The organism is Isoptericola sp. NPDC057559, from assembly GCF_042801555.1.
GTDB lineage: Bacteria > Actinomycetota > Actinomycetes > Actinomycetales > Cellulomonadaceae > Isoptericola.
This window is the reverse complement of record NZ_JBHVFQ010000018.1, coordinates 1-57,671: the sequence shown is the minus strand read 5'-3', so window position 1 is coordinate 57,671 and position 57,671 is coordinate 1. Positions and strand designations below refer to the sequence as shown.

The following is a 57,671-nucleotide window of genomic DNA, read 5'->3' as shown; positions in this document are numbered from 1 at the left end:
GGCGCCCCTCATGGCGGGCGTGTTCGCCGGCCGCGGGACGGACGCGCTCGTGTTCCGTGGCGACGACGGGCTCGACGAGCTCGCCGCCACCGGGGGAGCGACCGTGTGGGAGGTGCGCGGCGGCACCGTCGTCGAGCACCGCCTCGACGCCGCGGCGGACCTCGGCCTGCAGCGCATCGAGGTCGCCGACCTGCGCGGCGGCGACGCCCCCCACAACGCGGGAGTGGCGCGCCGGGTGCTCGACGGGAGCGACCGCGGACCCGTGCGCGAGACGGTGCTGCTCAACGCCGCCGCGGGCCTCGTGGCCGACGGCAGCCTGCCGGGCACCGGCGAGGGGTCGCTCGTCGAGCGGCTCGCGGCCGGGATGGGCCTGGCGGCCCGGAGCGTCGACGAGGGCGGCGCCGTCCGCGTGCTCGACGGCTGGGTCGCGGCGACGCAGGACTGACGGCCCGGGCTCGGCCGCGCCGGTCGGCCGCGAGGCTCAGTCGTCGAGGCCGAGGGCGAACGCCTGCTCGAGGTCCACGTGGGAATAGGTGCGGAACGCGATGAGGGTCTCGGTCCGCACCACGCCGGGGACCTTGCTGATCCCGTCGGCGATCACGTCGGCCAGCTCCTCGTGCTCGCGCACGCGCACCATGGCGACCAGGTCGGCCTTGCCGGTGACGGAGTAGACCTCGCTGACCCCCTTGAGATCCGTGACCTTGACGGCCACCTCGGGAATCTGGTCGGCCTCGGTGTCGATGAGCACGATGGCGGTCAGCATGCGGTCATCGTAGCCACGCCGGCCGGCTTCGCGACGCTGGCCGACACGGCCCCGAGGTCGACGTGGGCCGCGGCAGACCGGGCCGGGCACGACCACGGCTCGCTCACGTGCACGAGGCGGACCCCCGGCGACTCGAGCCAGGCGAGCACGAGGGCGGCCTCCTCCGGGTGGCACGCGGGCGCGGGCGCCACGGGCGGGGCGACGTCCTCGGCCGTCGCTCGCAGGGCGTCGACCACGGGCAGCGGGTCCTCGTCGGGGCCCGTCACCGCCGTGGCCGCCAGCCGGGCGTGCTTGACCACGACGAGCTCCCAGCCCCCCGCCGCCGTCGGCCTGCCGGCGACGAGCTCGGCGCACCGTGCGACGGGGGTGAGGCGCTGGGCCCGCGCGGCGCCCTGGACGAACGACCGGAGCCGGTGCGTGACCTGCCCGGCCTCCTCGAAGCGTTCCTGGGCGGCGAGGCGTGCCACCCGGGCGGCGAGCGCGTCGACGACGGCGGACGGGTCGCCGGTGAGGGCCGTGCGCGCCGCGTCGACCACGGCGTCGTAGCCGGCGTCGGCGGTGCCGGTGGCCGTGCACGGCGCGGAGCAGCGCCCCATCCCGGCGAGCGCGCACGGGCTGCCCGGCGTCCGCGCGACGCGGGGCAGCCGGGCGGTGCACTGGCGCAGCGGAAGGGCGTCGTGCAGGGCGTCCACGGCCGCCTGGGCCGCCTGCCGGGAGCTGAACGGGCCGATGTGCGGGGCGCCCTCCCGGACGTCGCGCACGACCGACAGGCGTGGGTACGCCTCGTCGGTGAGCCGCACCCACGTCTGGCGCTCGGGGTGCTTGGAGCGGCGGTTGTAGCGGGGGGAGTGCTCGGTGATCAGGCGCAGCTCGCGCACCTGGGCCTCCAGCGGCGTCGCGCACACGACCGGGGTGACCGCGTGCGCGATGCGGACCATCTCCGTGATGCGGCCGCGCTTCTCGGCCGCCGTGAAGTACGACCGCACCCGCTTGCGCAGGTTGGTGGACGTGCCGACGTACAGCACCTCGTCGCCGGGCCCGCGGAACAGGTACACCCCCGGAGCTTCGGGCAGGCCGTCGGCGAGCGTGCGCTTGCGGCGCACGTCGGGCGGCACGGGGTCCGCGGCGGTGGCGAGGTCCTCCAGGTGCGTGATCCCCAGCGGCGCCAGGCGCTCCAGGAGCGCGTGCAGCACGTCGACGGTCGCGCGGGCGTCGGCGAGCGCGCGGTGGTCGGGCGTCACCCGGGCGCGGAACAGCATGGCCAGCGTGGAGAGCTTGTGGTTGGGCGCCTCGTCGCGCGTGACGACCCGCCGCGCGAGCGGCACGGTGTCGACCACGCGGAACCCGGGCCAGTCGTAGCCCAGCCGGTCGCACGCGGCCCGCAGGAACCCGACGTCGAAGGGCGCGTTGTGCGCCACGAGCACGGCGTCGCGGGCGAACTCCAGGAAGCTCGGCAGGACGAGGTCGATCGGGGGAGCGGTGGCGACCATCGAGGTCGTGATCCCCGTGAGCCGGGCGACGAACGCCGGGACCGGGTGGCCCGGGTTGACGAGCGACTGCAGCTCGCCGAGGACCTCGCCCGCCCGCACCTTCACCGCGCCGATCTCGGTGATGCCTCCGTCGGCGGCCCGGCCCCCGGTGGTCTCGAGGTCGACCACGACGAAGGTGACGTCGCTCAGCGGCGTGCCGAGGTCCTCGAAGGACGGCTGCAGCGGGGTCGGGCTCGCCGCGGGCGGGGTGGTGCTCGGCATGTCGGGAACGTAGCGAGACCCACCGACACGCACCGGGCGTGCCCGCCCGGTCCTCAGGGCGCCGCCGTGAGGACCGGGCCGGCACGCCCGGTGCCGAGGTGGGTCCGGGTCAGCTCGCGGACTTCTGGCGGGTGTCGACGTACAGGTTGTCGATCTCCGTGGCGAAGTCCTTGACGAACACGTGCCGGCGCACGCTCTGCTTGGGGGTGAGGTACCCGTTCTCGACCGTGAGGTCGCCCGGCAGCACCGCGAACTTGCGGATGGACTCCGCCTTCGACACGGCCTGGTTGGCGCGGGTCACCGCGGCGTCCAGGGCGGCGAGCACGTCGGGGTCCGTCGAGGCCTGCTCGGGCGTCATCTCCGGCTTGCCGTGCATCTTCAGCCAGCCGGGCAGGCCCTCGGCGTCGAGGGTGACGAGCGCGGCGATGAACGGCCGGTTGTCGCCGACCACGACGCACTGGCTCACCAGGGCGTGGGCGCGGATCCGGTCCTCGAGGAGCGCGGGGGCGACGTTCTTGCCGCCCGCCGTCACGATGATCTCCTTCTTGCGGCCCGTGATGGTGAGGAACCCGTCGTCGTCGAGGACGCCCAGGTCGCCGCTGCGGAACCAGCCGTCGTCGAACGCCTCGGCGGTCGCCTCGGGGTTGTTGTGGTAGCCCCGGAAGACCTGGATGCCGCGCAGCAGCACCTCGCCGTCGGGGGCGATGCGCACGCCGCAGCCGGGCAGCTGGGGCCCGACGGACCCGATCTTGATGGCGTCGGGGCGGTTCACGCTGGTGGGCGCGGTGGTCTCGGTGAGGCCGTAGCCCTCGAGGATGGTGACGCCCAGGCCGCGGAAGAAGTGGCCGAGCCGCTCCCCGAGCGGTCCGCCGCCGGAGACGGCGTACTGGGCCTGCCCGCCGAGCACGGCGCGCAGCTTGGAGAACACCAGGGTGTCGGCGACCTTGTGCTGCAGGCGCAGCCACAGCGACGGGCCGGACGGGGTGTCGAGGGCCCGCGAGTACGCGATGCCGGTGGCGGCCGCCCAGTGGAAGATCTTGAGCTTGCCGCCCGCCGCGGCGCTCTGCTCCGCCGCGTTGTAGACCTTCTCGAAGACGCGCGGCACGGCGAGGATGTAGGTGGGGCGGAACGCGCCCAGCCCGGCGGTGACGGTCTTGAGGTCCGCCCAGTGGCCCAGCACGGTGCCGCTCGCGATCGCGAGGATCTCGATGTAGCGGGCGAAGACGTGCGCGAGGGGCAGGAACAGCAGCGTGCGCCCGCCGTCCTTGAACACCTCGGGGACGGCGGCGACGGCGTTGACGCCGAGCAGCGCGAGGTTGCCGTGGGTGATCTCCGCACCCTTGGGGGTCCCGGTGGTGCCGGAGGTGTAGATGATCGTCGCGACGTCGACGAGGTCCGCGATCGCGCGACGACGGGCGATCTCCTCGTCGGGCACCTCGGCGCCCGCGGCGGTGAGGGCGGCGATCGCGCCGTCCTCGATCTCGAGGACCTCGCGCAGCGCGGGGGCGCGGTCGGAGACCTCGGCGACGGTGGCGGCGAGGCCGGAGTCCTCGACGACGAGCACGGTGATGGCCGAGTCGGTGAGGATCCACTCGACCTGCTCGGCGGACGACGTCTCGTAGATCGGCACGGGCACCGCGCCGGCGGCCCAGGCGGCGAAGTCGAGGAGCGTCCACTCGTAACGGGTGTGCGACATGATCCCGACGGGGTCGCCGGGCTGCACGCCCTTCGCGACGAGCCCCTTGGCGACGGCCACCACCTCGGCGTCGAACTGCGCGGCCGAGACCTGCTCCCAGCCGTCGCCGGACGGGCGTTCGGCGAGCGTGGCGCGCGGGTCGTTCGCCACGCGGGTGGCGAGGAGGTCGTTGAGGTTCGACGTGGCAGGCAGCTCGACCGCCTGCGGAATGGTGATCTCGTCCATGCTGACTCCATCGTCCATGCTGATGCATTGCCAGGGGTTCGTTCCCAGGCGGTCACGATACCGGGTCTCACGAGTGGTCCAGGACACGGTTTGGTGACGGACGGGCGTCGCACCCTCGCGGCGGTGGTGGCTAGTCTGGACCCTGCGCGCACCGCGCGCCCCCGTGCCGCTCGCCGACCGGGTGACACGCCGTGCGGACGCGGCGTCCCGACACATGAACGTGAGGTTCCTGCATGCACGCCATCGGAGTCGACATCGGCGGCACCAAGATTGCCGTGGGTGTGGTGGACGAGGCGGGCACGATCCTCGCGAAGGTGCGGCGCGAGACGGTCGCCGACGACGTCGCGGGCATCGACCGCGCCATCGCCGACGCCTGCGCCGAGCTGGCCAAGGAGCACGAGGTCGGCGCGATCGGCCTCGCGGCGGCCGGCTTCGTCAGCCCGGACCGCCGGTCGGTGCAGTTCGCGCCCAACATCGCGTGGCGCGAGTACCCCCTCGCGGAGCGCATCGAAGGGCTGCTCGACCTGGACGTGCCGGTGGTCGTGGAGAACGACGCGAACGCCGCCGGCTGGGCGGAGTTCCGGTTCGGCGCCGCGCGCGACGCGACCGACATGCTCATGCTCACGGTCGGCACCGGCCTCGGCGGCGCGATCGTCGTGGACCGCGAGCTGGTGCGCGGCAAGTGGGGCGTGGCGGCCGAGGTCGGGCACATGCGCGTCGTCCCCGGCGGCCACTACTGCGGCTGCGGCCACGAAGGCTGCTGGGAGCAGTACGCCTCCGGCTCGGCCCTGGTGCGCGACGCCCGGCAGGCCGCCGTCGCCCAGCCGGCCCGTGCGGCCCGGCTCGTGGAGCTCGCCGGTGGCGACGCCGCCGCGATCGAGGGGCCGCAGGTGACGCAGGCCGCCCAGGAGGGCGACGAGCTCGCGACCGAGCTGCTGGCGACGCTCGGCCGGTGGATCGGCGAGGGGTCGGCGTCCGTGGCCGCCCTGCTGGACCCGGAGCTGATCGTCATCGGCGGCGGCGTCGGCGCGGCCGGCGACCTGCTGCTCCTGCCCGTGCGCAAGGCCTACGAGGCGCAGCTCTCCGCCCTCGGCCACCGTCCGGTGGCGCAGATCGAGCTGGCCGAGCACGGCAACGAGGCGGGCATCATCGGCGCCGCGGACCTGGCTCGCCGCTGACGGACCGGGCCGGCGGCTCCTGCTGCCGGCCCCTCCGTCCTCGCCGCCGAGGTCGTGCACCGCCTCGTGCGGCCGGGCGCCTCAGACGACGGCGCCCGTGTCGTGGTCCTCCGGGTCGCGCCGGTGCGGCATGCGCCAGAGCAGGATCCCCAGGGCGACCAGGAAGAGCACGCCCGCGACGGGTCCCGACCAGGTGGGGATGCGGAGCGTCGGCACGGCGGCGCGCACGACGACCCCCACGACCACCAGCACCGGGACGGCGAGCACGAGGGTCCACGCCAGGGTCAGCAGCGGGTCGCGCGAGAGCACCGGCTCCGGCTCCGGCGGCACAAAATGAGACTCCGTCTCCTCGAGCGCCTCGACCTCCGGCGTGAGGGGCCAGTCGCGCGGGCCGTTCCCGGTGGTGCGGACGGGTCCCTCGTCGGTCTCGGACGGAGACTCGGTGTCGCGTGGCGGGGTCGCCTCGGACGCCGTGGTGCTCGTGCCGTCCGCGGTCCTCGCGTCGGCGTCGTCGCCGAGGTCGCCCAGCTGCGCGACGATGTCGGCCCAGCGGGCCTCGACGGCGTCGTCGGGCAGGTCGTCGTCCGGCAGGTCCGGTTCGGCGTCCGGGTTCGGTGCGGGCATGGGTTCACTCTATTGTCGTGGGCGATGCTTCGTGTCGGTGGCGACGCCCGCCGGCGCCACGGCCCGTCGCAGGCGGTCCGCTGACGGGGCGCTGCCGGCACTGGGCGAGGAGGACAGTTGTTCTACTGGGTGATGAAGAACGTGGTGGTGGGGCCGTGGCTCCGGCTGGCGTTCCGCCCCTGGACGAAGGGCGTCGAGAACATCCCGTCGTCGGGCCCGGCGATCCTGGCGAGCAACCACCTCGCCGTCATCGACTCGTTCGTGCTGCCGCTCGTGCTGGACCGCCAGGTCCAGTTCCTGGGCAAGTCCGACTACTTCACCGGCGGCGGCGTCCGCGGCCGGATGGTGGCGGGGTTCATGCGCGGGGTCGGCACGATCCCCGTGGACCGGTCGGGCGGCAAGGCCAGCGAGGCCGCCCTGCGCACCGGGCTGCGCGTGCTCGACGAGGGCGACCTGTTCGGCATCTACCCCGAGGGCACGCGCAGCCCCGACGGCCGCCTGTACCGCGGCAAGACCGGCGTCGCCCGCCTGGCGCTGGAGTCCGGCGCCCCCGTGATCCCGGTCGCGATGGTCGGGACCGACGTCGCGCAGCCGCTGGGCCGGGCGATCCCGAGGCCGATGTCCATCGGCATCGTCATCGGGGAGCCGCTCGACTTCAGCCGCTACCGCGGGATGGAGAACGACCGGTTCGTGCTGCGGTCGGTGACCGACGAGATCATGTACGCCATCCTGCGGCTGTCGGACCAGGAGTACGTGGACGTCTACGCGGCCACCATGAAGGCCCGGCTCGCGGCGGCGGCCCAGCAGCCGGACCAGGACCCCGCGTCCCCGCAGGACCCTTCCGAGGGGCCGTCCTCCACCTCCTGAGGCCAGCGCGTCCCGCGGGGCCGGCACGACGGGCTCACGACACGGCGAGCCGGACCCACGCGTCGGGCGGCAGGTCCGGCCGGCCCGGTACCGCGCGGTGCTCGAGCACCCAGCGCTCGCCCGCGACCTCGGTCGCGACCCGCGGCCAGAAGGCCGCGGCGGGCGCGTTGGCGTCCTGGTACGCGATCTCCCACGGGCCGGGCACTGCCCGGAGCACCGCGGCGGCGACGTCGCGCCCGACGCCGTGCCGCCGGGCCGCCCGCACCACGAAGAACGCCGACAGCACCCGCACCGGGCCGTCGAGGCCGCGGACCAGGGCGAACGCCACCGGACGGTCGTCGACGGTCGCGAGGTGCGCCGCCCAGCCGGCGCCGTCGTGGCGGTCGAGGCCGTCGAGGGCCGCGCGCAGCCGCTCGTCGCGGAACCGGCCGTCGGGCCCCGGCAGCTCGCCGGTGACCCCCGAGAGGTCGTGACGGAAGAGCGCCCACAGCCGTTCGAGGACGTCGCGGTCGTCGACGGTCGCGGGACGGGTGCGGGGGCGGGGGAGGGGAGCGCGTGAGGTCGTCATACGCAAGAGCCTCCCGGCGCCGGACGGCGGGGGAGGCTCGGCCGACATCATCTCACGCGAGGGGCGCCGGGCGCGCGCCCGGCTCGCCCGGCGGACGGCGGGACCGGGTCCCGGGCGGTGCTCCTAGGATGGGAGTGATCCCGTCCCCCACCGAGAGGTAGCCCCTGTCATGTCGGTTCGTCGCGTGGCTCTCCTGACCGCCGGCGGCTTCGCGCCCTGCCTGTCCTCCGCCGTCGGCGGCCTCATCGAGCGTTACACGGAGCTCGACCCGTCGATCGAGATCATCGCCTACCAGTACGGCTACCACGGCCTCCTCACGGGCACGAAGATCGTGGTCGACGAGGAGGGCCGCAAGCAGGCCGGCATCCTGCACCGCTTCGGCGGCTCGCCCATCGGCAACTCCCGCGTGAAGCTCACCAACGCCGCGGACTGCGTCAAGCGCGGCCTCGTCCAGGAGGGGCAGAACCCGCTGGAGGTCGCGGCCGAGCAGCTCAAGGCCGACGGCGTGGACGTGCTGCACACCATCGGTGGCGACGACACGAACACCACGGCCGCGGACCTCGCCGCGTACCTCCACGACAACGGGTACGAGCTCACCGTCGTGGGCCTGCCCAAGACGATCGACAACGACGTGGTGCCGATCAAGCAGTCGCTCGGCGCCTGGACGGCGGCCGAGGAGGCCGCCGGCTTCGCCGCGAACGTCATCGGCGAGCACCGCTCCGGCCCGCGCATGCTCATCGTGCACGAGGTCATGGGCCGCCACTGCGGCTGGCTCACCGCGGCCGCCGCGCAGGAGTACCGCAAGTGGCTCGACACGCAGGAGTGGGCGCCCGCCCTCGGACTCACGCGTGAGCGCTGGGACGTGCACGCCGTCTTCCTGCCCGAGCTGGAGATCGACATCGACGCCGAGGCCGCCCGCCTGCGCGCCGTCATGGACGAGATCGGCAACGTCAACATCTTCCTGTCCGAGGGCGCGGGGATGAACGAGATCGTCCAGCAGCTCGAGGCCGCCGGCGAGGAGGTGCCGCGCGACCCGTTCGGGCACGTCAAGCTCGACACGATCAACCCGGGCCAGTGGTTCGCCAAGCAGTTCGCGGAGAAGCTGGGCGCCGAGAAGGTCATGGTGCAGAAGTCGGGCTACTACTCGCGCGCCGCGGCCGCGAACGCCGAGGACCTGCGCCTCATCAAGTCCATGACCGACCTGGCCGTCGAGTGCGCGCTGCGCGGCGAGGCCGGCGTCATCGGGCACGACGAGGAGGACGGCGACCGCCTCAAGGCGATCGCGTTCCCCCGCATCGCCGGCGGCAAGGCGTTCGACGTCTCGCAGCCGTGGTTCGGCGAGATCCTCGCGGGCATCGGCCAGCCGCTGGTCCCCGCGAAGCCCGCCGCGCACTGACGTACCCACCCCGCAGCCACCGGCAGGAGCAGCCCGCATGACCACCGCCGTCGACACCGTGGCGCCCGGGAGCGACCCCGAGGGCCTGGACAGGTTCCGGAGCCTCGAGGCGCGCCAGCAGCCCACGTGGCCGGACGCCGACGCGCTCGCGGCGGTGGCGGGCAGGCTCTCGCAGGCGGCACCCCTGGTGGTGCCGGCCGAGGCGAGGCAGCTCACGGAGCGCCTCGCCTCGGCGGGCCGGGGCGAGGCGTTCCTCCTGCAGGGCGGGGACTGCGCCGAGACGTTCGCCGACGCGAACGCGACCCGGATCCGCAACAAGATCCGCACCATCCTGCAGATGGCGGTGGTGCTCACCCACGGCGCGAGCACGCCGGTGGTGAAGATGGGCCGGCTGGCGGGGCAGTACGCCAAGCCGCGGTCGTCGGACCTGGAGACGCGCGACGGCGTCACGCTGCCCGCGTACCGCGGCGACATGGTCAACGGGCACGAGTTCACGCCGGGCTCCCGCACGCCCGACCCGGTGCGCCTCGAGCAGGCCTACCGGATCTCGTCGGCGACGGCGAACGTCGTGCGCGCCTTCACGCAGGGCGGTCACGCCGACCTGCGGCGCGTGCACGAATGGAACCGCGGGTTCATGCGCAACCCCGCGTACTCGCGCTACGAGCGCACGGCCGCCGAGATCGACCGGGCGATCCGCTTCATGGAGGCCTGCGGCGCCGACTTCGACGCCCTGCGCTCGGTGGAGTTCTACCTCAGCCACGAGGCGCTCATCCTCGACTACGAGCGGGCCCTCACCCGCGTCGACTCCCGGACCGGCGAGGCGTACGCGACGTCGGCCCACTTCCTGTGGATCGGCGAGCGGACGCGCCAGCTGGACGGCGCGCACGTCGAGTTCCTGTCGCGGGTCGCCAACCCCATCGGGGTGAAGCTCGGCCCGACGACGTCGGCGGACGATGCGCTCGCCCTGGCGGCGCGGCTCAACCCGCGCAACGCCCCGGGCCGCCTGACGTTCGTCACCCGCATGGGGGCCGGCAAGGTCCGGGACGTGCTCCCCGGGGTGGTCGAGAAGGTCACCGCGGCGGGCGTGGCCGTCACCTGGGTGACCGACCCGATGCACGGCAACACGATCACGTCGGAGAGCGGCTACAAGACGCGTCGGTTCTCCGACGTCCTGGACGAGGTGACCGGCTTCTTCGAGGTGCACCGCGCCCTCGGCACCGTGCCCGGCGGCCTGCACATGGAGCTCACCGGCGACGACGTCACCGAGGTGCTGGGCGGCAGCGAGGAGATCGACGACGCGGGCCTGGCGCTGCGGTACGAGACCCTGGTCGACCCGCGCCTCAACCACCAGCAGTCGCTCGAGATGGCGTTCCGCGTCGCGGAGATGCTCACCAGCTGGTGAGCCCGGTGAGCCGGGCGGCTACCAGACCGTCAGCGTGACCGTGCTGCCCTTCGGGGCCTTGCCGGTGGTGTCCTGGAAGCGGACCGTGTCGAGCAGGCCGCCCAGGTAGGCGTTCTCCTTGACCTTGAGGCCGGCCTTCTCGAGCGCCTCGCGGGCCGGCCCGGTGCGCTTGCCGACGACGTTCGGCACCTCGACCAGCGGCGGGCCCTGGGAGATCGTCAGGGTGACCGTGTCCGTGCGGTGCGCCGCGGCGCCCTGCTCCGGGTCCTGCGCCACGACGTGGCCCTTCGGGACGTCCTCGGAGTACTTCGGGTCGGCCAGCTTCACCACGAGCCCGAGGCCCTCGAGGTCGGCGACGGCGGCGTCCTTCTCCTTGCCCACCTCCTGCGGCACCTGCACCGGCGCGGGGCCGTCGGAGAGGGTGAGCGTCACGGGGGTGTCGTGCCGCTGGCGGGTGCCCTCGCCCGCCGAGACGTCGAGGACGGTGCCGCGGTCGGCCTCGTCGTCGTACGCTCTCGTGGGCGACCCGACGGTGAAGCCCGCGCGCTCCAGCGCGGCGGTCGCGTCCTTGCGGTCCGCGCCCACGAGGTCGTGGGGCACCGTGAGCATCCGGACTCCCCGCGAGAGCACCAGCTCCACCGAGCCGTCGTGGCGGACCCTCTCGCCCGGCGCGGGGACGGTGGTGACGACCGCGCCGACGGGGACCTCGTCGTCGAACGCGCGGCTGGTCGTGGTGTCGAGACCGGCCTGCTCGAGGGCGGCACGCACGTCGTCGGCGGACGCGCCGGCCACGCCGGAGGGCACCGAGGTCCAGGCGCCCGGGCCGTCGGCGAACCACCACCAGGTGCCCAGGCCGCCCCCGCCGAGCAGCAGCACGAGGGCGAGCGACCAGGCGACCGCGCGCCGGCGCCGGGAGGGCCGTCGGTACGCCTCGGTGGGCTGCTCGACGAGCCGGGCGGTGGGCTGGGAGGGTGCGGTCGCGGACACCTCCTGGAAGAACGCCGTGGGGATCTGGTCCACGGCGTCGGTGGCCCCCGCACCCTCGTCGCCCTCGTCGCCGTCGGCGTCGTCCGCGGCGTCGTCGGAGGTGCCCGGGGCGTCCTCGGCGGGTGCCTCCGCGCGGCGGTCGAGCAGCTCGGGGTCGAGCGACGCACGCAGGGCCTCGACCGCCTCGAGGGCGGCGCCCGCGTCGGCGGGCCGGCGCTGCGGGTCGCGGGCCGTGAACGACGCGACGAGCGCGTCGAGCTCCTCGGGGAGCCAGTCGACGCGCTCCGAGGGCGCCGGGTGGTCCTCGTGCACGTGGTGGAAGGCGACCTGGATCGGCGTCTCGCCGGGGTAGGGAAGGGCGCCGGTCGCGAGCTCGTAGGCGAGCACGCCGACGGCGTACACGTCCGTGCGGGCGTCGCAGCGGCCGCTGGTGATGACCTCCGGGGCGAGGTAGGCCACGGTCCCGAGCACGGTGCCCGTCGTGGTGGTCGTGACCTCGGTGACGGCCCGCGCCAGGCCGAAGTCGGCGACCTTCACCCGGCCCTCGCCGGTGGGGCCGTCGCCGTCCCCCACGACGAGCACGTTCTCCGGCTTGACGTCCCGGTGCACCAGGCCCTTGCGGTGGGCCGCGGCCAGCGCCGCGAGCACCTGCGCGACGACGTCGAGGGTGCGGCCGAGGGTGAGCGCGCCGGCGTCGTGCAGCTCGCGCCGCAGGTTGGTGCCGGGCACGTACTCCATCGCCAGGTAGCTGGTGTCCCCGTCGACGCCCTGGTCGTAGACGGCGACGACGCCCGGGTGGGTGAGACGGGCGGCCGCGCGCGCCTCGCGGCGGAACCGGGACACGAACGCGGCGCCGTCCACGCCGTCGGCCAGGTGCGGGTGCATGACCTTGATCGCGACCTCGCGGTCGAGGCGGCGGTCGGTGGCCCGGTAGACCGTGGCCATGCCCCCGCGCGCGACGCGCGCGACGATCTCGTACCGCCCGTCGACCAGGCGGCCGAGCATCGGGTCGGTCGTCGCGATGGCCACGCGACGAGTGTAGGGGCGGCCCGATCGGCGGGCCCGTAGGCTTGCCGGGTGAACGACACCGCATCCCCCGCGCCCGTCCCCGACGGCGCCACCGACGACCGCGCCGCGCTCGAGTCCCTCGTGGACGAGTGGCTGACCCTCCCCGACGTCGCCGAGGTGCTCGGCACCCCGGTGAGCAAGGTGCGGGGGCTGGTCGCCGAGCGGACGCTGGTGGGAGTCAAGCGCGGCGAGCGGAACACCTTCCAGGTGCCCGCCGTCTTCCTCGTCACCGACGGCGACGTGCCGCACGTGCTGCCCACGCTGCGCGGCACGGTCCTCGTGCTCTCGGACGTGGGGCTCGACGACCCGGCCATCCTGCGCTGGCTGTTCGAGACCGAGCCGTCGATCGGGAACGCGCCGATCGCCGAGCTGCGGGCCGGCCGCCGCGCCGAGGTGCGGCGGGTCGCGCAGGCCCTGCTCTGACCGCTCGCTGACGGAGTCCGCGGAGGACCGTGCGCCCGGCTCAGGCCGCGCGGTCCACCGCGGCACGCGCCAGGTCCAGCAGCACCGTGCGCCCCGGCTCCGCGAGGTCCGCCGCGGCGAGGCCGGCGAGGCCGACGTCCGCGAGCGTCCCGATGAGCGTCTCGACCCCGTCGAGCGCGCCGGAGCCCGCGATCACCCCGCGCAGCCGCTCGACCGCCGCGACGTCGAGGTCGGGGTCGCCGAGCCGGGCGACGACGAGGTCGCGGTCGGCGGGGCTCGCGGCGGCCATGGTGCGGGCCACGAGGACGGTGCGCTTGCCCTCGCGCAGGTCGTCGCCGGCGGGCTTGCCCGTGACCGACGGGTCGCCGAAGACGCCGAGCACGTCGTCGCGGAGCTGGAACGCCTCCCCGAGCGGCAGGCCCGCCGCGGAGACCGCGTCGACGCGGGCGGGCGCGGCGCCGGCCAGGACGGCGCCCAGCACGAGCGGGCGCTCCACCGAGTAGCGGGCGGACTTGGCGCGCAGGACCGCCCGCGCGCGCTCCTCGTCCGCCGCCGGGTCGAGCCCCCACGGCTCCGCCTGCACCAGCACGTCGAGGTACTGGCCGACGACCACCTCGGTCTGCATGGCGTCGAACAGGTCCCGGGCGTCGGCGGCGCGGCCGGGGAGGGCGACCGACGCCGCGGCGATCTCGCGCTGGCACGCGACCAGGCACAGGTCGCCCAGCAGGATCGCGGCCGCCGTCCCGAAGCGCTCCGCCGAGCCCGACCAGCCGGACCCGGAGTGCCGGGCCTCGAACGCGCGGTGCGCGGTGGGCTCGCCGCGGCGCGTGTCGGAGGCGTCCATGACGTCGTCGTGCAGCAGCGCCGCGGCCTGGAACAGCTCCAGGGCCGCACCGACGCGGACGACGGCGTCGCGCTCGGGACCGTCGGCGGGGCCGCCGTGGGCCCGGAACGACCAGTAGCAGAACGCCGCGCGCAGCCGCTTGCCCCCGCGGAGCAGGACGGCGGCCTGGTCCGTGAGCGCGGCGGCGGGGGCACCGATCGCGGCCACCTCCTGCGCCAGGTCGGCGAGGTGCCGCTCGACCTGGGCGTCGACGTCGTGGCGGAGGTTCTCGAGGTCGACCAGGGACGGTGCGGTGGGCATGCGGCCAGCCTATGCGTCCGGCCCGGGGCCGGGGCCCGGGTCAGCCGACGAGGACCGAGCCGCTCACCGTCACGAGGCGGCGCTCGCCGTCGTCGAGGACGCCGAGGGTGACCGACTCCACGACCGGGCCGGCGTCCTTGGCGCCCTTCTTCGACTTCGGGGTGGTCTCGCGGCCGAACGTGGTCTGGGCGGTGAGCCCGGTGAGCGTCCCTGTCTCGGACTGGGTGAAGCCGGCCTTGTCGAGCCGCTTCGCGAGCTGGTCGATGACCTCCTGCGTGCTGCGGGTCGAGCTCAGGTTGAGCGTCACGTCGGTGAGCCTGCCCTCGCCGGGCGCGGCCGAGCTGGCGAGGACCGTGGCGTCCTCGGGGGCGCCGAGCAGCTTCTCGGGGAAGCCGGGGGCGTAGCCGCCGACCACGGTGTCCGGGTCGAACGTGGGCAGGGCCCCCGGGGCGTCCGGGTCGGCGCTCGCCGTCGCGTCCGCGTCGCCGCGGAGCCCGACGCCGGAGCCGTCCTCGCCGGTCGCGGAGACCTCGTCGTCGGGGGTGCCGCCGTCGAGCAGGCCGCACCCGGACAGCGCCAGGAGCACGGTGAGCGCCGTGGCGACGCCACCCGCACGGGCACCGCGGACGGTGCGGGCGCGTCGCGTCGGGCGGGGGAGCGTGGGCACGGCGCCCACCGTAGCGGGCCGTGCGGGTGGACCCGGCAACGCCGACCGGCCCGAGGGCGGCGAGGACGCCTCACCGCGCGCCGTGGACTGGAGGCTGCCCCCAAGGGCGGTGCGTCCACAACCGGCCGCGGGTGGCGGTCGGGCCTCCGCCGGACCCGATGGGATCGGGTCATGGAAGCCGTCTATGCCACGCCACACGCCGGGGAGCCGGGCTCCCCGTTCGACCTGCCCGTCGTGCTCCGCTCGTCCCGCGACCTGCTCGCCGCCGTGCCGTACCTGCTCGGGTTCCGGCCCCGCGAGTGCTGCGTGGTCGTCTGCGTGACCACCGAGGGCCGGATCGGGCTCGTCGCCCGGACGTCGCTCACCGACGCGGACGGGGTCGCCCGGCCCGACGGGCCGGGGCCGGACGCCCGCACGGTGGCCCGGGCCGCGGCGCGGGCCGGAGCCGCGTTCGTCCTCGTCGTCCTGTGCACCGCACGGCCCGAGGCCGCCGTGCTGCGGCACGCGGTCGACGTGCTCGCCGCCCTCGACGAGGTGCTGGACGTGGCGGCCGACGTCGAGACCTGGCTGGTGGGTGCCGACGGCTACCGCGGTCTCGGCTGCTCCGACCCGGCGTGCTGCCCGCCCGGCGGCCGCCCGCTGGGCGAGCTCGAGCACGGCGAGGTCGGGGCGGCGTTCGTCGTCGCGGGGCGGGCGGTCGCGGCCTCGGAGCAGGAGGCGCACCGCATCGTTCGGGCGCCGGTCGCCGTGCGCGACCGGGCGGCGAAGGCCGCCGGCCGGGCCGAGCGGGCGCGCCCCACGGCCCTGGACGGCGAGGCCGCGGGCGTCTCGACGGCGCGATGGCGCTCGGAGGCCTACGGCGTGTGGCGCGACCTCGTGCGCCAGGCCGCCGACGAGCGGCGCGCCGCCGTCCCGGGCGGCGAGACGGTCCTGCCGCCCGCGAGGCTCGGACGCCTGGCAGCCGCGCTCGCGGACGTCTCCGTGCGCGACGCGGTGCTCCTGTCGCTCGTGCCCGGTGGCGCCGACGTGGCGGACCTGACCGCGGGAGGCGCCGAGGACGAGGCGGCGGTCGAGGTGGCCACGGCCCGGGCGATCGCGCGCGTGGTGGACCCGCGGGTCGGTGTCCCGCCCGACCCCGCGACCGCCGATGCCGCGCGGCTGGTCCTCGAGCAGGTGGTCGGCGCCGCGCCGCGCCGCTGGCACGCGGCCCCGCTCGCCCTGCTGGGGTTCCTCGCATGGTGGCGGGGCGACGGCTGGCTCGCCTCGCGACGTGTCCGCGAGGCGCTGCGCCAGGACCCGTCGCACCGCCTCGCGGCGCTCCTCGCCGGGGTGCTGCGGGCGGCCGTGCCGCCGGGCTGGGTGGCGTCCTCCGGGGGCCGGGTCCCGTCGGACGCGACCGGCCCCGCGACCGGCCCCGCGACCGGGCTCGTGACCGGGCTCGTGACCGGGCTCGTGACCGGCCCGGCGACCGGGGTCGTGGGCGGTCCGGTGACCGGGCTCGACGTCGGGTAGCGTGCCCCCATGGCGATCGTCGTCGGACTCCTGAGCACGGCCGAGGGACAGGCGGCACTCGCCGCAGCGAAGCGTGAGGCGCGGGAGAGGTCCGTCCCGCTCACGGTCGTCGCGACCAAGGGCGACGGCGACCCCGGGAGGCAGGCGGTCGAGGACGACCTGGCCGCCTCGGGGCTGCCCTACGCGGTGGTCGGCGGCACCGGAGACCTCGCCGAGGACCTCGTGCGCACCGCCCAGGAGGCCGGGGCGGAGCTGATCGTCGTGGGGCTGCGCCGGCGCAGTCCCGTCGGCAAGCTCATCCTCGGCTCGGGGGCCCAGCGGATCCTGCTCGAGGCCCCCTGTCCCGTGCTCGCGGTGAAGCCGTGACCGCGGCGCGCCGCGCCACGCCGCGGGGTGTGACGCTCGTGACCGTCGGCGGTCACCGGGCGGAACCGCCGGGCGACCGCACGGTGCGCCGTTCCCCGCGGTACGGCGGGAATCTTCGAGCGCTCCCGTGCGTTGAGCCAGCACCGGAGACCGCACGACGCGGGTACTGGAGCGGGCGCAGGAGCCCGCGGTGCCCCACCGTCGCGGATGTCGCCGGTACAATAGGGGTGTCCGCCTGAGCCACGACAGTCCGAGTCGGAGGCCTTGACGGCGGTGCACCGTCCCCTCGAATGCCGAAAGGTCGGTTTGTGGCGTCCACTGCGCAGAACCCTGCACTTCCCCGCGAGTTCGAGCACCCTGCCCTGCAGGGCCTGCTCGCTCGAGGCACCGCCGACGGCCGGGTCGACGCCGAGAGCTTCCGCGCTGCCTGCGAGGACGCCGCGGTGGCGGACCCGAAGCGTCTGAAGGCGGTCCTGCGCGCCTTCGCGACCGCGGGCGTCGAGATCGGTGTGCCCACGGCCACCAAGGTCGCCGCCGCCAGCACGAGCCGGAGCACCGCGACGCGCGCCAAGGCGCCGGCGGCGCGGTCGGGCGCGGTGAAGACCTCCACGGTGAAGTCGTCCTCCGCCACGACCCCGGCCGACGAGGAGTCGGGCGAGGCGGCCCCGGCCGCCAAGAAGCCCGCCGCCGCGAAGTCGGCGTCGGCCAAGGGCGCCAAGACGACGCGTGGGCGCAAGGCCGCCTCGAAGGACGAGCCGGGCCCGGACGACATCGAGGAAGTCGAGCTCGACGACGACGCGACCGAGGGCGCGGACGACGAGCAGGACAACACCGCCGAGCGTGCCGTGAAGGGCACGAAGGCCACCGCGGGCAAGGACGGCAAGGGCGAGGACGAGGAGACGGGATTCGTCGTCTCGGACACCGACGACGACGACCAGCCCGCGCAGCAGGTCGTCACCGCCGGCGCCACGGCCGACCCGGTCAAGGACTACCTGAAGCAGATCGGCAAGGTCGCGCTGCTGAACGCGGAGCAGGAGGTCGAGCTCGCGAAGCGCATCGAGGCCGGCCTGTTCGCCGAGGAGCGGCTGTCCAAGGACTACGCCGACTACGACAAGACGAAGGCGAGCGCCGACGAGCGTCGCATGTACCGCGACCTGCGGTGGATCGCGCACGACGGCAAGCGCGCCAAGAACCACCTGCTCGAGGCGAACCTGCGCCTCGTCGTCTCGCTCGCCAAGCGCTACACCGGCCGCGGCATGCTGTTCCTAGACCTCATCCAGGAGGGCAACCTCGGTCTGATCCGCGCCGTCGAGAAGTTCGACTACACCAAGGGCTACAAGTTCTCGACGTACGCCACCTGGTGGATCCGGCAGGCGATCACGCGCGCCATGGCCGACCAGGCCCGCACCATCCGCATCCCGGTGCACATGGTCGAGGTCATCAACAAGCTCGCCCGCGTGCAGCGCCAGATGCTCCAGGACCTGGGCCGCGAGCCCACCCCGGAGGAGCTGGCCAAGGAGCTGGACATGACCCCCGAGAAGGTGGTCGAGGTCCAGAAGTACGGCCGTGAGCCCATCTCGCTGCACACGCCGCTGGGCGAGGACGGCGACAGCGAGTTCGGTGACCTCATCGAGGACTCCGAGGCCGTGGTCCCGGCCGACGCCGTGAGCTTCACGCTGCTGCAGGAGCAGCTGCACCAGGTGCTCGACACCCTGTCGGAGCGCGAGGCGGGCGTCGTCTCGATGCGCTTCGGTCTGCAGGACGGGCAGCCGAAGACCCTCGACGAGATCGGCAAGGTCTACGGGGTGACGCGCGAGCGGATCCGTCAGATCGAGTCCAAGACGATGTCGAAGCTGCGGCACCCGAGCCGGTCCCAGGTGCTGCGGGACTACCTGGACTGATCCCGCGCAGCGCGCACAGGGCCCCGGTGCCAGTCGATCCCTCGACCGGCACCGGGGCCTTCGACGTCCCGGCGTCAGGCGGCCGGGACGCCGGGGACGCCCTGGACGGCGGCCCAGCGGGAGGACGGCGCGAGCACGCCCAGCGGGTCGAGCCGGCGCCGCATCGACACCAGGCGGTCGTACGTGCCGCTCCCGAACGCCGTGCGCAGCAGCTGCGCCGAGGCGGCGTCGCGGGGCCCCGCAAAGTTGAGCAGCGACCCGCCGGTGCACCACGGACGCATGGCGTCGTGCACGGCCTGGACGTGGGCGGCGGCGTCCGGCGGCCCCAGGGGCACGCCGAGGGAGCCGACGAACAGGGTGCAGGCCGCGTCGCGGCCGGCGACGGCGTTCGGGACGGCGGCGGGCCGTCCCACCGCGCCGCCGAGGAGGCGGATCTCGGCCATCATCACGGGCGACCCCGGCGGCACGGCCGCGAGGAAGACGTCGACGGCGTCGGCCGAGAGCTCGCGCAGCTGACCGCCGCGCTCGACGAACGGCATCGGGTCCTCCGGGTCGGCGTGGATCTCGCCGATCCGCACGTAGGGCAGGTCGCCGACGGTGTCCAGGATGGGTGCCGCGACCGACCGCAGCGCGTCGACGAGGCCGTCCGCCGGCGCGCCGTCCCGCCCGCCCTGCCCGTCGTCGCCGAGGTGGCGCACGTACCGCACCACGAGGACGGCGCGTCCGCGCAGCGGCTCGGGCAGGTCGGGGAGCGGCGGCAGGTTCAGGCGCGCGACGGACGTGGACACGGACTCCGGCATGTCGGGCACCAGCTCGCGCCAGCGGTGCAGGACGGGCGCCGCGTCGGCGACGTCGAACCACAGGGTGCCGCCGTGCACCGTGCGCAGCGGGAACAGGTCGAACGTCATCGACGTGACGACGCCGAACGCGCCGCCGCCGCCCCGCAGCGCCCAGAACAGGTCCTCGTTCCGGGTGGGGGACGCGGTGACGAGCGCGCCGTCGGGGGTGACGACGTCGAGGGAGCGGACGTGGTCGGCGGCGAAGCCGAACGTGCGCGCGAGCGGCCCGAGCCCGCCGCCGAGGGTGTAGCCCACCACCCCGACGTGCGGCGACGACCCGCAGAGGCCGCCGAGCCCGTGCGGCGCGCCGGCGTCGAGCACGGCGCGCCACGGCGTGCCCGGCCCGACCGTGGCCGTGCGCTCCACGGGGTCGATCTCCAGTCCGTCGAGAGCCGACACGTCGAGCAGGACGTCGGCGGGCCCGGTCGGGGCCGCGCTGTGCCCGGTGGAGCGCACGCCGACGCCGAGCCCGTGGCCGGCGGCAGCCCGCACGGTGCGGGCCACGTCCTCGGGCGAGGCGGCGCGCACGACGAGGGCCGGGCGGTGCACCAGCGCGAGGTTGAAGCCCCCGAGGGCCGCGTCGTAGGCGGGCTCGCCGGGGAGGTGGACGGTGCCGGCGAGGCCGGGCCGGACCTCGTCGGCGACGGTGGAGGCCGAGGCGGTGAGGTGCTGCGCCGTCGGGTCGTCGAGCGACACGGCGGCGGGGGTGGTGCTGGACATCGGTGACTCTCCTTCGGTGGACGGTGCCGGGGAGAGGGAGCCGTGCGCGGCCCGGCGGTGACGGGTCGGTGCCCGGGGCCCCCGGGTGAACTGTGGGGGCATTCCCCTGGCCTGGGCCGATGTGGCAGGGTGTCCGCGTGCTCCAGACCACGGCCTTCCCCGGGCGGTCCCGGTTCGTCGCTCTGCTCGCGCTCGTCGTCTCGCTGGCGCTGGCGCTCGCGTCGGTGCTCGTGGCCCCGCCGGCACAGGCGGCCACCTGGTCCCTGACGGGCTCCGGCGGCGGGACGACGACGGCGGCGAGCGGCAAGACCCTCACGGTCCGCTACCTCAGGTCCGGCAAGCCCGTGAAGGGCGCGACGGTGACGCTCCAGCGCAAGAAGGGCTCGTCCTGGGTCAAGGTCCGTACCGTGCGGACCGGCACGAAGGGCCGCGCGTCGACCACGGTGAAGCCCACCGTGTCGGCCAGCTACCGCTTCCGGACCAGCCACGCCACGAGCGGCGCGGTCAAGGTGCTCGTCGTGCCCGTGCGGTTCGCGATCTCCGGCTCGGGGTCGGGCCACGGCGTCGGGATGGCCCAGTGGGGCGCGTACCAGCAGTCGCGGTCCGGCCGTACGGCGGCGCAGATCCTGGGCTACTACTACCCGGGCACCACGGTCTCGACGGCGAACGACCCGCGCACCAGCCTCGACGTGCAGGTGCTCGGACCGCCGTCGGACAGCCGGACCACGACCGTGCTGGCCATCGGCTCCGGCAGCTGGCAGCTCAAGGACCCCGCGGGCGCGGTGGTGGCGAGCGGAGGCGCCGCGGAGCAGGTCACGACGGGCGTCGCGTCCGCGGGCGTCACGGCCAAGGTCACCCGGGGCGGCGCGACCGTCAAGAGCGTGCCGGCGCGGTCCAGCCTCACCTTCGAGTGGTCCGGCACGCGCTACTTCCAGCCCACCGGGACGAAGGCGGTCGCGACCGTCGCGGGCGCCCAGGGGACGTACCGCAACGGTCGCCTCGTGGTGACCAAGCGGTCGAACCGGCCGAACGTCGTCAACGAGGTGATCATCAACACCGAGTACCTCTACGGGCTGGACGAGATGCCGTCGGGATGGGGCGCGAGCGCCAACCGCGGCGCGGCGGCCCTGCAGGCGCAGGCGGTCGCGGCGCGCAACTACGCGATCGTCGAGAAGGTGAAGGGCCTCAAGTCCACCTGCGGCTGCCACGTCTACGACGACACCCGCTCCCAGCACTACACCGGGTGGAAGAAGCAGGGCGGCAGCTGGGGCGGTACCTGGGTCGCGGCCGTGGACGCCACGGTGCAGGACGGCACGGTGACGGTGCTGCGCGACGCCGACGGCCTGTTCGCCGAGACGCCGTACTTCGCGTCGACGGGCGGCGCGGGCGGGCGCCGCGGCACGGCGACCAACGCGGAGGTGTTCGGGACGACGGCCCTGCCGTACCTCAAGCACGTGCCCGACACGTACTCGGCCAAGGCGCCCGGCAACCCGTACGTGACGTGGAGCGACTCGATCACGCAGTCGAAGGCCCGGTCGCTCTTCGGGCTGTCGTCGGTGCGCTCGATCGCGGTGACGTCACGGTGGTCGAGCGGTCAGGTCAAGACGCTCACGGCCACGTCGGCGACCGGGAAGAAGGTGTCGCGGACCAGGACGGCGGACGGGTGGCGCACCGCCCTCGGGGTGCGGGCGTCGTGGGTCGGCTCGCTCACCGGCCGCAACAGCTGACCCGCGCGGACCACGCACGAGAGCCCCGCACCGTTCCGGTGCGGGGCTCTCGTCGTTCGTCGGTCGGGCCGAGGGGGTCGGTCGCGGGTCAGCGCGCCCCGTGCTCGGCGAGGAGCCGGTCCGTCTCGTCCTGGACGTGGACGGCGATGCCCTCGTAGGCGCCCGCGTGCGCACGTGCGTGGTGCCCGCAGAAGAGGAGCTCTCCGACGGGCAGGACCACACGCACGTACGCCTGGGCGCCGCAGCGGTCGCAGCGGTCGGCGGCGGTCAGCGGCTGGGTCGGTTCGGTCGTCGTGGTGCTCACGTCTCCATCCAACCAGACCGGTGGCCCGGAGCATCCCGGACCCCGGCCGGGTTCGCTCCTGGCATAGCGGCGTGGAGCACACGGAACACCTGTTCGGGTCGTCTACCCTCGTTCCCGTGACAGCCACCTCCGAGTCCGGGTACACCGCGCGCCACCTGACCGTCCTCGAGGGCCTCGAGGCGGTGCGCAAGCGCCCCGGCATGTACATCGGGTCCACGGACTCGCGCGGCCTCATGCACTGCCTGTGGGAGATCATCGACAACTCCGTCGACGAGGCCCTCGGCGGGCACGCGTCCGACATCCGCGTGGTGCTGCACGCCGACTCGTCCGTGACCGTCGAGGACGACGGCCGCGGCATCCCGGTCGACATCGAGCCGAAGACGGGCCTCACGGGCGTCGAGGTGGTCTTCACGAAGCTGCACGCGGGCGGCAAGTTCGGCGGCGGCTCGTACACCGCGTCGGGCGGTCTGCACGGCGTGGGCGCGTCGGTGGTCAACGCGCTCTCCGCGCGGCTCGACGTCGACGTGGACCTCGGCGGCAAGACGCACCGGATGACGTTCCACCGCGGCGAGCCGGGCATCTTCTCCGACCCGGCCTCGGGAGCCTCGCCCGAGTCGCCGTTCGCGCCCTTCACCGACCACAGCGAGCTCGCCGTCGTCGGCAAGGTCAAGCGCGGGGTCACCGGCACCCGGGTGCGGTACTGGGCGGACCGGCAGGTGTTCCCGAAGTCGGCCGTGTTCAGCTACGACGAGCTCGTCACCCGGGCGCGCCAGACCACGTTCCTCGTGCCCGGCCTGAAGATCACGCTGCGCGACGAGCGCGGGCTGCCCGGCACCCCGGGCGAGTCCGGGCCGTTCGAGGAGGTCTTCCAGCACGACGGCGGCGCCGTCGACTTCGTCGAGTTCCTCGCTCCGGACGCCCCGGTGACCTCGACCTGGCAGCTGCAGGGCAGCGGGCACTTCACCGAGACGGTGCCGGTGCTCGACTCGCGCGGCCACATGACCCCGCAGGACGTGCAGCGCGAGTGCGAGGTGGACGTCGCCCTGCGCTGGGGCGGCGGCTACGACACGGAGGTGCGCACCTTCGTCAACATCATCGCCACGCCCAAGGGCGGCTCCCACCTGTCGGGCTTCGAGCAGGGGCTGCTCAAGACGGTGCGCAAGCAGATCGAGGCGAACGCGCGCCGGCTGAAGGTCTCCACCAAGGACGCCGCGGAGCGCATCGAGAAGGACGACGTCCTGGCGGGCCTGACGGCGGTCGTCACCGTGCGGCTCGCGGAGCCGCAGTTCGAGGGCCAGACGAAGGAGGTCTTGGGCACGGCGCCCGTGCGCGCCATCGTCTCCCGCGTCGTGGAGAAGGAGCTGGGCGCGCTGCTCACCTCCTCCAAGCGCGACGAGAAGGCACAGTCGGCGCTGCTGCTGGACAAGGTGGTCGCCGAGATGCGCGCCCGCGTCACGGCGCGCAAGCAGAAGGAGATCTCCCGGCGCAAGAACGCCCTCGAGGCGTCGTCGCTGCCGGCGAAGCTCGCGGACTGCCGCAGCGACGACGTCACCCGCAGCGAGCTGTTCATCGTCGAGGGGGACTCGGCGCTCGGGACGGCGAAGCTGGCGCGGTCGAGCGACTTCCAGGCGCTGCTGCCGATCCGCGGCAAGATCCTCAACGTCCAGAAGGCGTCGATCAGCGACATGCTCCGCAACGCGGAGTGCGCCGCCATCATCCAGGTCCTCGGCGCGGGGTCGGGGCGGTCCTTCGACCTCGAGGCCGCGCGCTACGGCAAGATCGTCCTGATGACGGACGCCGACGTCGACGGCGCGCACATCCGCACGCTCCTGCTGACGCTCTTCTACCGGTACATGCGCCCGATGCTCGAGGCTGGCCGGGTCTTCGCCGCCGTCCCGCCGCTGCACCGCGTCGAGGTGCTGGGCAGCGGGCGGCGCAAGAACGAGTACGTCTACACGTACTCGGAGGCCGAGCTGACCGCCACCCTCAAGAAGCTGGACCGCGCGGGCCGTCGGTACAAGGAGGACATCCAGCGCTACAAGGGCCTGGGGGAGATGGACGCCGACCAGCTCGCCGAGACCACGATGGACCCGCGCCACCGCACGCTGCGCCGCGTGACGGTGGAGCACGCCGAGGCCGCCGAGCGGGTGTTCGAGCTGCTCATGGGCAGCGACGTGGCTCCGCGCAAGGAGTTCATCGTCGCCGGCGCGGGCACCCTCGACCACTCCCGGATCGACGCCTGACCCGGTGCGCCCGGGCCGTCCGGATGGCGGCCCGGGCGGCGGGTGACCACGGGTGATGGGTACCCTTCGGCCGTGAAGATCCCCCGCTCGACCACCTCCCGCCTGCTCGCCCTCCTCCCGGCGACCGCCCTGGCCGCCGGCCTGCTGGCCGGCTGCGCCGACGGCGGCTCCGCCGACACGAGCTCCTCGGCCTCGGCGTCCGTGGACGCGACCGAGCAGGTGGCGGAGAACCTCAGCGAGTTCTCCTACGCCGGCGAGGACGGCAAGACGGCGCTCGAGCTGCTGGAGAAGCACGACCCGGAGGCCCAGGTCCAGGGCAAGGGCGAGAACGCGTTCGTCACGGCCGTGCGCGGCCGCGAGGCCGACCCCGACACGGAGTTCTGGGGCCTGTACGTCGACGACGAGATGGCGCAGGTCGGCGCCGGCTCGCTCGAGACGAAGGACGGGCAGACCATCACCTGGAAGCTCGAGGAGATCGAGAAGTGACCGTCTCCCCGTCGTCGCGCCTCGAGGCCCCGCTGTCCGCTCGCGAGCTCGCCCACCGCTGGTGGCGGCCCGCCGTCGCCGTGCTGCTCGTCGCGGCCGCCGTCGTGTGGCGGCTGGTGAAGAACGACCTCGGCGCCCCGCCGAACCTCGAGATCTCGACCGCCGCGGCGTTCGCGGCGGCGGGCCTGCTGCGCCACCGCGTCGCGATGCTCGCACCGCTGGCGGTCGTCGCCCTGAGCGACGTCCTGCTCGGCAACTCGTCGGTGCTGGTGTTCACGTGGAGCGCCTGGGCCGTCATCGGCGTCGGCGCCTGGTGGGCGGGCCGCACCCGCGGCACGACCGGCCGCCTGGTGGCCGCGCTCGGCCTCGGCGTCGGCGGCTCGCTGTTCTTCTACCTGTGGACCAACGCCGGCGTGTGGTGGCTCGGTCGCGGCACGTTCTACCCCGCGGGCCTCGACGGGCTGCTGGCCAGCTACGTCGCCGGGCTGCCGTTCCTGCGGCCGATGCTGCTCGGCAACCTGGTCCTGGTGCCGCTCGCGGCCGGACTGGTGGCCCTGGTGGTGCGGCTGGAGCGCGCGTCGGCGGCAGCCCCCGCCGCGCTGCCGGCGCGATAGCCTCGACGGACCGACAGGGAGGCGAGGACCCATGCCCGCAGACCGGATCCGGCGGATGACGTTCGCCAGCATCTACCCGCTCTACGTGCAGAAGGTGGAGCGCAAGGACCGCGACGCGGCCGACGTGGACCGCGTCGTCTCGTGGCTCACGGGCTACGACGACGAGGGCCTCGAGCGGGCCGTCGCGGACGAGGTCGACCTGGAGACGTTCTTCGCCCGGGCGCCCGCGATGAACCCGCACGCGTCGCTCATCACGGGCGTGATCTGCGGCGTGCGGGTCGAGGAGATCGACGACCCGCTGATGCAGCAGATCCGCTGGATGGACAAGCTGGTGGACGAGGTCGCGAAGGGCAAGAAGATGTCGTCGATCCTGCGCGGCGGCACCGGCGCGGCCGCGTAGCCGACCGTACGACGGGCCCCCGGTGGGCGGGAGCGGCAGGTGCCGCCCCCGCCCACCGGGGGCCCGTGTCGTGCTGCGCCGGTGCCTCTCGGGCTACGGCGTCTCGAGGGTGAACGTCACCGTGGTGGCGTTCCCGGCGACGTCGCGGACGACGAGGGTGTTGGTGCCCTCGACCGCGCCGAACGCCCGCGGCTTGACGAAGTTCAGGTCCGACCACGTGTTGTCGGTCAGGTCCTTCGCCGTGCCGTTGAGGGTGAGGCGGTCGACCTTGCCGGCGTCGTGGAGCTTGAACGAGACCAGGCGGTAGGTGCCGTCGGCGCCGGCCGTGAACTGCGCGCCGTCCTTGACGGTGACGGTCGGGCCCGTGACGTCGAGGGTGAACGTCACCGTGGTGGCGTTCCCCGCGACGTCGCGGACGACGAGGGTGTTGGTGCCCTCGACCGCGCCGAACGCGCCCGGCTTCACGAAGTTCAGGTCCGACCACTCGTCGTCGACGAGGTCCTTCTCCACCCCGTTGAGGGTGAGGCGGTCGACCTTGCCGGCGTCGTGCAGCCTGAACGAGACCTTGCTGTACGTGCCGTCCCGGCCGGTGGTGAACTCGTCGCCCTCCTTCACGGTGACCGTCGGCCCGTCGACGTCGGCCGGCGACGTCGTGACCGTGAGGTCGCGCAGCCGCCCGTAGTTGTCGAACGAGCCGAACCCGACCCGGCCGGACGTGAACGTGGTGTCGTCCGCGGTCAGCAGCGGGGTGTCGAGGCCGTCGAGGTAGACGGCGATGTCGCCGCTGTCCGCGCAGCGCACGACGCGCACGTCGTGCCACTCCTCGTCGGTGATCGCCGGGGGAGCCCCGACCTTGCCGTCCCACTGGTCGTCGATCCGCTCCCGGTCCTTGCCGTCGACCTTGAAGATCCCGTTGTGGGGGTAGATCGTGTTGTCCTTCGAGAGGTGGGCGTAGTAGTACTTCGTGTCGGACTGCCACCCGAACACCACGATGACGTCGCGGTTGTTGACGCTGGCGGGCTCGTCGATCCGGACCTGGGCGCCGAGGTCGAACGACCCGAGCTCCGGCCCCTGGGTGAGGACGGCGTACTCGAACGGCCGCCGGATACCGTCGGCGGGGTCGGTCCCCGCCGAGGTCTGGACGATCTGGTCCCCGGGGAACTGCCACTTCGAGGGCGTCCTCGGGGCCCAGTTCTCGCCCGCCATGACGTCGGTGACCGTGGATCCGGCCGGCGTGCACGACGGCGGCTCGGTGGGCTCGGTCGGCGTGGCGCCGAACAGCGCGTACTGGGCGGCGACCTGCTCGGGCGACGGGACGGTGTCGAGGAACATCAGGTTGTCCATCCGGCCGTTGAACGGGTTCGCCTCCTTGGTGTCCTGCGGGAAGCTGCCGCCGATCTTGATGCCGCGCGACGTCGTCGCCGACGTCGGTCCGGAGCCCCACGGGTTGGACGAGGTGTACCGGCCCGCGAGCTCCTCGCCGTTGCGGTACAGCTTCATCTCGCCCGCCGCGAAGTCGAACGTCGCGGTGAGGTGGACCCACCGCCCCTGCGCCAGGATCTCGTCCCAGGGCATGTCGGCGGCGAAGGTCCACGACCCCGCGCCGTCGACGCGCCGCCCGAGGGCGACCAGCTTGAGCTCGTCGCCCACGGTGATGACCTCGAGCAGCGCCCGCACCCCGTGGCCGTCGGAGTCGCCCGTCAGCACGCCGGCGAGGCCGATCGCGTTGTACCGGTCGTCCGGGCTCGCCGTGCCCGAGTTGAGGCCGGCGACGTTCGCGCCCGTCCGCTTGAACCAGCCCATGACGGCGGCCTGGTCGGTGGCCGAGAACGCGTCGAGCGAGCCGACGCCCTTCGCGTCGTAGACGCCCGCCTTCCAGTCGTCGTTCGACGCGGTCGTCGGGCTCATCTGCTGGGTCTGCAGGGCCCGGCCGGCACCCGGGTAGGCCCGGTCGGTGACCCGCTGCTCGACGCCGCCGTTGATGAGCTCGATCTTCGTGCCGGACCATCCCTGGTCCGCCTCGAAGGTCGTGGCGCCCGCGACGGGGTGGTCGAAGTCGTAGTGGGCCACCAGGTTCGGCGCGAGCTCGGGGAGCGCGACCGGGGAGGTGGGCGCGAGCCGGTGCGCGCCGGTGACCTTCCAGATCTTCCCGTTCGCCTTCGAGATCAGGTAGAGCTCGCCGTCGGCGTCGGAGCCGAAGCGCAGGTCGACCCGCTTGTCGCCGACCAGCTCCTGGAACGTGGTCTCCTTGCCGCCGGCGAAGACGCGGAGCTGCTCGATCGGCGCCAGGTCCTCGAGGTCACCGTCGTTGCGGACCATCGTGTCGGCGTCGGTCGAGAGCACCCAGCCGTGCACGAGGTCCGTGAACAGGTAACGCCCCTGCAGGGCGGCGATGTCGCCGCGGTAGACGAACCCGCCGTTGTTGGCGACGCCGGCGTCGCCCGTCTGGCCGGGGTCGCGGTTGTGGTCGTAGGCGGCGACGGGGTAGGTGAAGCCGTTCCCGGCGTCGTCGGCCGGCAGCGGGTAGATCTGGCGGTTGTCCGCCCGGAACGGGCCCTCGCGCTCGGACCAGCCGAAGTTGTCGCCGGGCTCGACGGCGTAGATCGACTCGACCTGCCACTCGCCGATGTGCCCGAGGTACATGGTGTGGTCGCCGGCGGGGTCCCAGCTGATGCGGTGCGGGTCACGCATGCCGACCGCGTAGAGCTCGGGCAGCGCGCCCTCGGTGCCGAGGAACGGGTTGTCGTCGGGGATGCCGTACCGGCCGTTGGCGCTGTCGTCCCCCAGCGGGTCGATCCGCATGATCGTGCCCTGCGGCGTGGAGAGGTCCTGCGGATTGCCGTTCCCGACCCCGTTGCCGCCGTCGCCCGCGAGGATGTAGAGGTTGCCGTAGTCGGCGTCCCCGGGCCGCACCGTCGGGTTGAAGGCGATCTGCTGCACGGTGTGCACGCGGCCGTTGAAGGGGACGCGCATGATCTCCCGGCTGGTGCCCTCGAAGACGGGGGCCGACGGGTCCGTGGCCTTCCACTCGGTGACCACGCTGTGGAACCCGGTGGTGCCGTACGCGGGGAAGTCGGGGGTGTCCTCGGTGAGGGCCGTGCCCGCCTCGGTGTGCACCGTGTAGAACAGGCCGTTCTCGGCGAAGTCCGGGTGGAACTCGGCGGCACCGAGGCCGGTGCCCAGGCCGGCGGAGTTGTGGAAGTTGTCGATGAACGCCTGGCGCACGTCGAGGTACGGCGTGTACTCGCCGGTGTTCTTGTCGACCGTGTAGAGGGTGCCGTTGTTGTCCGGCACCATGAGCCGCCCGGAGCCGTCCGGGATCTCGTCGAGGTGCGTGATCCGGTTGTACCGGTCGAGGCGCGGGTCCTGGGTCGCGGGCGTGGTGTGCGACTCGGGGAGCTGCGCCAGCTCCTCCACCTCGACGCCGAGCGTCGACATCTTGGGGTCGGGCAGCGGGTTGATCAGCGGTGCCTCCGACTGGCCGCCCGCGGCGCAGTCGCCGGGGTTGCCGGTCGCGATCGAGAGGTTCTCGCCCGCGGTGTCGACGGCGACGTCGTCGAGCATGAGGTTGCCGGCGCTGCTCGCGCCGTTGATCCACCAGAACCGGTCGAGCGCCGTCGAGACGCCCTGGCGGAAGCCGAACTGCTGCTCGGTGCCCTCGGGGAGCCGCGTGAGCTCCTCGTACGGACCGCCCTGGCTGTACACCGAGACCTTGTCGGCGGCGTTGTCGGCGACGACCCAGACGCACTGCCAGGCGTCGCGGCCCCAGACGCCGGCGGGCTTGAAGGCGCCGCCGTCCCGGACGAGGAGGACGTCGCTGTTCTGGTTGTTGACGTAGGCGCGGCTGTCCCCGGTCCCGGACGGCTGGTCGACGTCCGTGAGCCCGAAGGACGTGTCGACGCTCCCCGTGCGCAGGAACCGGAAGAACAGGGTGCCGGTGGTGCCGTCGGCGATCTCCGGGACGGCGCGGTAGGCCTTCTGGTTGCCGCCGGTCATCTCGAGCACCTGGTTGTTGCCGTTGAGCGGGTCCGCGATCACCTTCGCGGCCCCGGACGCCGACCAGCCGTCCTGGCCGTTCAGCGCCGTGCGCTCGTACTGCTCGAAGCCGAGGAGCTCGGTGAACTCCTGGTCGGCGGCGGTCGTGGACGGCGAGCCCGCCGCGGTGCGCTCGGCGGCGAGGGCGGGCGCGCCGACGAGGAGGGTCGTGCCGGCGACGGCCGCGGCGGTGATCGCGGCCGCGAGGCGCACGGGCCCCGACCGTGGGGTGGTGGGTGTGGGCGGGCGGGCCGGTTCGGCCGACCGTCGGGGCATGAGCTCGCGCATCTGTGACCTCTCAACGTCGTTGTCGATCAGTGCTTCATGGTCCTGAAAGCGCTTGCCAGGCAAGCGCTTTCAGGATCCTAGGACGACCCACAGGATGCGGCAAGGGATGTCTCAGCGTGCTCGGAGGGCCGGCCCGGCACGGGCGTTCCGGGGGGCGGGCGAGCGGTCGGCGCCGGACGGCGGCACGGCGTCGACGGCCTCGGGCCCGCAGGTCAGCGGCCGGACAGGGGCATCCCCATCGTCCGGCCCCAGGGCTGCTCCTCGAGCGTGCGGAAGCCGAGGTGCTCGTAGAAGCCGATGGCGCGGAGGTTGCGTCCGCCGACGCCCAGGTGGATCCCCGGGGCGCCCGCGGCGGCGACGGCGTCGAGCACGGCCTCCAGCACGCGTCGCCCCGCGCCGCCGCCCTGCGCCTCGGGCAGCAGGTCGATGTGCAGGTGCGCCGGGTACTGCTCCAGCCACGGCGCACCCGACCGCGACGGCGCGTGGATCATGCGGAGCAGGCGCGCGTCCGCCGACTCGTCGTCGGCAGCCGGAGCGGCGAGCCTCGCCCGCAACGGCGGCCACCAGGACTCCTCGCAGCGGCGCTCGAAGTCCGTGGTGCTCGCCGTCGCGACGCAGTACCCGACCGCCGTGCCGTCCGCGCGCCGCAGCACGCGGGCCAGGTCGGGCTCCAGGGCGAGGTAGGCGCCGAGGTAGACGTGGCCGAGCAGCGCGCCGTCCTCGTACTGGCCCGTGGCGTCGTCGCCCGAGTCGCCGGTGCGCAGGCAGACGTCGTAGAGGGCGTCTCGGTCGGAGAGGTCGTAGCGGTCCACGGTGAGCGCGGGGCGGGCGCCCTGGGCGGGCGTGGTGACGTCGTGTCCGGGGTGGGGGCTCATGGACGTATCGTCCCCGGTCGGGGGAGCGGAGTCACGCGTCGGCCGGCGGGGCGGCATGCGGACGGTGCCGCGTCCGGGGTCTGACGGCCGCCCCGGACGCGGCGGGTCGGGTCAGGCCCGCGGGACCCTCAGCTTCCGCAGGTTCGCGTACGAGACCTGGGCGGTGCGGACGGGGTCGGGCTGCTGGTCGCGCTCGACGACGAACTCGTGCCGCCCCAGCGCGTGGACGTGGGAGAGGATCCCCCGGAAGTCCACGCTGCCCTCGCCGAGGTCGTTCTCGATGCCCTGCGTCGGGATGCCGTCCTTGAGGTGGAACAGAGGGAACCGGTCCTGGTGCGCGTCGAGATAGGCCACCGGGTCGGCGCCCGCCCGCAGGATCCAGTACAGGTCGAGCTCGAACGCCACCAGGTCGGGGTCGGTCTCCCGCAGCCAGACGTCGAACAGGACCTCGCCGGTCGTGGGGTCCCTGTGGAACTCGTTGTCGTGCAGGTGGGCGTACCACCGCAGCCCGTAGGTGCGCGCCACCTCGCCCCAGCGGTTCATCTCCTCGGCCATCCGGCGGTAGCCGTCCGCGGTCTGGGCGCCGTCCATGTAGGAGACGCCGACGTACCTCTGACCGAGGGTCACCGCGCGCTCGAGGGTCACCTCGGCGAGGTCGCCCCGGAAGTCGTACGGGTTGTGGTGGCTGCCGACGACCCGCAGGCCGTTGGCGTCGATGATGGCGCGGAACTGCTCCGGGGTGCGGTTGCCGTAGTCGTAGGCCGGCTCGACCGACGCGTACCCGGCCGCCGCGACCATCGCGAGCGTGCCCTCGGGGTCGGCGCGGAGCATGTCCCGCACCGAGTAGAGCTGGAAGCCGATCTTGCCGGGCGGGACCGCGCGGCCCCCGCCGTCGGTCGCGGCCGAGGCGGTGCCCGGCAGCGCGATGGCGCCGAGCCCGGCCGCCGCGGCGGCGCCGGCGCCCTGCAGGAAGATGCGACGGGAGTACTTCTGAGCATGACCTGTCAACTTTTCCACCTCATCGTCAAAAGTCGGGTGAAATCGACTGTAGGCCTGGCCCCAGGTCTTGACAACACCCGCGGCCGACGCCGGTGGCCGTCGGTGATGTGCCCGGCGGGCTGGCGCGAAGCCTCGTCAGGCGTGCCCGGGCCACATGTTTCGGCCAAATCTGATGGGTCCTGACCAATTGCTGTGCTCCCGTCTGACGACTTCTGATTGACAGTCGACAGAAGGCTCCCTAAGGTCGGCACCGCACCTGTGATGTGCGTGCGCACCCCTTCGAGTCGTCGTCAGACGGATCCCTCGGGGAGGTACGCGAGCTGTGTCCTGGAGGGAACGACGATGAGGTCTGCCTTCGCACCACCAGCACGTGTCGTCCGCGGCGTCGCCGCGGACGGTCTCGCGCGCACGAGACCCGTCGCCTCCCGCACTTCTGTCCGCCGGACGAGCTGACCGGCCCCCGGCGACGTCGAACGGAGTCTCATGCCTGAGAACAGCACGGAGTACAGCGGCACCACGGCGGGACCACGGAAGGACCGGGTCTCGCGTCGGTCGATGCTGACCGGCACCCTCGCCGGTCTCGTGGTGCCGGCCACGACCGGCGCCCTCGGCGTCGGCGTCGGCGCCGCCTCGGCCGCCCCGAAGCCGTCCCCGACCCCCACCCCGACCGCGACGCCGACGGCGGCACCCCGCGCCACCACCCGGAACATCACGGTGTTCGCGGAGTCGCTCGGCAACGGGCAGATCGGGTACGGCCTCGCGCCGGGGGAGGCCACGATCCCCGGCCCGCTGCTCGAGATGTGGGAGGGCGACACCCTCCAGATCGAGCTGGTGAACACCACCGACAAGCGGCTCTCGATCCACCCGCACGGCGTCGACTACGAGACCGACTCCGACGGCAGCCCGTTCAACGACTCGTTCAACGAGCCCGGCGAGACCCGCACCTACGTCTGGCGCTCGCACACCACGCATCAGGCCGACGACGGCCGGTGGGTGAGCGGGTCGGCGGGCTACTGGCACTACCACGACCACGCGCTCGGCGGCGAGCACGGCACGGCCGGGCTGCGCGCCGGGCTCTACGGCGCCCTGGTCGTCCGACGCCGGGGCGACCGCGTGCCCGACCGCCAGTACACGGTCGTGTTCAACGACATGACGGTGAACAACCAGATGGCCCCGCACACCCCGATGTTCGAGGCGAACCTCGGCGAGACCGTCGAGTGGATCGCGATCGGGCACGGCGACCAGCTGCACACGTTCCACCTGCACGCGCACCGCTGGGCGGACAACCGGACCGGGTACCTCGCCGGCCCGGACGACCCCAGCCGGGTCATCGACACGCGCGACCTCAACCCCGGGACGTCCTTCGGGTTCCAGGTGGTGGCGGGCGAGGCGGTCGGGGCCGGGGCGTGGATGTACCACTGCCACGTCCAGTTCCACTCCGACGGCGGCATGGCCGGCGTCTTCCTCGTCCGGAACGCCGACGGCTCCATGCCCGACGGCGCCCAGGCAGCGATCGACCGCTTCCAGCAGCACGGCGGCCACTCGATGTGATCCCGGGTGCGGGGACGCCCCCGCCCGACGCACTTCGGTCCCACGCAAAGGAGCAGTGATGGAACGGACAGCAAGAGGCAGCGCCCGGATCACACCACGGGCTGCTCGCGGCATCCTCGCCGCGCTCACCGGTGCCACCCTCGCCTTCGGGCTGGCGGCCACGCCCGCGGCCGCGCAGCGCACGCCGCAGGACGAACCGACGCAGGCGCCCTCTGCCGACGCGGCGAAGGCCCCGACGGCCAGCGTCGTGCCCTCGGCCGCGATCCTCCCGACCAGCGCCGAGAACCCCCGGGTGCTCGTGTTCCACGGTGACCCGGCCGAGCAGGTCGACCCCGTCAACGTCGCGACCACCACGATCAGGCAGCTCGGCAAGGCGAACGGCATCGCCGTCGACACGGCGACGGAGCCCACCGTCTTCACGGCGAAGAACCTCGCGGAGTACCGCGGCGTCGTCTTCCTCTCCTCGGAGGGCGTCGAGATGTCCACTGCCCAGGAGGACGCGCTGCAGGCGTACGTGCAGTCGGGCGGCGGGTTCCTCGGGATCCGGGACGCCGCGCGGGCGCAGGCGCGCTCGCAGTGGTTCACGGGCCTCATCGGCACGCGGCCGGCCGGCAACCTGCCGGACTCCGTGCCGGTCAAGACCGTGACGGCGAGCGCGGAGAACCCGCCGAACGAGGTCGCGACGAAGCTCACCGACCGCAACCCGTCGACGAAGTGGCTCGCGTTCCAGCCCACCGCGTGGCTCCGCTTCGACCTGAACGAGCCCGTGGCGGTGGCCCGGTACGCCCTGACGTCGGCGAACGACTCGGACGGCCGCGACCCCAAGGACTGGACGCTCCAGGGCTCGAACGACAACGGCGCGACCTGGAAGGACCTCGACCGGCGGACCGGCGAGGACTTCCCCGAGCGGTTCCAGACCAAGGACTACGCCGTCGCGAACACGGACGCGTACTCGTCCTACCGCCTCGACATCACGGCGAACTCCGGCGAGGGCCTCACGCAGCTCGCCGACCTCGACCTCTTCGACGCGGCCTCCGCGGAGGAGCCGGAGCCCGAGATCCCGGTGCAGGAGGCGACGGTGAACGTCACCGACCGGAAGCACCCCGCGACCAAGGAGCTGCCGGTCAAGTGGACCCGGTCCGACCGGTGGCTGAACTGGTCCCCGAACCCCGTGGGCGAGGTGCACACCGTCGCCCAGGTGCAGGAGTGGGACTACGACCCGGGCGAGGGCGCGAACGGCCCGTTCCACCCCGTGTCCTGGTGCCGTGACTACGACGGCGGACGCTCCTTCTACACCGGCATGGGCGGCACCGCCGACAGCTACCAGGAGGAGGGCTTCCGCGACCACCTGCTCGGCGGCCTGCTCTGGTCCGCGGGCATGGTGCGCGGCGACTGCCAGGCGACCATCGCGGCGAACTACAAGGCCGAGCGGCTGACGCAGCAGAACGCGGCGGGCACCCTCGACCAGATCGGTGAGCCCCACGGCCTGACGGCCGCGCCCGACGGCGGGATCTTCTACGTCGGCAAGGCGGCGTGCCCCAGCGGCCCGATCGTCTCGTGGGACGACCCGGACGTCGGCCTCGGGTGCGGCACGATCCACCGCTGGGACCCGGAGACCAAGACGACCAAGCTGCTGACCACCCTGCCCGTGATGGGCAACCGTGGCTCGGGCGACGAGCTCGTCAAGAACGAGGAGGGCCTGCTGGGCATCACCCTCGACCCGAAGTTCGAGGAGAACGGCTGGTTCTACGTCTTCTGGATGCCGCACGAGTCGGTCGACCGGGAGCGTCAGGTCGGCGACCGCACCATCTCGCGCTTCACCTACGACGCCGAGGCGAACACGATCGACCAGTCGACGCGCAAGGACCTCCTGTCGTGGGAGACGCAGATCCACTCCTGCTGCCACGCGGGTGGCGGGATGGACTTCGACGACGAGGGCAACCTCTTCGTCGGGTCCGGCGACAACAACTCGTCGGGCGGCTCGGACGGCTACTCCGGCAACAACTGGACCAAGGAGTTCGCCGGGCTGTCCTTCCAGGACGCGCGCCGCACCGCCGGCAACACCAACAACCTCAACGGGAAGATCCTGCGGATCCACCCGGAGCCGGACGGGACGTACACCGTCCCCGACGGGAACCTCTTCCCCGAGAAGGACGACCCGGGCGACAAGACCCGGCCGGAGATCTACGTGATGGGCGTGCGCAACATCTCGCGCCTGGCGTGGGACTCCGAGAAGGACTGGCTGACGGCCGCCTGGGTGGGCCCGGACGCGTACACCCCGGACCCGGAGCTGGGCCCGGCGAAGTACGAGACCGCCACGATCATCACCGAGGCGGGCAACCAGGGCTGGCCCTACTGCATGGGCGACAAGCAGCCCTACCGTGACCGGAGCAACGAGGACGCGAGCGTCCTGACCGGCTGGTACGACTGCGACCACCCGAAGAACACCTCGCCGCGCAACACCGGCCTGGTGGACCTGCCCCCGGTCAAGAAGAACATGATCTGGTACTCGCCCAGTGGCGGTGGCCCCGTCTTCCCGATCGGCGAGGACGGCATCCCGTCCTACGTCGACGACGAGGCGACGTACACCGAGCCGTACCTGCGCGGCGGCGGCCAGGCCGTGATGAACGGCCCGACCTACCACCGGTCCGAGGTCGACACCGACAGCGGTGCCGCGTGGCCGGACTACTGGGAGGGCAAGTGGTTCCTCGGCGACCAGTCGAACGCCGCGAACCGCATCGCCGTCACGGTGGACCCGGACACGGTCGACGAGGCCGGGGCCCCGCTCTACGCCGAGGACCTGCGCCGCATCATCCGCGGTGGCAACGGCGCGACCCAGGTGCAGAGCTGGATGGACGCCAAGTTCGGCCCCGACGGTGCTCTGTACCTGCTCGACTACGGCGGCGGCTTCTTCACCCTGCACAACAACCAGAAGCTCGTCCGGATCTCCTACACGGGCGGCCCGGCGACGCCGGCCCCGGCCGCGTCGGGGGCGAGCGTGCAGAGCGACCCGCTGACCGTCGCGTTCGTCGGCAGCCGCTCGGGCGGCGTCTCGTACGCGTGGGACTTCGGTGACGGCTCCACGTCCACCGAGGCCAACCCGCAGCACACCTACAAGCGTGTCGGGAAGTACGCCGCGACGCTCACGGTGACGTACGCGGACGGCGAGAAGGAGACGGTCGACGTGTCGGCCGCCACCACCTGCACCATCCCGGACACCCGCGGCACCGTCGTGATCGGCGAGGTCGACTCGACGGTGAAGAACACGGACCTGGGCGGCTGCACCATCGCCGACCTCATCCGCGACGAGGCGCAGTGGGACTCCAACGGCCGGTTCGTCAACCACGTCACCGCCGTCGCCGACCAGCTCCTCGCCGACGGGAAGATCAAGGGCGGCGAGCGCAGCAAGCTGATCAAGGCGGCGCAGACCTCCCGCATCGGTGCCCCCGGGACCACCGGGTACCGGTGGCTCTTCGACGGCACCGCCTCCTCGCTCGCGGGCTGGCGTCAGGCGCCGAGCGGCGGCTTCGACCTGAGGGACGACGGGTCCATCCGGGCGCACGGCGGCCTGGGCATGCTCTGGTACGCGAAGCAGGAGTTCGGCGACTTCTCGGTCAAGCTCGAGTTCAAGGACGTCGCACCCGGGGAGGGCCATGCCAACAGCGGGGTCTTCACCCGGTTCCCGGACCCGCGGGTGCCGCGTGACCAGCGGCCCGAGTGCGGGCAGCTCACGTCCGCCGAGGCGTGGGTCGCGATCTACTGCGGCCAGGAGATCCAGATCTACGACGGTCCCACCGGCGAGGTCCAGAAGACGGGGTCGGTGTACAACTTCGACCCCAACACCCTGGAGGCCGCCCGGGTCACTCCGAAGGGGGAGTGGAACACGTACGAGATTCGCGTCGTCGGGCAGCAGTACACGATCATCCGCAACGGCGTCGTGATCAACGAGTTCGACAACTCGCCCGGGAAGCAGTCGTCGCGCGCGGGTGACCCGCCGACCGACCTGCGCCAGTTCCTGAGCGGGTACATCGGCCTGCAGAACCACAGCGACGCCGACGCCATGGAGTTCCGCAACATCCGGGTGCGGGACCTGTGACCGCCCCCGCGACGACGAGAGGAACGTCGATGTCCCGAAGGAGAGTGCCCCGCCCGTGGGTGGGGGCGTCAGTGGTAGCACTGAGCATCCTGTCGTTCGGCCTCGCCGGCGCCGCGTCAGCGGCGCCGGCCGGGCCGGCCGCCCCGGCGGCCCTCGTGGCCCTGCCGGCCGCCGACGCCGGCACCACGGCCGCCGACCAGGTGCTGACCTGGACCGGCAGCAACAGCGTCACCCAGTACGCGTCCGCGCCCGCCACGGCGAAGGCGGGGCCGGCGACGATCGTGTTCGAGAACAGCGTCGCCACCGGCAACACCGTCAGCATGAGCCACACGCTGACGTTCGACACCAGCACGGCGGGGTACAACCACGACGTCGCCCTCGACATCCTGGCCAACCCGCTGGACGAGAACGGCGGGCGCTGGGAGGTCGACGTCGACCTGACGCCCGGCACGTACCGGTACTTCTGCGTGATCCCCGGGCACGGGCAGATGGTCGGCGAGCTCGTCGTGACCGAGGGGGGCGGCCAGGAGGACACCACCGCCCCCACGGTGACCCCGCAGGTCACGGGGGACAAGGACGCGGACGGCGCCTACATCGGCGCCGCCACCGTGAGCCTCGCCGCCGAGGACGCGGACTCGGGCGTCGCGAGCGTCGAGTACGCGCTCGACGGCGGCGACCTCCAGCCGTACACCTCTCCGCTGGTCCTGAACGAGCCGGGCATGCACATGGTCGACTACCGGGCCACGGACAACGCCGGGAACGTGTCGGAGACCGGCACCGTGCACGTCGTCGTCGTGGCCGCCGGGGAGGACACGACGGCCCCCGTCGTGTCGGCGGAGGTCACCGGCCAGCTCGACGACGACGGTGCCTACGTCGGTACCGCGACGGTCGCGCTGACCGCCACGGACGTCGGCTCGGGCGTCGCGAGCGTCGAGTACGCGCTCGACGGCGGCGAGTACACCGCCTACGCGTCGCCGGTCCCGGTGGGAGAGCCGGGCGAGCACACGGTGACCTACCGGGCCACCGACAAGGCCGGCAACGTCTCCGAACCCGGCTCGACCACGTTCACCGTGGTGGAGGCGCCCGAGGACACCACCGCACCGGTGGTGACCGCGGAGGTCACGGGCAAGCAGGACGCCGACGGCGCCTACGAGGGCTCGGCCACGGTGCAGCTGCACGCGGTGGACGACGGGTCGGGCGTGGCGAGCGTGGAGTACGCGCTCGACGGCGGCGACTACCAGGAGTACACCGCGCCCGTGGTCTTCGACGAGGTCGGCATGCACATGCTCGACTACCGGGCCACGGACAAGGCCGGGAACGTGTCCGAGGCCGGCATGGTGCACGTGGTCGTCGTGGAGGCCGGCCCCCCGCCGGACACCACGCCGCCCATCGCGTCGGCCCAGGTCGACGGCGTCCAGGACGCCAACGGCGTGTACGTCGACGAGGCCACCGTGACGGTCACGGCCCGGGACTCCGGCTCCGGGGTGGCGTTCATCGAGTACTCGCTCGACGACAGCGCCTTCCGCGAGTACGACGGCCCGATGGTGATCGAGGAGCCGGGGGCGCACGCCCTGCGGTACCGCGCCACCGACAACGTCGGCAACGTCACCCGGACGGGGACGCTGCGGTTCACGCTCCTGCGGCAGGGCATCGACGCGTGCCCCGCGTCGGACGAGCGGGCCACCGTGTTCTTCGGAAACCTCGACAGCAGGGTCGCCAACGTCGACACCGGTGACGGCTGCACCGTCGCCGACCTGCTCGACGCGGACGGGCCGTGGGTGAGCCACAAGGCGTTCGTCTCGCACGTCACGGACGTCGCGGGGGGCATCGCGGCGAAGGGCATCATCACGAGCGCCGACCTCAAGGCGCTCGTGCAGGCGGCGAAGCGTTCCAGCATCGGGAACTGACCCCCGCACGCGAGTCGGCGCAGCCCCCGTCCGGGGCTGCGCCGACTCGCGCTGTCCTGCCCTCCCGCTCAGACGCTGAAGTACTTGGCCTCGGGGTGGTGGAAGACGAACGCGTCGGTGGACTGCTCGGGGTGCAGCTGGAGCTCGTCGGAGAGCGTCACGCCCACGCGCTCGGGCCGCAGTAGCTCGACCACCTTGCGGCGGTCCTCCATCTCGGGGCAGGCGGGGTAGCCGAGGGAGAAGCGGGCGCCGCGGTACTGGAGCTTGAACAGCCCCTCCACGTCGGTGGGCTCCTCGTCGGCGAAACCGAGCTCGTCGCGGACGCGTGAGTGCCAGAACTCCGCCAGCGCCTCGGTGAGCTGCACGGACAGGCCGTGCAGCTCCATGTACTCGCGGTACTTGTTCGCCTCGAACAGCTTCGCGGTGTGGCCCGACACGGTGTCACCCACGGTGACGAGCTGCACCGGCAGCACGTCGAACCGCCCCGTCTCGTCCGCGAACGACCGTGGGCGCACGAAGTCCGCCAGGCACAGGTGCCGGTCGCGGCGCTGCCGCGGGAAGTGGAACCGCAGCCGCTCGGTGCCCGGCTCGCCGCCGGAGCCGCCGTCGGGCCCGTCGTGATGGGCGACGACGAGGTCGTCGCCGTCGGACCACACGGGGAAGTACCCGTACACGACCGTGGGGTCCATGATCTGGTCCGTGCGGACCCGCTCGAGCCAGGCCGCCAGCCGCGGCCGGCCCTCGGTCTCGACGAGCTCCTCATAGCTCTGGCCGTCGTCACCCCGGCCGGGCTTGAGCCCCCACTGGCCCATGAAGGTCGCGCGCTCGTCGAGGAAGGCCGCGTAGTCGGCCAGCTGGATGCCCTTCACCACGCGCGTGCCCCAGAACGGCGGGGTGGGCACCGGGTTGTCGGCGGCGACGTCCGAGCGGGCGGGCAGGTCCTCGGGCGCCGTCTCGGTGACGGTGACGACGCCGTGGCGGCGCTTGCGCAGCGCGGGCAGCCCCACGGACTCCGGGTCGGCGCCGCGGGCAATGGCGACGAGAGGCTCCATGAGGCGCAGCCCTTCGAACGCGTCCTTGGCGTACCGGACCGTGCCGGGGAACGCGGACGCGAGGTCGTCCTCGACGTAGGTGCGGGTGAGGGCCGCGCCGCCGAGCAGCACCGGCCAGCGCCGGTCGAGCCCGCGCGAGGCCAGCTCCTCGAGGTTCTCCTTCATCACCACCGTCGACTTCACGAGCAGGCCGGACATGCCGATGACGTCGGCGTCGTGCTCCTCGGCGGCCTCGATCATCGCGGAGACGGGCTGCTTGATGCCGATGTTCACCACGGTGTAGCCGTTGTTGGTGAGGATGATGTCGACGAGGTTCTTGCCGATGTCGTGCACGTCGCCACGCACGGTGGCCAGCACCACGGTGCCTTTGGACCGGCCCTCGCCGCCCTCGACCTTCTCCATGTGCGGCTCGAGCAGGGCGACCGCCGACTTCATCACCTCCGCCGACTGCAGCACGAACGGCAGCTGCATCTGGCCCGAGCCGAAGAGCTCGCCCACCACCTTCATGCCGCCCAGCAGGTGCGTGTTGACGATGTCGAGCGCCTTCATCCCGTCGGCCAGCGCCTCCTCGACGTCCTCCTCGAGGCCCTTGCGCGCGCCGTCGACGATCCGGCGTTCCAGGCGCTCGCCGACGGGCAGAGCGGCCAGCTCCGCGGCGCGCTGGTCGCGCAGGGCGGTGGCGTCCACGCCGGAGAACAGCTCCAGCAGGTGCGACAGCGGGTCGTGGGTGAGGTTGCCCTCGTCGTCGTACGCGCGGCGGTCCCAGACCAGGTCCTCCGCGGCCTCCCACTGCTCGTCGGGGATGGCGTTGCGGGGCAGGATCTTCGCGGCGTGCACGATGGCGGAGTCGAGGCCGGCCTGCGTCGCCTCGTGCAGGAACACCGAGTTGAGCACGGCCCGCGCGGCCGGGTTGAGGCCGAACGACACGTTGGAGACGCCGAGCGTCGTGTGCACGCCGGGGAAGCGGGTGGTGATCTCGCGGATCGCCTCGATGGTCTCGATGGCGTCGCGACGCGTCTCCTCCTGCCCGGTGGCGATCGGGAACGTCAGGGCGTCGACGATGATGTCGTCGACGCGCATGCCCCAGTCGTTCGTGAGCTGCTCGATGAGGCGGGTGGCGATCGCGACCTTGGTCTCCTGGGTGCGCGCCTGGCCCTCCTCGTCGATGGTCAGCGCGACGACGGCGGCCCCGTGCTCGCGCACCAGCGGCATGATCTTCGCGTAGCGGGAACCCGGCCCGTCGCCGTCCTCGAAGTTCACCGAGTTCACGACGCCGCGGCCGCCGAGCAGCTCGAGGCCCGCCTGCAGCACGGCCGGCTCGGTCGAGTCGATCACCAGCGGCAGCGTGGACGCCGACGCGAGCCGGGAGACGACCTCCCGCACGTCCGCGACGCCGTCGCGCCCCACGTAGTCGACGCAGACGTCCAGCAGGTGCGCGCCGTCGCGGGTCTGGGCGCGGGCGATGTCGACGACGTCGTCCCAGCGGCCCTCGAGCATCGCGTCGCGGAACGCCTTGGAGCCGTTGGCGTTGGTGCGCTCGCCGATCGCGAGGTACGAGGTGTCCTGGCGCAGGTCCGTGTGCGAGTACAGCGACGCGACGCCGTTCTCGCGCTGCGGGTTCCGGTCCGGCAGCTCCGCGCCGCGCACGGCCTCGACCACCTGGCGCAGGTGCTCCGGCGTCGTGCCGCAGCAGCCGCCCACCAGCCCGAGGCCGAACTCCTGCACGAACTGCGTGTGCGCGGCGGCCAGCTCCTGCGGCGTCAGCGGGTACACCGCGCCGTGCGGCCCCAGCTCCGGCAGGCCGGCGTTCGGCATGCACGTGACCGGCACCTCGCTGTGCCGCGCGAGGTGGCGCAGGTGCTCGCTCATCTGGTCCGGGCCGGTGGCGCAGTTCAGGCCGATCGCGTCGACGCCGATCGCCTGGAGCGTGGTCAGGGCCGCGCCGATCTCCGAGCCCATGAGCATCGTCCCGGTGGTCTCCACCGTGACCGACACGATGACCGGGACGCTGCGGCCCACCTCCGCGATCGCGTCGTGGCAGCCCGTGACGGCGGCCTTGGCCTGCAGCAGGTCCTGGCTGGTCTCCACGAGGAGCGCGTCCGCGCCGCCCTCGAGCAGGCCCGCCGCCTGCTCCGCGAACGTGGTGCGCAGGTGCGCGTACGTGGTGTGCCCCAGGCTGGGCAGCTTGGTGCCCGGGCCCATCGAGCCGAGCACCCAGCGCGGGCGGTCGGGCGTGGCGAAGGCGTCCGCGCGGCCGCGGGCCAGGGCGGCGCCGGCGCGGGCGAGCTCGCGGATGCGGTCGTCGATCCCGTAGTCGGACAGGTTCGACCAGTTGGCGCCGAAGGTGTTCGTCTCGATGGCGTCGACGCCCACCTCGAGGTACGCGTCGTGGACGGCGGAGATGATGTCCGGCCGCGAGACGTTGAGCACCTCGTTGCAGCCCTCGTGCCCCTCGTAGTCCTCGAGGGTCGGGTCCGCGGCCTGGATCATCGTGCCCATGGCGCCGTCGGCCACGACCACGCGGGTGCGGAGGGCCTCGCGGAGGCCGGTGGACCGGGTGTCGGCAGCGGCAGGATCGAGCGTGGTCGTCACCCGTGCAGCGTAACGGCGCGCGGGGCCGCTCGAGCGGCCCGTCCACCGCCGCGGGCGCCGCGACGGGCGGCTCCGCGGGCCGGGCGCCTCAGACCAGCGGGGCGCCGTTCACGGTGAGCAGGATCGAGTACACCGACGTGGACGCCGTCACGAAGAGCCGGTTGCGCTTGGGGCCGCCGAACGCGAGGTTCGAGACCTCCTCGGGCAGGTGGAGCCGACCGAGGAGCGTGCCGTCGGGGTCGAGCACGTGCAGGGCCTCCCCGGCGGCCACCCAGACGCGGCCCGCCGTGTCGACGCGCAGCCCGTCCGGCCCCCCGTCGATGTCGGCGAAGACGTCCCCGCCGGTGATCCGCCCGCCGTCGACGTCGAAGACCCGCAGGTGCCGGTGGCGCGTGTCCGCGACGTACAGGCGGCTGCCGTCCACGGACAACGCGAGCCCGTTCGGGCGCTCGAAGTCCGTGGCGACGGCGGTCGTCCCGCCCGTGCCCGGGTCGACCCGGTAGAGGTGGCAGCCGTCGATCTCCGGCTCCGCGCGCTCGCCCTCGTAGTCGCTCGTGATGCCGTACGGCGGGTCGGTGAACCACACCGCGCCGTCCGCCGACACCACCACGTCGTTCGGGCTGTTCAGCCGTCGGCCCTGCCAGCGGTCCGCGAGCACGGTGGTGGAGCCGTCGTGCTCGGTGCGCTCCACCCGGCGGGCGCCCTGCCGGCACGTCACGACCCGCCCCTGGCGGTCGATCGTGCGCCCGTTCGCGTAGCGCGCCGGCGACTCGAGGACGCTCACCGACCCGTCCGCCTCGTCCCACCGCAGCACGCGGTCGTTGGGGATGTCGCTGAACAGCAGGTAGCGGCCGGCGGGCACGTAGAGCGGGCCCTCGGTCCAGCGGCCGCCGGTCCACAGCCGCTCGAGGCGGCTGTCGCCGCCCACGGCGGCGAAGCGCTCGTCGAGTCGCTCGTAGACGGCGGGGACGGTCTCGGTCATCGCGCGCTCCGGGGGTCGTCGTGCTCGGGTCCGTGCAGGTCAGCAGGCTGCACCGTGCCACACACGGCACGCCGCGGCAACAGCCCGGGTCCGGCGAATTCCCGTGCGCGGCGGGCCGCGGGAGTCCTACCGTGAGCACATGCCCGACGCCGACCTGCTCGCTCCGATCGCCGAGCGCGCCGCCGCCCCCGCCGTCCTGCCCGGTCCGACCGCCGGCGGGCTGACCTGGCGGCCCGCGACGACCGACGACGCGCCCGCGCTCCTGGAGCTGCGGAACACGGTCGCCGCCGCGGACCGCGAGCCCTACCGCGAGACGCTGGCGGAGATCGTCGAGCTCCTCGGGGCGCCGTGGCGCGACCTCGGGGCCGACACGGTGCTCGGGCTCGACGCCCAGGGGGCGCTGCGGGCCTACGGCTACGTGGAGTCGATGCCCGGCGACACGCTGCTCGTGCGGGCCTTCCTGTGGGGCGCGGTGCACCCCGAGCGCCGCGGCGAGGGGATCGGCCGCGAGCTGTTCGCCTGGCAGGTGGCGCGGGCCCGCCAGCTGCTCGCGGCGTCCGGCAAGGAGGTCCCGGCGCGGATCGCGAGCTTCCTCGAGGACGACGCGCCGGCCGCCAAGGTGCGGCTCTACGAGCGCGGCGGCTTCACGCCCCGGCGCTACTACTCCGACCTGGAGCGCGACCTGCGCGACCTCGAGGCCCGCCCGGTCCCCGCCGTCGAGCCCGACGCCGGCCTGCGGCTCGTGCCGCTCGGCGACGAGCACGACGAGGCCACGCGCCTGGCGCACAACGACGCGTTCCGCGACCACTGGGGCAGCCAGCCCATGACCGTGCAGCAGTGGCGGAGCGGGCGCAGCATGTACGCGCCCGAGTGGTCGTTCGTCGTCATGGACCCCGCGCCGGACGTCGACGCGCTCCTGGCCGACCCCGCCACGGACGCCGAGACGGCGGCGGCGCTGCGGGCGGGCGAGCCGCTCGTGGTCGGGTACCACATCGCCTCGCGGTACACGGAGGACTTCGCGGTCCGCGGCTACCCGTTCGGCTACACCGACATCCTCGGGGTGCGCCGCGCGTACCGCGGCCGCAAGGTCGCCGTCGCCCTCCTGTCCGCGGGGATGCGGGCCTTCGCCGCCGACGGGATGGCGGCCGCCGCGCTCGACGTCGACACCCAGAACCCGAGCGGCGCCCACGGGCTGTACGCGAGCCTCGGGTACACCAAGCGGCACGGGTCGCGGCTGCTGTCGATCGAGCTCTGACCAGGCTCGGACCCGGCTCTGACCAGCCCGGACCCGGCTCTGACCGGGTTCGGACGACGCTCGGACGACGCTCGGACGACGCTCGGACGACGCTCGGACGACGCTCGGACGACGCTCGGACGACGCTCGGACGACGCTCGGACGACGCTCCGACCGCGCTCCTGGCGGCGCGGCCCGGGGCCCGTCCGCGGCGGCGGGGGAGCGGCTTCCGGTCGGGGCCCCGGTGGGCCTAGGCTGCGCGGCGTGACCGACGTCGCTCATCCCGGGCTGCTGCCCGCGCCGCCGCAGCGCCTCCTGCCCACCGCCAGCTCGCGCGCGGCCGCCGTGGCGTTGTCCATGCTCACCGTGCTGCACCTCGTGGCCCAGGTTGCCGAGGCGAGCGCGTGGGCCCGGGTCACGCAGGGCACGCTCATGCCGCTGCTCGCCGTCACCCTGTGGTGCGCGGCGCCGGCGCCCCGGTCGCGGCTCGTGCGCCTGGTGCTGGTGGCGCTGGGCCTGTCCTGGCTCGGGGACACGGCGCCCGCCGCGTTCTCCGGGGACGCGGCCTTCCTCGTGATGGTCGGCTTCTTCCTGCTCGCGCAGGTGGCGTACGTCGTCGCGTTCTGGCCCACCCGCGCGCACAGCGTCGCGCGTCGGCCGGTGCTCCTGCTGCCCTACGCCGTGGCGGCCGTCGCGCTGGTCGCGGCCTGCGCCCCCGGGGCGGGGCCGCTGCTGGCCGCGGTCGTCGTGTACGGCGTGTGCCTGGTGACCATGGCGGTGCTCGCCACGGGCGTGCACCCCCTCGCCGGGGTCGGCGGCGCCGTCTTCCTCGCCTCCGACGCCATGATCGCGCTCGGGGCGTTCACCGACTGGTTCGCGCCGCCGGCGTCGGGCTTCTGGGTGATGCTGACCTACGTCGCCGGTCAGGCGCTCGTGGTCGCCGGCGTGCTCGCGCGCAGCTCCAGCCAGGTCCCCGGCTCGGGGACGGGCGTGAAGCCGAGCCGGTCGTAGACCGGCCGGCCGTCCTCCGACGCGCGCAGCAGCACCCGCTTGAGGCCCAGGGGCTCGACGTCCGCCAGCGCCGCGGCGACGACGGCGGTGCCGAGGCCCCGCCCGCGGTGCTCCGGGTCCACGATGACGTCCGCGAGCCAGCCGAAGGTGGCGCCGTCCGTGACGAGCCGCGCGTACGCGACCGTCGCGCCCGTGGCCGCCACGAGCACCGCGTGGTTGCGGGACCCGGCCACCGCGCGGTCCTGGACCTCGCGGGCCCGCCCCGCGGCCCAGTACGCGTGCTCGGCGAGCAGCGCGTGCACGCGGGCCGCGTCGATGCGGGCGAGGTCGGTGGTGAGCTCGTAGCCGTCGGGCAGCGCGCGGGTGGGCATGGCGGAAGTGAAGCAGGAGCGGTGTCGGAGGTCACACCTAATCTCGGGGCATGGACATCATCCTGGTTCCCGGGTTCTGGCTGAACGCCTCCGCATGGGACGGCGTCGTCCCCGTCCTCGAGCGCGCGGGGCACACCGCGCACCCCGTGACGCTGCCCGGCCTGGGGTCGAAGGACGCCGACCGGGCCGGCATCCACCTGGCCGACCACGTGGCCGCGGTCGTGGCCGCGATCGACGCCCTGCCCGCGGACGCCCCGGTGGCCCTGGTGGGGCACTCCGCCTCCGGGGGCCTCGTCTACGCCGCGACGGACGCGCGCCCGGGCCGCGTCTCGCACGTGGTGTACGTCGACTCCGGCCCGGTGGGCGACGGCTACGCGATGAACGGGGACCTCCCGGCCGACGTCGTCGAGGTCCCCCTCGACTGGTCCTCCTTCGAGGAGGACTCGCTGCGGGACATGACCGACGAGATCCGTGCCGCCGTCGACGTCGAGTCGGCGCCGCAGCCCGGCGGGACGGTGCGCGAGCCGCACCGCCTCAGCGACGACCCGCGCCGGCTCGACGTCCCCTCGACGGTCGTGGCGTCGGAGATGCCGGCCGACGTGCTGCGCGGGCTCATGACCGAGGGGCACCCGTTCGTCGACGAGCTCGCGAAGCTGCACCACTACGAGATCGTGGACCTGCCCACCGGGCACTGGCCCATGTACACGCGCCCGGACGACCTGGGTGCCGCCATCGTCGCAGCGATCGCGTAGTCGGACGGCGCCGCCGCCCCTGTGACGCGCGCCACGTCACGAACGTCGCGAACCCGTCGTCGGAACATCGAGCAGCCCCCCGGCACCGAGGGCGGGCGCCGCGCTCCAGAGACGGGAAGCCCCACGATGACCCAGCACAGGACCAGCACCCACGGCGGGCGCACGACCCGCCCACCGGTCGCAGCGCCGGCCCGCGACGTGCGGGTGGAGTCGTGACGACGTGGGGGGTGGTGGTCGTCCTGGCGGCCGTCACGATGAACGCGGTCTCCGGCGTGCTGTGGGTGGCCCGGCCGCGGAGGGTCCTGCCGGGCCTGCAGAAGAACCTGGCCGCGATCGGCGTCCCGGAGTCGTGGGCGACGTTCCCGATCGGCACGCTGAAGCTGGCCGGCGCGGCCGGGCTGCTCGCCGGCCTCGTCGGGGTGCCGTACGTCGGGACGGCGGCGGCCGCCGGGCTGATCCTGTTCTGGGTCTGCGCGATCTTCAGCCACGTCCGCGTCGGCGACTGGTCGACGCCGCAGTTCTACGCCACGTCGTGCGTCTTCCTCCCGCTCGCGGCGGGGGCGCTCGCGGCGACCGTCGTGTGACGGCGGGCGACCGGCACGAGGTGGGTCCCCACGACCCCGGACGCCGTCGCCTCGCCGGCTCGGACGTGCCTGCCCAGGTCAGCCGACCGCGGCGACGGGCGCGGCCAGCGGCTGACCGGAACCGTCGCGGCGGTCGGTGCTCTCCGGCAGCTCGGCGGGCTGCCCGGCGCCGCCCACGGCGCGGGCGGGGCCCTCGCCCACCCAGGCGAGGACCAGGCCGTCCTCGCCCTTGAGGAAGCGGTGCGCGCGCACGCCGCCGGTGCCGCGGCCCTTGCCCGGGTACAGCTCGTAGGGCGTGACCTTGGCGGACCCGCCGCCCGTGCCCGGCAGGGCACCCGAGGTGCCCGCGACGGTGACCACGGTGTGCAGGTCGCGCGTCGCGGCCCGCGCGACGCCGAAGAAGACGACCTGCTGGCCCGCGCCGAGGCGGATGCCCGCCATGCCGGCCGCGGCGCGGCCCTGCGGACGCACGGCCGAGGCCTCGAAGTGCAGCAGGCTGGCGTCCGACGCGACGAAGACCAGCTCGTCGTCCTCGCCCACGGGGGCGGCGCCCACGACCCGGTCGCCGTCCTTGAGCGCGATGACGTCCCACTCGTCGCGGTTGGCGGGCGCGTCGCCCGCGGTGACCCGCTTGACGACGCCGTTCGCCGTGCCGAGCGCCAGCGTCGGCGCCTCCTCGTCCAGGGAGACCACGGCCAGCGCGGTCTCGCCGGGCGCGAGCGCGACGAGCTCGCTGACCGGGATGCCGCCGGAGAGCGACGGCGGCCCGTCGACCGGGGGCAGCGCGGGCAGGTCGAGCACGGACACGCGCAGGAGACGGCCTGCGGTGGTGACGAGGCCGACGTCGCCGCGGGTGGACGTCGCGACGTCCCCGCGCATCGCGTCGTGGGCGTGCCGGCGGCCCGCCCGCTCGAGGGGGGCGTCCGCGGACTCGCCCGACGTGCGGGCCAGCAGCCCCGTGGCGGACAGCAGGGCCCGGGTGGGGGCGTCGGCGATCTCCAGGCTGATGGCGGGCGCCTTGCTGCGCCCGTTCGTGGCGGCGGGCGCGGTGGCGCCGCCGGCCGAGTCGAGCAGCACCGTGCGGCGGGGGGTGCCGTAGGTGGAGGCCACCTCGCTCATCTCGGCGCTCACGACGGCCCGCAGGCGGGCGTCGTCGGCGAGGATCTCCTGGAGCTCCGCGATCTCGCGCTCCAGCTCCGACTGCTCCTTCTCCAGCTCGATGCGGGAGAACTTGGTGAGGCGGCGCAGCTGCAGGTCGAGGATGTAGGTGGCCTGCGGCTCCGACAGGTCGAAGACGCTCATGAGGCGCTCGCGCGCGGCGGCCGCGTCGTCGGAGGTGCGGATGACCTGGATGACCTCGTCGATGTCGACGATGGCCAGCAGCAGTCCCTCGACGAGGTGCAGGCGCTCCTGCCGCTTGGCGAGGCGGAACGTCGAGCGCCGGCGCACGACGTCGATGCGGTGCGCCACCCAGACGCGCAGCAGCTCGAGGAGGCCGAGCGTGCGCGGCTGGCCGTCGACGAGGGCCACGTTGTTGATGCCGAAGGAGTCCTCGAGCGGCGTGGTGCGGTAGAGCTGCTCGAGCACGGCGTCCGGGTCGAAGCCGGTCTTCACCTCGACCACCAGGCGCAGGCCGTGGGTGCGGTCCGTGAGGTCCTGGACGTTGCTGACACCCTGGATCTTCTTGGCCTTCACGCCGTCGGCGATCTTCTCGATCACCTTCTCCGGTCCCACCCCGTAGGGGAGCTCCGTCACGACGATCCCCTTGCGCCGCGCCGTCACGTTCTCGATCCGGGCGGTCGCGCGGGTGCGGAAGGTGCCGCGGCCCGTGCGGTACGCGTCGCGCACGCCCTCGAGCCCGACGATCTTGCCGCCCGACGGCAGGTCGGGGCCGGGCACGAACCGCATGACGTCGTCGAGCGTGGCGTCGGGGTTCCCGATGAGGTGCTGTGCGGCGGCGACGACCTCGACGAGGTTGTGCGGCGCCATGTTCGTCGCCATGCCCACCGCGATGCCGGACGAGCCGTTGACCAGCAGGTTCGGGACGGCCGACGGCAGCACGGAGGGCTGCGTGAGCTTGTTGTCGTAGTTGGGGACGAAGTCGACGACGTCCTCGTCGAGCCCGGCCGTCATCGCCATCGACGGCGGGGCCAGGCGGGCCTCCGTGTACCGGGGGGCGGCCGGGCCGTCGTCGAGCGAGCCGAAGTTGCCGTGGCCGTCGACCAGCGGCAGGCGCATGGAGAAGTCCTGCGCGAGGCGCACCAGCGCGTCGTAGATGGCGGTGTCGCCGTGCGGGTGGAGCTTGCCCATGACCTCGCCGACCACGCGCGAGGACTTCACGTGGGCGCGGTCGGGCCGCAGGCCCATGTCCGACATCATGTACAGGATCCGGCGGTGCACCGGCTTCAGCCCGTCACGGGCGTCCGGCAGGGCGCGGGAGTAGATGACGGAGTACGCGTACTCGAGGAACGACGCCTCCATCTCCGCCGCGACGTCGATGTCGACGATCTTCTCGTCGAACGGCTCGTCGGTGGCGGGTGCGCTGCTGCTCTTGCGCGCCATGCGGTGCGGCTCCTGGATTCGGACTGGCTCGGTCGGGGGCGGGCCGCGGACGGCCCGACCAGACTCTAGCGGCCGGCGCCCACAGCCCGACGCAGGCGCGGCGGCGGTCGGCGGTCGGGCCGGGGTCGGGGCGCCCCGATACCCTGCACGGGTGGACGAACCCGACCAGCCGGACGCCCGGCCAGGTGCTCAGCAGGACCCGCGGCCGGGACCCGAGTACCCGGTCGCGTGGGAGGCCGACGTCGTGCTGCGCGACGGCTCGACGATGCACCTGCGCCCGCTGCGGCCCGAGGACGCCGACGCCATCCAGCGCTTCCAGGAGGCGCAGTCGGAGCGCTCGGCGTACTTCCGCTTCTTCGCGCCCGTGCGCCGGCTCACCGAGCGGGAGCTGAACCGGCTCACCCACCTCGACCAGCACGACCGCGTGGCGCTCATCGGGGTGCGGCCCGGCGTCGACGAGGAGGGCGACCCCCGCGAGGACGTGCTCGGCGTCGCCCGGTACGACAAGGTCACCGACACCGAGGCCGAGGTCGCGTTCAACATCGCGGACGCGATGCAGGGCAAGGGCCTCGGGTCGGTGCTCCTGGAGCACGTCGCGGCCGCGGCGCGCGAGCGCGGAGTGCGCCGCTTCACCGCCGACGTGCTGCCGCAGAACGCGTCGATGCTCGCCGTCTTCCGCGACGCCGGGTACGCGATCAGCCAGCACCTGGACGACGGCGTCGTGACGGTGGCCTTCGACCTCGACCCCACCGAGCGCTCCCGCGAGGTGATGGCCGACCGCGAGCACCGCGCCGAGGCGCGGTCCATGCAGGCGCTGCTGTCCGCGCGCCGGGTGCTCCTGGTCGGTCCCGGGCCCGCCGGCCCGGGGCCCGCGACGCCGGAGCACCACCTCGCCCAGCGGGTGGTCGACTCCGCGCTCGCGGACCCGGGGGACACGGAGCTCACGGTGCTCGGCGCCCCCGGCCCCCTCCCCGACGGGCTGCCCGCCCCGTCGGGCCTGGCGGGCCCGGGCGTCGCGGTCGCCGCGTCGTGGGACGACGTCGCGGACGTCGACGTCGTGCTGCTCGCGGTGCCGCCGGGCCGCGCCGTGGCGGCGGTGCGGCGCCTCGGCGGCCGGGGTGTGCGGGGCGTGGTCGTCCTCGCGGCCGGGTACGCCGAGACCGGCCCCGCCGGGCTGGCGCGGCAGCGCGAGCTGGTGCGCGCCGCGCACGCGGGCGGGATGCGCGTCGTCGGCCCGGCGTCCTTCGGCCTGCTCACCACCACCCCGGGCGCGAGCCTGCACGCCAGCCTCGCCGAGCGGGCTCCGCGCGCCGGCGTCGTCGGGATGTTCTGCCAGTCGGCGCCCGCGGCCGTCACGCTCACGCGCACGCTCGAGCGGCGCGGGCTCGGCGTCTCGGCCCTGCTGTCGGCGGGGCACCGCGCCGACGTGTCCGGCAACGACCTCATGCAGTACTGGCAGGACGACGCGCGCACCTCCGTCGTCTGCCTCTACCTGGAGTCGATCGGCAACCCGCGCAAGTTCTCCCGCATCGCGCGCCGGCTCGCCGGGGTGAAGCCCGTGGTCGTCGTGGTGGCGGGGCAGTCCGGGCAGGTCGTGCCGCCTGGTCACGCGGTGCGCGCCACCCGGGCCCCGCGCCGGCTGCTCGACGAGATGCTGCGGCAGTCCGGCGTGATCCGGGCCGAGAACACCCACCAGCTCATGGACGTCGCGCAGGTGCTGGCGCACCAGCCGCTGCCCGCCGGTCCGCGGGTCGGCATCCTCGCGTCCTCGGCGGCGCTCGCGGCGCTGGTGGCGGAGGCCGCGGCCGCCGCCGGCCTCGTCGTCGCCGCGTCGTCCGACTTCCTGCCGCCCGACGCGACGGACGCGCAGATCGCCCAGGTGACGGACGCGCTGTACGCGCCGGGCGCGTGCGACGTCGTGGTCGCCGTCGACGTGCCGGTGGTCGTGCCCCGCACCGGGGCGGTGGCCCGCGCCGTCGCCGAGGCCGCGGCGCGGACCGGCCGTACCACCGTCGCGTCCATGCTCGGCCTCAGCGGGTTGCCCGACGAGCTCGCGGCGACCGGCCCGGACGGCACCCCCGTGCGCATCCCGGCCTTCTCCACGCCCGAGGACGCGGTGACCGCGCTGGGCAAGGTCGTCACCTACGCCCACTGGCGCACCGAGGACCGCGGGACGCACGTGCGGCCCGACGGCATGGACGCCCGCCGCGCCCGCCGGCTCGTCGAGGGCTGGCTCGCGGCGGCCCCGGGCGACGGGCGCACCCTCACCCAGGACGAGACGGCGGAGCTGCTCGACTGCTACGGGCTGCGGCTGCGGCGCTCGCGGACGGTGCGGACCGCCGACGAGGCGGTGGCCGCGGCGGGGGAGCTCGGCTGGCCGGTCGCGCTGAAGACGGCCTCGACCGCGCTGCGTCACCGCACCGACCTCGGCGGGGTGCGGCTCGACATCGCCGACGAGGGCGAGCTGCGCTCCGACGTCGAGCGCATGCGGCAGGTCGCGCAGGAGGTGCTGGGGGAGGCCGACCCGGCGATGGAGGTGCAGTCCATGGCCCCGGTCGGCGTGCCCTGCGTGATCCGCTCCGGCGAGGACCCGTTGTTCGGTCCCAAGGTGTCGTTCGGGCTCGCCGGCGACGCGACCGACCTCCTGGACGACGTCGCCTACGGCATCCCGCCGCTGACCGACGTCGACGTGTCCGCGATGGTCCGCACGGTGCGCGCCGCGCCGCGGCTGTTCGGGTACGGCGGGGCCCCGGAGGCGGACATCGACGCCCTCGAGGACGTGCTCGCGCGCGTGTCCGTGCTGGCGGACGACCTGCCCGAGGTCGCGTCCCTGGAGCTCTACCCGGTGGTGGCCGGCTCGGTGGGGGTGAGCGTGCTGCACGCCGGGGTCCGGCTGCGGGCCGCCCAGCGCGCCGACGCGCCCCGCCGGGCCCTGCCGGCCTGACCCGTGGTGGGGGCCGGGGACGGTGGTGGCCGCCCCCGGCAGGACGGTGGGAGAATGCGCGGGTGCCGCATGCCACCGCTCGAGACAACCTCCGTGCCGACCTGTCCGCCCACGTGCGCCGGGCCGGGTACTACCCGGACCTCGTGGAGGACGTCCTGGACGTCGCGCTCGCCGACGAGGACGTGCTCGCCCACCTCGTGCAGGCGGAGACGACCTTCGACGACGCCGTGCGCCGCCACCTCACGGTGCTGGCCCTGACGCCCACGCGGCTCGTCACCGCCCACGTGGACGACCACGAGGGCGACGCCGCCCACCCGTCGTCCGCGGCAGCGACCACGGAGGCCGTGCCGCTGAGCGAGATCCGGTCGGTCGCGCTCACCCACGTCGTCGACGAGCCGGCCGAGCACCGCCCCGGCGACAGCGCGTCCGAGCTGACCCTCGCGATCGGCTGGGGCGCCGTCTCACGCATCGACCTGGAGCCGGCGCAGTGCCCCGACCCCGCCTGCGAGGCCGACCACGGCCTCACGGGCCAGCTCACCCCGGACGACGTCGTCGTGCGGGTCAGCGGGGCCGCCGAGGGGCGCGACGCGCTCCGGCGCGCGACGGCGTTCGCGCGCTCGCTGTCGGCCGCGACCGGGACGGGCGGGCGCGTCGTCCGATGACGACCTCGGTCGCGCTGCCCGACGGTCTGCTCGCGCCGTCGTACGGGACGGGCTCGCTCGCCGCCGTGCTGCCCGCCGTGGCGGGTGCCCTCGGCGCCGACGTCACGACCTCCACCGGGCTGCGGTCCGCCGACTGCCGCGACGCGCTCGGCCTGCCGACCGGCGTGCAGCGCGCGGTCGTCGTGCTGGTCGACGGGCTGGGGCTCGCCAACCTTGCGGAGCGCGGCGGCCACGCCCCGTTCCTGCGCTCCCTCGCCGCGGACGGCCGCTCGGTGCTGTCCAGCTTCCCGTCGACCACGGCGGCCGCGCTCGCGACGTTCGGCACGGGCACCGCGCCCGGCCGCACCGGGCTGCTCGGCTACACGCAGCGCAACCCCGTCACGGGCGGCCTGGCCACCACCGTCTCGTGGACCGAGCAGTCGGACCCGTACCGGCGCACCAAGCTCTCCGGGCCGATGCGGGCGGAGCCCGAGGCGCTGCAGCGCGAGCCCACGGTGCTGGAGACCCTCGTCGCCGACGGCGTGCGCGTCGTGGCGCCCGGCCCGGCGCGGTTCGCCGGCTCCGGGATGACCCGCGCGGCGCTGCGCGGCCCGCGCTACGTGACCGCCGAGGGCCTGGACGCCCAGGTCGGCACGACGGTGCGCGAGCTGCGCGAGCCCGGCCTCGTGTACCTGTACCACGGGGCCGTCGACAAGGCGGGGCACCAGCACGGCCCGCAGTCGTGGCAGTGGGGCGACGCCCTCGAGGAGACGGACTCCGAGCTGCGCCGCCTGGTGCGGTCCGTGCCGCGCGGCACGCTCGTCGTCGTCACCGCCGACCACGGGCAGGTGACCGCGGCCGCGGCCCGTCAGCACGACGTCGCGGCGCACCCCGAGCTGGCGCGCGACGTCGCCCTGCTCGGCGGCGAGCCCCGCGCCACCCACGTCTACGTCGAGCCCGGCAGGGACCCGCGCGACGTCGCGGAGCGCTGGGCGGGGGTGCTCGGCGACGACGCGCTCGTCATGCTGCGCGACGACGCGGTCGCCGCGGGCTGGCTCGGGCCCGTCGCCCCGCACGTGCTCCCCGCTGTGGGCGACGTGCTGGTCGCCGCGCGCGGCGCGGCGACCGTCGTGGACTCGCGGCTGCACCCGTCGGGCGCGCGCGAGATGCCGGGCGTGCACGGGTCGCTCACGCCGGCCGAGATGGTCGTGCCGCTGCTCGTCGCGCAGGCGTAGCCGGGCAGGTACCGGGGCCGCGGCGCGGGAAAGTCGTGGCGACGCGGTCCCGCGGGTGTCACGATGCCGGGATGGAACCCCGTGAGCAGGTGCCCGCGCCCGCGCCCCGGTGGACGCGGGCGACCGTCTACCCCGACATGTGGGTGGACCCGGACGACGACCCGCGCGAGAGCCCGCTCGAGCTCGAGCCCGGCACGGACGACGAGCGGGCCTTCCTGCTCGACGCGCTGCGGTCCTACCGGCTCACCCTCGAGATGAAGTGCGCGGACCTGGACGCGGAGCAGCTCGCGCGCCGCTCGGTGCCGCCGTCGACCATGTCCCTGCTGGGGCTGGTGCGGCACGTCACCGAGGACGAGCGGCACGTGCGCCGCATCATGACGGGGGAGGACGCGCCCTGGCTCTACCGCAGCGAGGAGCGCCGCGACGGCGACTGGGACGGCGCCGTCGCCGACCCGGCGGTGGTCGAGGAGGCGTTCCGCAGCTGGCGGGCGGAGATGGCGGCCACCGACCGGATGGTGGCGTCGGTGCCGGACCTCGGCACGACCAACGCCGGGCTGTCCGACCTCGGCCCCGAGCCGGGCGGCGAGATCCAGCTGCGCGAGCTGCTCCTCAGCCACGTCGAGGAGTACGCGCGCCACTGCGGCCACGCCGACCTGCTGCGCGAGTGCGTCGACGGGCGCGTCGGCCAGTAGGTCCGCGCGTCTGACAGGATCTGCCCCATGGCCGAGCTCGTCTTCTTCTCCGGGACCATGGACAGCGGCAAGTCGACGCTGGCGCTGCAGACCGACCACAACCACGCGGCGCGCGGCCGGTCCGGGCTGATCTTCACGCGCGACGACCGGGCGGGGAACTCCCGGCTCTCCTCGCGGCTCGGCCTCGAGGTGGACGCGCGCGAGGTCACCGACGGTACCGACTTCTGGGAGGTCGTGTCCGCGGAGCGGCAGTCCGGCCGGGTGGTGGACTACCTGGTGTGCGACGAGGCGCAGTTCTACTCCACGGCGCAGGTGGAGCAGCTCGCGCGCCTCGTGGACGAGGTGGAGCTGGACGTCTTCGCCTTCGGCATCACGACCGACTTCCGCACCCGCCTGTTCCCGGGAGCGGCGCGGCTCATCGAGCTCGCCGACCGCATCGAGGTGCTGCAGGTGCGGTCGCTGTGCTGGTGCGGCGCCCGGGCCACGCACAACGCGCGCACGGTGGGCGGCGTCATGGTGGTCGAGGGCGACCAGGTGGTCATCGGCGACGTGGCGGGCGCGCCCGACGCCGCGCCGGTGTCCTACGAGGTGCTGTGCCGGCGCCACCACATGCGCCGGATGACGGACGCCGACGCCCGCCGCCGTTCCGCGGTCACCGACCAGCTGGACCTGGGCGACGGGGCGTAGCGGGCGGCGCGCCCGCCGTCACGAGGACGACGGGCGGCCGCCGCCGAAGACGATCTCGTCCCAGCTCGGCACCTGCGCGCGCCCCTTGCGTCCCGAGCGGCGGGCCGAGGCGGGCTTGTCGGTGCGCGGCGCGGGTGCGGCCGGCTGCGGACCGGCGCCCTGGGCGGGCGGGCCGCTCGGCGCGGGCGCGTCGTCCACGACGTCGTCGCGGCCGCCGGCCTGGTCCTCCTCGCCGGCGGGCAGCTCGTCCTCCTGCGGCCCCGGCGCGCCGGGCACACCGGGCATCGGTCGCCGCGCGCTGCCGGACGGGTGGCTCGACCGCTCGGGCGCCGCGGTCCGCAGACCGGCGCGTCGCGAGCCGAGGTCGACGATGCTGGCGCCCGCGGCCTCGTCGACCTCGGGGTCGGGGGGCGCGAGGTCGACCCCGGGCGCCGACACGCGGCCCACCGGGACGTCCGTCGTCGTCGGCGACTCCTCCTCCTGCCGCCGCGGGGCGGGGGAGCGGTGCCGCTCGCCCGGCCGCTGCCCGCGCCGCCCGGCGAGGTCGTCCAGGAGGAGCGCCGTCGTGTCGTCCTCGACGTGCCGTCGCGGCGGGACGGTGCGGCTGCCGGCCGACGGCACGCCCAGCACGTCGGGCGAGACCGGGTCGTCGGGCTGGCCGAGCCAGCGTGCCTCGTCGTCGAGCGGCGTCACGACGCGGCCCTTGGGGT

General features: G+C 74.1%; 44 protein-coding genes (1 of these 44 running past the window's edge). 26 read left to right on the top strand and 18 right to left on the bottom strand.

Annotation, left to right across the window (positions count from 1 at the left end; translation table 11 throughout):
* Positions 1-445, top strand: the 3' end of a protein-coding gene (gene trpD / locus ACFU5J_RS15960) for an anthranilate phosphoribosyltransferase (protein WP_430579376.1). 623 nt of this gene lie to the left of the window's left edge; the window shows 445 of its 1,068 coding nt (coding positions 624-1,068); its start codon lies off the left edge, out of view; the stop codon is at positions 443-445.
* A gap of 36 nt (positions 446-481) precedes the next feature.
* On the opposite strand, the gene ACFU5J_RS15955 is transcribed toward trpD, so the two are convergent.
* From ACFU5J_RS15955 to ACFU5J_RS15945, 3 genes are all read right to left on the bottom strand, one after another.
* Complete coding sequence (locus ACFU5J_RS15955) at positions 482-763, bottom strand: Lrp/AsnC family transcriptional regulator (RefSeq protein ID WP_430575974.1); 282 nt, start codon at positions 761-763, stop codon at positions 482-484.
* The gene (locus tag ACFU5J_RS15950; RefSeq protein WP_430579375.1) at positions 757-2,514 is read right to left on the bottom strand and encodes a DEDD exonuclease domain-containing protein; all 1,758 of its coding nucleotides are present in this window, start codon (positions 2,512-2,514) and stop codon (positions 757-759) included. The genes ACFU5J_RS15955 and ACFU5J_RS15950 overlap by 7 nt, the downstream gene beginning before the upstream one ends.
* 109 nt (positions 2,515-2,623) lie before the next feature.
* Positions 2,624-4,435, bottom strand: a complete 1,812-nt coding sequence (locus ACFU5J_RS15945) for an AMP-dependent synthetase/ligase (RefSeq protein ID WP_430579374.1) — start codon at positions 4,433-4,435, stop codon at positions 2,624-2,626.
* A 233-nt stretch (positions 4,436-4,668) separates the two neighbouring features.
* Between ACFU5J_RS15945 and ACFU5J_RS15940 the strand changes: the two genes are divergently transcribed.
* Entirely contained in the window at positions 4,669-5,613 is a 945-nt protein-coding gene (locus ACFU5J_RS15940) for an ROK family glucokinase (protein ID WP_430575971.1), read from the top strand.
* An 81-nt stretch (positions 5,614-5,694) separates the two neighbouring features.
* Here the strand turns inward: ACFU5J_RS15940 and ACFU5J_RS15935 are convergent, their stop codons facing one another.
* The gene (locus tag ACFU5J_RS15935; protein WP_430579373.1) at positions 5,695-6,237 is read right to left on the bottom strand and encodes a hypothetical protein; all 543 of its coding nucleotides are present in this window, start codon (positions 6,235-6,237) and stop codon (positions 5,695-5,697) included.
* 117 nt (positions 6,238-6,354) lie between these two features.
* On the opposite strand from ACFU5J_RS15935, the gene ACFU5J_RS15930 reads away from it, so the two are divergent.
* A complete protein-coding gene (locus tag ACFU5J_RS15930; RefSeq protein ID WP_430579372.1) occupies positions 6,355-7,104 on the top strand; it encodes a lysophospholipid acyltransferase family protein in 750 nt (249 codons plus the stop codon).
* A 34-nt stretch (positions 7,105-7,138) separates the two neighbouring features.
* Here ACFU5J_RS15930 and ACFU5J_RS15925 read toward each other — a convergent pair whose 3' ends face one another.
* Entirely contained in the window at positions 7,139-7,672 is a 534-nt protein-coding gene (locus tag ACFU5J_RS15925; RefSeq protein ID WP_430579371.1) for a GNAT family N-acetyltransferase, read from the bottom strand.
* Between the two features lie 169 nt (positions 7,673-7,841).
* On the opposite strand from ACFU5J_RS15925, the gene ACFU5J_RS15920 reads away from it, so the two are divergent.
* Together ACFU5J_RS15920 and ACFU5J_RS15915 are read left to right on the top strand one after the other, a co-directional pair.
* Positions 7,842-9,068, top strand: a complete 1,227-nt coding sequence (locus ACFU5J_RS15920) for a pyrophosphate--fructose-6-phosphate 1-phosphotransferase (protein WP_430579370.1) — start codon at positions 7,842-7,844, stop codon at positions 9,066-9,068.
* Positions 9,069-9,105: 37 nt separating this feature from the next.
* Positions 9,106-10,470, top strand: a complete 1,365-nt coding sequence (locus ACFU5J_RS15915) for a class II 3-deoxy-7-phosphoheptulonate synthase (protein ID WP_430579369.1) — start codon at positions 9,106-9,108, stop codon at positions 10,468-10,470.
* Positions 10,471-10,488: 18 nt separating this feature from the next.
* On the opposite strand, the gene pknB is transcribed toward ACFU5J_RS15915, so the two are convergent.
* Complete coding sequence (gene pknB / locus ACFU5J_RS15910; RefSeq protein ID WP_430575965.1) at positions 10,489-12,486, bottom strand: Stk1 family PASTA domain-containing Ser/Thr kinase; 1,998 nt, start codon at positions 12,484-12,486, stop codon at positions 10,489-10,491.
* 48 nt (positions 12,487-12,534) lie between these two features.
* Here pknB and ACFU5J_RS15905 point away from each other — a divergent pair, with 48 nt between their 5' ends.
* Positions 12,535-12,948: an Rv2175c family DNA-binding protein gene (locus ACFU5J_RS15905; protein WP_430575964.1), complete on the top strand. Its 414-nt coding sequence runs from the start codon at positions 12,535-12,537 to the stop codon at positions 12,946-12,948.
* 40 nt (positions 12,949-12,988) lie between these two features.
* Here ACFU5J_RS15905 and ACFU5J_RS15900 read toward each other — a convergent pair whose 3' ends face one another.
* Positions 12,989-14,092 carry a polyprenyl synthetase family protein gene (locus ACFU5J_RS15900; RefSeq protein ID WP_430579368.1) on the bottom strand — a complete coding sequence of 368 codons (1,104 nt, stop codon included), beginning with the start codon at positions 14,090-14,092 and terminating at the stop codon, positions 12,989-12,991.
* Positions 14,093-14,132: 40 nt separating this feature from the next.
* A complete protein-coding gene (locus ACFU5J_RS15895; RefSeq protein WP_430579367.1) occupies positions 14,133-14,759 on the bottom strand; it encodes a hypothetical protein in 627 nt (208 codons plus the stop codon).
* A 171-nt stretch (positions 14,760-14,930) separates the two neighbouring features.
* On the opposite strand from ACFU5J_RS15895, the gene ACFU5J_RS15890 reads away from it, so the two are divergent.
* The 3 genes from ACFU5J_RS15890 (at position 14,931) to ACFU5J_RS15880 (ending at position 18,538) form a co-directional block, all read left to right on the top strand.
* Positions 14,931-16,271 (top strand): DUF4192 domain-containing protein, encoded by a 1,341-nt coding sequence (locus ACFU5J_RS15890; protein ID WP_430579366.1) that lies wholly within the window; start codon positions 14,931-14,933, stop codon positions 16,269-16,271.
* Positions 16,272-16,280: 9 nt separating this feature from the next.
* On the top strand, positions 16,281-16,637 hold the full coding sequence (locus tag ACFU5J_RS15885) for a universal stress protein (RefSeq protein WP_430575960.1): 357 nt from the start codon (positions 16,281-16,283) through the stop codon (positions 16,635-16,637).
* A 308-nt stretch (positions 16,638-16,945) separates the two neighbouring features.
* The gene (locus ACFU5J_RS15880; RefSeq protein ID WP_430575959.1) at positions 16,946-18,538 is read left to right on the top strand and encodes an RNA polymerase sigma factor; all 1,593 of its coding nucleotides are present in this window, start codon (positions 16,946-16,948) and stop codon (positions 18,536-18,538) included.
* A 74-nt stretch (positions 18,539-18,612) separates the two neighbouring features.
* Here the strand turns inward: ACFU5J_RS15880 and ACFU5J_RS15875 are convergent, their stop codons facing one another.
* Positions 18,613-20,097 carry an FAD-binding oxidoreductase gene (locus ACFU5J_RS15875; protein WP_430579365.1) on the bottom strand — a complete coding sequence of 495 codons (1,485 nt, stop codon included), beginning with the start codon at positions 20,095-20,097 and terminating at the stop codon, positions 18,613-18,615.
* Positions 20,098-20,234: 137 nt separating this feature from the next.
* Here ACFU5J_RS15875 and ACFU5J_RS15870 point away from each other — a divergent pair, with 137 nt between their 5' ends.
* Entirely contained in the window at positions 20,235-21,824 is a 1,590-nt protein-coding gene (locus tag ACFU5J_RS15870) for a SpoIID/LytB domain-containing protein (protein ID WP_430579364.1), read from the top strand.
* 88 nt (positions 21,825-21,912) lie between these two features.
* Here the strand turns inward: ACFU5J_RS15870 and ACFU5J_RS15865 are convergent, their stop codons facing one another.
* Entirely contained in the window at positions 21,913-22,128 is a 216-nt protein-coding gene (locus ACFU5J_RS15865; protein WP_430575956.1) for a hypothetical protein, read from the bottom strand.
* Positions 22,129-22,244: 116 nt separating this feature from the next.
* On the opposite strand from ACFU5J_RS15865, the gene ACFU5J_RS15860 reads away from it, so the two are divergent.
* The 4 genes from ACFU5J_RS15860 (at position 22,245) to ACFU5J_RS15845 (ending at position 25,871) form a co-directional block, all read left to right on the top strand.
* Positions 22,245-24,371, top strand: a complete 2,127-nt coding sequence (locus ACFU5J_RS15860) for a type IIA DNA topoisomerase subunit B (RefSeq protein ID WP_430575955.1) — start codon at positions 22,245-22,247, stop codon at positions 24,369-24,371.
* 72 nt (positions 24,372-24,443) lie between these two features.
* A complete protein-coding gene (locus tag ACFU5J_RS15855; protein WP_430575954.1) occupies positions 24,444-24,857 on the top strand; it encodes a DUF4430 domain-containing protein in 414 nt (137 codons plus the stop codon).
* Positions 24,854-25,471: a DUF6580 family putative transport protein gene (locus ACFU5J_RS15850; protein ID WP_430579363.1), complete on the top strand. Its 618-nt coding sequence runs from the start codon at positions 24,854-24,856 to the stop codon at positions 25,469-25,471. The genes ACFU5J_RS15855 and ACFU5J_RS15850 overlap by 4 nt, the downstream gene beginning before the upstream one ends.
* A gap of 31 nt (positions 25,472-25,502) precedes the next feature.
* Positions 25,503-25,871, top strand: a complete 369-nt coding sequence (locus ACFU5J_RS15845; RefSeq protein ID WP_430579362.1) for a DUF2200 domain-containing protein — start codon at positions 25,503-25,505, stop codon at positions 25,869-25,871.
* A 93-nt stretch (positions 25,872-25,964) separates the two neighbouring features.
* On the opposite strand, the gene ACFU5J_RS15840 is transcribed toward ACFU5J_RS15845, so the two are convergent.
* The 3 genes from ACFU5J_RS15840 to ACFU5J_RS15830 form a co-directional block, all read right to left on the bottom strand.
* Entirely contained in the window at positions 25,965-30,119 is a 4,155-nt protein-coding gene (locus ACFU5J_RS15840; RefSeq protein ID WP_430579361.1) for a PQQ-dependent sugar dehydrogenase, read from the bottom strand.
* A gap of 287 nt (positions 30,120-30,406) precedes the next feature.
* Positions 30,407-31,069 carry a GNAT family N-acetyltransferase gene (locus ACFU5J_RS15835; protein WP_430579360.1) on the bottom strand — a complete coding sequence of 221 codons (663 nt, stop codon included), beginning with the start codon at positions 31,067-31,069 and terminating at the stop codon, positions 30,407-30,409.
* Between the two features lie 111 nt (positions 31,070-31,180).
* Complete coding sequence (locus tag ACFU5J_RS15830) at positions 31,181-32,077, bottom strand: sugar phosphate isomerase/epimerase family protein (protein WP_430579359.1); 897 nt, start codon at positions 32,075-32,077, stop codon at positions 31,181-31,183.
* A 474-nt stretch (positions 32,078-32,551) separates the two neighbouring features.
* Here ACFU5J_RS15830 and ACFU5J_RS15825 point away from each other — a divergent pair, with 474 nt between their 5' ends.
* From ACFU5J_RS15825 to ACFU5J_RS15815, 3 genes are all read left to right on the top strand, one after another.
* Positions 32,552-33,619: a multicopper oxidase domain-containing protein gene (locus ACFU5J_RS15825; protein WP_430579358.1), complete on the top strand. Its 1,068-nt coding sequence runs from the start codon at positions 32,552-32,554 to the stop codon at positions 33,617-33,619.
* Positions 33,620-33,677: 58 nt separating this feature from the next.
* On the top strand, positions 33,678-37,715 hold the full coding sequence (locus tag ACFU5J_RS15820; protein WP_430579357.1) for a ThuA domain-containing protein: 4,038 nt from the start codon (positions 33,678-33,680) through the stop codon (positions 37,713-37,715).
* A 71-nt stretch (positions 37,716-37,786) separates the two neighbouring features.
* Positions 37,787-39,622 (top strand): OmpL47-type beta-barrel domain-containing protein, encoded by a 1,836-nt coding sequence (locus tag ACFU5J_RS15815; RefSeq protein ID WP_430579356.1) that lies wholly within the window; start codon positions 37,787-37,789, stop codon positions 39,620-39,622.
* Positions 39,623-39,690: 68 nt separating this feature from the next.
* Here the strand turns inward: ACFU5J_RS15815 and metH are convergent, their stop codons facing one another.
* Both metH and ACFU5J_RS15805 read right to left on the bottom strand, forming a co-directional pair.
* The gene (gene metH, locus ACFU5J_RS15810) at positions 39,691-43,266 is read right to left on the bottom strand and encodes a methionine synthase (RefSeq protein ID WP_430579355.1); all 3,576 of its coding nucleotides are present in this window, start codon (positions 43,264-43,266) and stop codon (positions 39,691-39,693) included.
* Between the two features lie 88 nt (positions 43,267-43,354).
* A complete protein-coding gene (locus ACFU5J_RS15805; protein WP_430579354.1) occupies positions 43,355-44,248 on the bottom strand; it encodes an SMP-30/gluconolactonase/LRE family protein in 894 nt (297 codons plus the stop codon).
* 139 nt (positions 44,249-44,387) lie between these two features.
* Between ACFU5J_RS15805 and ACFU5J_RS15800 the strand changes: the two genes are divergently transcribed.
* The gene (locus tag ACFU5J_RS15800) at positions 44,388-45,503 is read left to right on the top strand and encodes a GNAT family N-acetyltransferase (protein ID WP_430579353.1); all 1,116 of its coding nucleotides are present in this window, start codon (positions 44,388-44,390) and stop codon (positions 45,501-45,503) included.
* A 243-nt stretch (positions 45,504-45,746) separates the two neighbouring features.
* Complete coding sequence (locus ACFU5J_RS15795; RefSeq protein WP_430575942.1) at positions 45,747-46,493, top strand: lysoplasmalogenase; 747 nt, start codon at positions 45,747-45,749, stop codon at positions 46,491-46,493.
* Here ACFU5J_RS15795 and ACFU5J_RS15790 read toward each other — a convergent pair.
* Positions 46,406-46,864 carry a GNAT family N-acetyltransferase gene (locus ACFU5J_RS15790; RefSeq protein WP_430575941.1) on the bottom strand — a complete coding sequence of 153 codons (459 nt, stop codon included), beginning with the start codon at positions 46,862-46,864 and terminating at the stop codon, positions 46,406-46,408. The genes ACFU5J_RS15795 and ACFU5J_RS15790 overlap by 88 nt on opposite strands.
* Positions 46,865-46,914: 50 nt before the next feature.
* Between ACFU5J_RS15790 and ACFU5J_RS15785 the strand changes: the two genes are divergently transcribed.
* Both ACFU5J_RS15785 and ACFU5J_RS15780 read left to right on the top strand, forming a co-directional pair.
* Entirely contained in the window at positions 46,915-47,616 is a 702-nt protein-coding gene (locus tag ACFU5J_RS15785; RefSeq protein ID WP_430575940.1) for an alpha/beta fold hydrolase, read from the top strand.
* Between the two features lie 212 nt (positions 47,617-47,828).
* Complete coding sequence (locus ACFU5J_RS15780) at positions 47,829-48,200, top strand: DoxX family protein (protein ID WP_430575939.1); 372 nt, start codon at positions 47,829-47,831, stop codon at positions 48,198-48,200.
* A gap of 78 nt (positions 48,201-48,278) precedes the next feature.
* On the opposite strand, the gene ACFU5J_RS15775 is transcribed toward ACFU5J_RS15780, so the two are convergent.
* Entirely contained in the window at positions 48,279-50,762 is a 2,484-nt protein-coding gene (locus tag ACFU5J_RS15775; RefSeq protein WP_430579352.1) for a DNA topoisomerase (ATP-hydrolyzing) subunit A, read from the bottom strand.
* 151 nt (positions 50,763-50,913) lie between these two features.
* On the opposite strand from ACFU5J_RS15775, the gene ACFU5J_RS15770 reads away from it, so the two are divergent.
* The 5 genes from ACFU5J_RS15770 to ACFU5J_RS15750 all read left to right on the top strand — a co-directional run bounded on the left by ACFU5J_RS15770 (position 50,914) and on the right by ACFU5J_RS15750 (position 56,961).
* Entirely contained in the window at positions 50,914-53,706 is a 2,793-nt protein-coding gene (locus ACFU5J_RS15770; RefSeq protein ID WP_430575937.1) for a GNAT family N-acetyltransferase, read from the top strand.
* 62 nt (positions 53,707-53,768) lie between these two features.
* On the top strand, positions 53,769-54,368 hold the full coding sequence (locus ACFU5J_RS15765) for a DUF5998 family protein (protein ID WP_430575936.1): 600 nt from the start codon (positions 53,769-53,771) through the stop codon (positions 54,366-54,368).
* Positions 54,365-55,582 carry an alkaline phosphatase family protein gene (locus tag ACFU5J_RS15760; RefSeq protein WP_430579351.1) on the top strand — a complete coding sequence of 406 codons (1,218 nt, stop codon included), beginning with the start codon at positions 54,365-54,367 and terminating at the stop codon, positions 55,580-55,582. The genes ACFU5J_RS15765 and ACFU5J_RS15760 overlap by 4 nt, the downstream gene beginning before the upstream one ends.
* A 71-nt stretch (positions 55,583-55,653) precedes the next feature.
* The gene (locus tag ACFU5J_RS15755; protein WP_430575934.1) at positions 55,654-56,274 is read left to right on the top strand and encodes a DinB family protein; all 621 of its coding nucleotides are present in this window, start codon (positions 55,654-55,656) and stop codon (positions 56,272-56,274) included.
* Between the two features lie 27 nt (positions 56,275-56,301).
* Complete coding sequence (locus ACFU5J_RS15750) at positions 56,302-56,961, top strand: thymidine kinase (RefSeq protein WP_430575933.1); 660 nt, start codon at positions 56,302-56,304, stop codon at positions 56,959-56,961.
* An 18-nt stretch (positions 56,962-56,979) separates the two neighbouring features.
* Here ACFU5J_RS15750 and sepH read toward each other — a convergent pair.
* The coding region (sepH, locus tag ACFU5J_RS15745; RefSeq protein WP_430579350.1) for a septation protein SepH at positions 56,980-57,671 on the bottom strand (692 nt) is incomplete at its 5' end.

What these genes read in the sequence shown, in the direction of transcription:
- ACFU5J_RS15955 (WP_430575974.1), bottom strand. Translation starts at nt 763, where the DNA reads ATGCTGACCGCCATCGTGCTCATCGACACCGAGGCCGACCAGATTCCC.
- ACFU5J_RS15950 (WP_430579375.1), bottom strand. Translation starts at nt 2,514, where the DNA reads ATGCCGAGCACCACCCCGCCCGCGGCGAGCCCGACCCCGCTGCAGCCG.
- ACFU5J_RS15945 (WP_430579374.1), bottom strand. Translation starts at nt 4,435, where the DNA reads ATGGACGAGATCACCATTCCGCAGGCGGTCGAGCTGCCTGCCACGTCG.
- ACFU5J_RS15940 (WP_430575971.1), top strand. Translation starts at nt 4,669, where the DNA reads ATGCACGCCATCGGAGTCGACATCGGCGGCACCAAGATTGCCGTGGGT.
- ACFU5J_RS15935 (WP_430579373.1), bottom strand. Translation starts at nt 6,237, where the DNA reads ATGCCCGCACCGAACCCGGACGCCGAACCGGACCTGCCGGACGACGAC.
- ACFU5J_RS15925 (WP_430579371.1), bottom strand. Translation starts at nt 7,672, where the DNA reads ATGACGACCTCACGCGCTCCCCTCCCCCGCCCCCGCACCCGTCCCGCG.
- ACFU5J_RS15920 (WP_430579370.1), top strand. Translation starts at nt 7,842, where the DNA reads ATGTCGGTTCGTCGCGTGGCTCTCCTGACCGCCGGCGGCTTCGCGCCC.
- ACFU5J_RS15915 (WP_430579369.1), top strand. Translation starts at nt 9,106, where the DNA reads ATGACCACCGCCGTCGACACCGTGGCGCCCGGGAGCGACCCCGAGGGC.
- ACFU5J_RS15900 (WP_430579368.1), bottom strand. Translation starts at nt 14,092, where the DNA reads ATGCCCACCGCACCGTCCCTGGTCGACCTCGAGAACCTCCGCCACGAC.
- ACFU5J_RS15890 (WP_430579366.1), top strand. Translation starts at nt 14,931, where the DNA reads ATGGAAGCCGTCTATGCCACGCCACACGCCGGGGAGCCGGGCTCCCCG.
- ACFU5J_RS15885 (WP_430575960.1), top strand. Translation starts at nt 16,281, where the DNA reads ATGGCGATCGTCGTCGGACTCCTGAGCACGGCCGAGGGACAGGCGGCA.
- ACFU5J_RS15875 (WP_430579365.1), bottom strand. Translation starts at nt 20,097, where the DNA reads ATGTCCAGCACCACCCCCGCCGCCGTGTCGCTCGACGACCCGACGGCG.
- ACFU5J_RS15845 (WP_430579362.1), top strand. Translation starts at nt 25,503, where the DNA reads ATGCCCGCAGACCGGATCCGGCGGATGACGTTCGCCAGCATCTACCCG.
- ACFU5J_RS15835 (WP_430579360.1), bottom strand. Translation starts at nt 31,069, where the DNA reads ATGAGCCCCCACCCCGGACACGACGTCACCACGCCCGCCCAGGGCGCC.
- ACFU5J_RS15825 (WP_430579358.1), top strand. Translation starts at nt 32,552, where the DNA reads ATGCCTGAGAACAGCACGGAGTACAGCGGCACCACGGCGGGACCACGG.
- ACFU5J_RS15820 (WP_430579357.1), top strand. Translation starts at nt 33,678, where the DNA reads ATGGAACGGACAGCAAGAGGCAGCGCCCGGATCACACCACGGGCTGCT.
- ACFU5J_RS15805 (WP_430579354.1), bottom strand. Translation starts at nt 44,248, where the DNA reads ATGACCGAGACCGTCCCCGCCGTCTACGAGCGACTCGACGAGCGCTTC.
- ACFU5J_RS15800 (WP_430579353.1), top strand. Translation starts at nt 44,388, where the DNA reads ATGCCCGACGCCGACCTGCTCGCTCCGATCGCCGAGCGCGCCGCCGCC.
- ACFU5J_RS15790 (WP_430575941.1), bottom strand. Translation starts at nt 46,864, where the DNA reads ATGCCCACCCGCGCGCTGCCCGACGGCTACGAGCTCACCACCGACCTC.
- ACFU5J_RS15785 (WP_430575940.1), top strand. Translation starts at nt 46,915, where the DNA reads ATGGACATCATCCTGGTTCCCGGGTTCTGGCTGAACGCCTCCGCATGG.
- ACFU5J_RS15775 (WP_430579352.1), bottom strand. Translation starts at nt 50,762, where the DNA reads ATGGCGCGCAAGAGCAGCAGCGCACCCGCCACCGACGAGCCGTTCGAC.
- ACFU5J_RS15760 (WP_430579351.1), top strand. Translation starts at nt 54,365, where the DNA reads ATGACGACCTCGGTCGCGCTGCCCGACGGTCTGCTCGCGCCGTCGTAC.
- ACFU5J_RS15755 (WP_430575934.1), top strand. Translation starts at nt 55,654, where the DNA reads ATGGAACCCCGTGAGCAGGTGCCCGCGCCCGCGCCCCGGTGGACGCGG.
- ACFU5J_RS15750 (WP_430575933.1), top strand. Translation starts at nt 56,302, where the DNA reads ATGGCCGAGCTCGTCTTCTTCTCCGGGACCATGGACAGCGGCAAGTCG.